The 56,891-nt window shown below is 58.3% G+C and carries 52 protein-coding genes and 2 pseudogenes (1 of these 54 running past the window's edge); 24 read left to right on the top strand and 30 right to left on the bottom strand.

Annotation, left to right across the window (positions count from 1 at the left end; translation table 11 throughout):
* Positions 1-1,032, bottom strand: the 5' portion of a protein-coding gene (locus tag HGP17_RS29005; protein ID WP_168814559.1) for an NAD(P)/FAD-dependent oxidoreductase. It extends 120 nt beyond the left edge of the window; only the first 1,032 of its 1,152 coding nucleotides appear in the window; the start codon lies at positions 1,030-1,032; its stop codon lies off the left edge, out of view.
* Positions 1,033-1,122: 90 nt separating this feature from the next.
* Here HGP17_RS29005 and HGP17_RS29000 point away from each other — a divergent pair, with 90 nt between their 5' ends.
* Complete coding sequence (locus HGP17_RS29000; protein WP_168814557.1) at positions 1,123-1,800, top strand: TetR/AcrR family transcriptional regulator; 678 nt, start codon at positions 1,123-1,125, stop codon at positions 1,798-1,800.
* Between the two features lie 53 nt (positions 1,801-1,853).
* On the opposite strand, the gene HGP17_RS28995 is transcribed toward HGP17_RS29000, so the two are convergent.
* Genes HGP17_RS28995 through HGP17_RS28980 form a run of 4 tightly spaced genes read right to left on the bottom strand, consistent with a single transcriptional unit; the run spans position 1,854 to position 5,659 of the window.
* Positions 1,854-2,699, bottom strand: a complete 846-nt coding sequence (locus HGP17_RS28995) for a fumarylacetoacetate hydrolase family protein (protein ID WP_168814553.1) — start codon at positions 2,697-2,699, stop codon at positions 1,854-1,856.
* A 30-nt stretch (positions 2,700-2,729) separates the two neighbouring features.
* Positions 2,730-3,473: an SDR family oxidoreductase gene (locus HGP17_RS28990; RefSeq protein WP_168814551.1), complete on the bottom strand. Its 744-nt coding sequence runs from the start codon at positions 3,471-3,473 to the stop codon at positions 2,730-2,732.
* A gap of 17 nt (positions 3,474-3,490) precedes the next feature.
* Positions 3,491-4,210 carry a FadR/GntR family transcriptional regulator gene (locus HGP17_RS28985; protein ID WP_168814550.1) on the bottom strand — a complete coding sequence of 240 codons (720 nt, stop codon included), beginning with the start codon at positions 4,208-4,210 and terminating at the stop codon, positions 3,491-3,493.
* A 3-nt stretch (positions 4,211-4,213) separates the two neighbouring features.
* Positions 4,214-5,659 carry an FAD-binding oxidoreductase gene (locus HGP17_RS28980; RefSeq protein WP_168814548.1) on the bottom strand — a complete coding sequence of 482 codons (1,446 nt, stop codon included), beginning with the start codon at positions 5,657-5,659 and terminating at the stop codon, positions 4,214-4,216.
* A 161-nt stretch (positions 5,660-5,820) separates the two neighbouring features.
* On the opposite strand from HGP17_RS28980, the gene gloA reads away from it, so the two are divergent.
* Entirely contained in the window at positions 5,821-6,234 is a 414-nt protein-coding gene (gene gloA, locus HGP17_RS28975) for a lactoylglutathione lyase (RefSeq protein ID WP_168814546.1), read from the top strand.
* A 77-nt stretch (positions 6,235-6,311) separates the two neighbouring features.
* Here the strand turns inward: gloA and HGP17_RS28970 are convergent, their stop codons facing one another.
* The 4 genes from HGP17_RS28970 to HGP17_RS28955 all read right to left on the bottom strand — a co-directional run bounded on the left by HGP17_RS28970 (position 6,312) and on the right by HGP17_RS28955 (position 11,043).
* Positions 6,312-7,280 carry an ABC transporter permease gene (locus tag HGP17_RS28970; RefSeq protein WP_348649003.1) on the bottom strand — a complete coding sequence of 323 codons (969 nt, stop codon included), beginning with the start codon at positions 7,278-7,280 and terminating at the stop codon, positions 6,312-6,314.
* Between the two features lie 10 nt (positions 7,281-7,290).
* Positions 7,291-8,793, bottom strand: a complete 1,503-nt coding sequence (locus HGP17_RS28965; RefSeq protein WP_168814542.1) for a sugar ABC transporter ATP-binding protein — start codon at positions 8,791-8,793, stop codon at positions 7,291-7,293.
* Positions 8,794-8,798: 5 nt separating this feature from the next.
* Positions 8,799-9,782: an ABC transporter permease gene (locus HGP17_RS28960; protein WP_168814540.1), complete on the bottom strand. Its 984-nt coding sequence runs from the start codon at positions 9,780-9,782 to the stop codon at positions 8,799-8,801.
* A 181-nt stretch (positions 9,783-9,963) separates the two neighbouring features.
* Positions 9,964-11,043 (bottom strand): sugar ABC transporter substrate-binding protein, encoded by a 1,080-nt coding sequence (locus HGP17_RS28955; protein WP_168814538.1) that lies wholly within the window; start codon positions 11,041-11,043, stop codon positions 9,964-9,966.
* A gap of 210 nt (positions 11,044-11,253) precedes the next feature.
* Here HGP17_RS28955 and HGP17_RS28950 point away from each other — a divergent pair, with 210 nt between their 5' ends.
* A complete protein-coding gene (locus tag HGP17_RS28950) occupies positions 11,254-12,864 on the top strand; it encodes a GMC family oxidoreductase N-terminal domain-containing protein (protein WP_168814536.1) in 1,611 nt (536 codons plus the stop codon).
* Positions 12,865-12,919: 55 nt separating this feature from the next.
* On the opposite strand, the gene HGP17_RS28945 is transcribed toward HGP17_RS28950, so the two are convergent.
* From HGP17_RS28945 to HGP17_RS28935, 3 genes are all read right to left on the bottom strand, one after another.
* Positions 12,920-13,723, bottom strand: coding sequence for an ATP-binding cassette domain-containing protein (locus HGP17_RS28945; protein WP_168814534.1), 804 nt, complete (start codon positions 13,721-13,723; stop codon positions 12,920-12,922).
* Positions 13,720-14,799 (bottom strand): ABC transporter permease, encoded by a 1,080-nt coding sequence (locus HGP17_RS28940; RefSeq protein WP_168814532.1) that lies wholly within the window; start codon positions 14,797-14,799, stop codon positions 13,720-13,722. Before HGP17_RS28940 ends, HGP17_RS28945 begins: the two co-directional genes overlap by 4 nt.
* A gap of 93 nt (positions 14,800-14,892) precedes the next feature.
* Positions 14,893-15,990, bottom strand: a complete 1,098-nt coding sequence (locus tag HGP17_RS28935; protein ID WP_168814530.1) for a sugar ABC transporter substrate-binding protein — start codon at positions 15,988-15,990, stop codon at positions 14,893-14,895.
* Between the two features lie 174 nt (positions 15,991-16,164).
* Between HGP17_RS28935 and HGP17_RS28930 the strand changes: the two genes are divergently transcribed.
* Positions 16,165-17,205, top strand: a complete 1,041-nt coding sequence (locus tag HGP17_RS28930; RefSeq protein ID WP_168814528.1) for an aldo/keto reductase — start codon at positions 16,165-16,167, stop codon at positions 17,203-17,205.
* Between the two features lie 73 nt (positions 17,206-17,278).
* On the opposite strand, the gene HGP17_RS28925 is transcribed toward HGP17_RS28930, so the two are convergent.
* A complete protein-coding gene (locus tag HGP17_RS28925; RefSeq protein WP_168814526.1) occupies positions 17,279-18,478 on the bottom strand; it encodes an MFS transporter in 1,200 nt (399 codons plus the stop codon).
* A 446-nt stretch (positions 18,479-18,924) separates the two neighbouring features.
* Between HGP17_RS28925 and HGP17_RS28920 the strand changes: the two genes are divergently transcribed.
* The 4 genes from HGP17_RS28920 (at position 18,925) to HGP17_RS28905 (ending at position 22,684) form a co-directional block, all read left to right on the top strand.
* Entirely contained in the window at positions 18,925-19,128 is a 204-nt protein-coding gene (locus HGP17_RS28920; protein WP_168814524.1) for a cold-shock protein, read from the top strand.
* A gap of 572 nt (positions 19,129-19,700) precedes the next feature.
* Complete coding sequence (locus HGP17_RS28915) at positions 19,701-20,090, top strand: hypothetical protein (RefSeq protein WP_168814522.1); 390 nt, start codon at positions 19,701-19,703, stop codon at positions 20,088-20,090.
* A 231-nt stretch (positions 20,091-20,321) separates the two neighbouring features.
* The gene (locus HGP17_RS28910) at positions 20,322-21,278 is read left to right on the top strand and encodes a bile acid:sodium symporter family protein (protein ID WP_168814520.1); all 957 of its coding nucleotides are present in this window, start codon (positions 20,322-20,324) and stop codon (positions 21,276-21,278) included.
* 305 nt (positions 21,279-21,583) lie between these two features.
* Positions 21,584-22,684 (top strand): hypothetical protein, encoded by a 1,101-nt coding sequence (locus HGP17_RS28905; protein WP_168814518.1) that lies wholly within the window; start codon positions 21,584-21,586, stop codon positions 22,682-22,684.
* A 214-nt stretch (positions 22,685-22,898) separates the two neighbouring features.
* On the opposite strand, the pseudogene HGP17_RS28900 reads toward HGP17_RS28905, so the two are convergent.
* The 3 genes and pseudogenes from HGP17_RS28900 to HGP17_RS28890 all read right to left on the bottom strand — a co-directional run.
* A pseudogene (locus tag HGP17_RS28900) lies at positions 22,899-23,267 on the bottom strand (IS5 family transposase); the annotation flags it as partial.
* Between the two features lie 68 nt (positions 23,268-23,335).
* Entirely contained in the window at positions 23,336-23,854 is a 519-nt protein-coding gene (locus HGP17_RS28895) for an Imm8 family immunity protein (RefSeq protein ID WP_168814516.1), read from the bottom strand.
* Between the two features lie 136 nt (positions 23,855-23,990).
* Positions 23,991-24,893: an EamA family transporter gene (locus tag HGP17_RS28890; RefSeq protein ID WP_168814514.1), complete on the bottom strand. Its 903-nt coding sequence runs from the start codon at positions 24,891-24,893 to the stop codon at positions 23,991-23,993.
* Positions 24,894-24,967: 74 nt separating this feature from the next.
* Here HGP17_RS28890 and HGP17_RS28885 point away from each other — a divergent pair, with 74 nt between their 5' ends.
* A complete protein-coding gene (locus tag HGP17_RS28885; RefSeq protein WP_168814512.1) occupies positions 24,968-25,897 on the top strand; it encodes a LysR family transcriptional regulator in 930 nt (309 codons plus the stop codon).
* Between the two features lie 85 nt (positions 25,898-25,982).
* Complete coding sequence (locus HGP17_RS28880) at positions 25,983-26,234, top strand: hypothetical protein (protein ID WP_168814510.1); 252 nt, start codon at positions 25,983-25,985, stop codon at positions 26,232-26,234.
* A gap of 57 nt (positions 26,235-26,291) precedes the next feature.
* On the opposite strand, the gene HGP17_RS28875 is transcribed toward HGP17_RS28880, so the two are convergent.
* The gene (locus HGP17_RS28875; protein ID WP_168814508.1) at positions 26,292-26,510 is read right to left on the bottom strand and encodes a hypothetical protein; all 219 of its coding nucleotides are present in this window, start codon (positions 26,508-26,510) and stop codon (positions 26,292-26,294) included.
* A gap of 87 nt (positions 26,511-26,597) precedes the next feature.
* Positions 26,598-27,455 (bottom strand): SDR family oxidoreductase, encoded by an 858-nt coding sequence (locus tag HGP17_RS28870; RefSeq protein ID WP_168814506.1) that lies wholly within the window; start codon positions 27,453-27,455, stop codon positions 26,598-26,600.
* Positions 27,456-27,612: 157 nt separating this feature from the next.
* On the opposite strand from HGP17_RS28870, the gene HGP17_RS28865 reads away from it, so the two are divergent.
* Positions 27,613-28,674: a DNA topoisomerase IB gene (locus HGP17_RS28865; protein WP_168814788.1), complete on the top strand. Its 1,062-nt coding sequence runs from the start codon at positions 27,613-27,615 to the stop codon at positions 28,672-28,674.
* Positions 28,675-28,849: 175 nt separating this feature from the next.
* Positions 28,850-29,836, top strand: a complete 987-nt coding sequence (locus HGP17_RS28860) for a GlxA family transcriptional regulator (protein ID WP_168814504.1) — start codon at positions 28,850-28,852, stop codon at positions 29,834-29,836.
* A 27-nt stretch (positions 29,837-29,863) separates the two neighbouring features.
* Here the strand turns inward: HGP17_RS28860 and HGP17_RS28855 are convergent, their stop codons facing one another.
* Positions 29,864-30,751: a LysR substrate-binding domain-containing protein gene (locus HGP17_RS28855; protein WP_168814502.1), complete on the bottom strand. Its 888-nt coding sequence runs from the start codon at positions 30,749-30,751 to the stop codon at positions 29,864-29,866.
* Positions 30,752-30,859: 108 nt separating this feature from the next.
* On the opposite strand from HGP17_RS28855, the gene HGP17_RS28850 reads away from it, so the two are divergent.
* Positions 30,860-32,113: an aromatic ring-hydroxylating dioxygenase subunit alpha gene (locus HGP17_RS28850; RefSeq protein ID WP_168814500.1), complete on the top strand. Its 1,254-nt coding sequence runs from the start codon at positions 30,860-30,862 to the stop codon at positions 32,111-32,113.
* Positions 32,103-33,188, top strand: coding sequence for a hybrid-cluster NAD(P)-dependent oxidoreductase (locus tag HGP17_RS28845; protein WP_168814498.1), 1,086 nt, complete (start codon positions 32,103-32,105; stop codon positions 33,186-33,188). The genes HGP17_RS28850 and HGP17_RS28845 overlap by 11 nt, the downstream gene beginning before the upstream one ends.
* A 93-nt stretch (positions 33,189-33,281) precedes the next feature.
* On the opposite strand, the gene HGP17_RS28840 is transcribed toward HGP17_RS28845, so the two are convergent.
* Positions 33,282-34,409, bottom strand: coding sequence for an S-(hydroxymethyl)glutathione dehydrogenase/class III alcohol dehydrogenase (locus HGP17_RS28840; RefSeq protein ID WP_168814496.1), 1,128 nt, complete (start codon positions 34,407-34,409; stop codon positions 33,282-33,284).
* Positions 34,410-34,459: 50 nt separating this feature from the next.
* Positions 34,460-35,293: a TIM barrel protein gene (locus HGP17_RS28835; protein WP_168814494.1), complete on the bottom strand. Its 834-nt coding sequence runs from the start codon at positions 35,291-35,293 to the stop codon at positions 34,460-34,462.
* Between the two features lie 229 nt (positions 35,294-35,522).
* On the opposite strand from HGP17_RS28835, the gene HGP17_RS28830 reads away from it, so the two are divergent.
* Both HGP17_RS28830 and HGP17_RS28825 read left to right on the top strand, forming a co-directional pair.
* Complete coding sequence (locus HGP17_RS28830; RefSeq protein WP_168814492.1) at positions 35,523-36,452, top strand: sugar ABC transporter substrate-binding protein; 930 nt, start codon at positions 35,523-35,525, stop codon at positions 36,450-36,452.
* Between the two features lie 175 nt (positions 36,453-36,627).
* Positions 36,628-37,662 carry a sterol desaturase family protein gene (locus tag HGP17_RS28825; RefSeq protein WP_168814491.1) on the top strand — a complete coding sequence of 345 codons (1,035 nt, stop codon included), beginning with the start codon at positions 36,628-36,630 and terminating at the stop codon, positions 37,660-37,662.
* Between the two features lie 165 nt (positions 37,663-37,827).
* Here HGP17_RS28825 and HGP17_RS28820 read toward each other — a convergent pair whose 3' ends face one another.
* Entirely contained in the window at positions 37,828-38,862 is a 1,035-nt protein-coding gene (locus HGP17_RS28820) for a LacI family DNA-binding transcriptional regulator (protein WP_168814490.1), read from the bottom strand.
* 187 nt (positions 38,863-39,049) lie between these two features.
* On the opposite strand from HGP17_RS28820, the gene HGP17_RS28815 reads away from it, so the two are divergent.
* The 7 genes from HGP17_RS28815 to HGP17_RS28785 all read left to right on the top strand — a co-directional run bounded on the left by HGP17_RS28815 (position 39,050) and on the right by HGP17_RS28785 (position 46,017).
* Entirely contained in the window at positions 39,050-39,367 is a 318-nt protein-coding gene (locus tag HGP17_RS28815; protein WP_168814489.1) for a MocE family 2Fe-2S type ferredoxin, read from the top strand.
* Positions 39,364-40,605 carry an FAD-dependent oxidoreductase gene (locus HGP17_RS28810; protein ID WP_168814484.1) on the top strand — a complete coding sequence of 414 codons (1,242 nt, stop codon included), beginning with the start codon at positions 39,364-39,366 and terminating at the stop codon, positions 40,603-40,605. Before HGP17_RS28815 ends, HGP17_RS28810 begins: the two co-directional genes overlap by 4 nt.
* A 370-nt stretch (positions 40,606-40,975) precedes the next feature.
* The gene (locus HGP17_RS28805) at positions 40,976-41,827 is read left to right on the top strand and encodes a MaoC/PaaZ C-terminal domain-containing protein (RefSeq protein WP_168814482.1); all 852 of its coding nucleotides are present in this window, start codon (positions 40,976-40,978) and stop codon (positions 41,825-41,827) included.
* The gene (gene hutC / locus HGP17_RS28800) at positions 41,824-42,588 is read left to right on the top strand and encodes a histidine utilization repressor (protein WP_168814480.1); all 765 of its coding nucleotides are present in this window, start codon (positions 41,824-41,826) and stop codon (positions 42,586-42,588) included. The genes HGP17_RS28805 and hutC overlap by 4 nt, the downstream gene beginning before the upstream one ends.
* Positions 42,585-44,087: a histidine ammonia-lyase gene (gene hutH, locus HGP17_RS28795; RefSeq protein ID WP_168814478.1), complete on the top strand. Its 1,503-nt coding sequence runs from the start codon at positions 42,585-42,587 to the stop codon at positions 44,085-44,087. Before hutC ends, hutH begins: the two co-directional genes overlap by 4 nt.
* A 101-nt stretch (positions 44,088-44,188) precedes the next feature.
* Positions 44,189-45,193, top strand: a complete 1,005-nt coding sequence (locus tag HGP17_RS28790; RefSeq protein WP_168814475.1) for an ornithine cyclodeaminase family protein — start codon at positions 44,189-44,191, stop codon at positions 45,191-45,193.
* A 5-nt stretch (positions 45,194-45,198) separates the two neighbouring features.
* Positions 45,199-46,017, top strand: coding sequence for a PhnD/SsuA/transferrin family substrate-binding protein (locus tag HGP17_RS28785; RefSeq protein ID WP_246704275.1), 819 nt, complete (start codon positions 45,199-45,201; stop codon positions 46,015-46,017).
* A 101-nt stretch (positions 46,018-46,118) separates the two neighbouring features.
* On the opposite strand, the gene HGP17_RS28780 is transcribed toward HGP17_RS28785, so the two are convergent.
* Complete coding sequence (locus tag HGP17_RS28780) at positions 46,119-47,903, bottom strand: APC family permease (RefSeq protein WP_168814473.1); 1,785 nt, start codon at positions 47,901-47,903, stop codon at positions 46,119-46,121.
* Between the two features lie 243 nt (positions 47,904-48,146).
* Here HGP17_RS28780 and HGP17_RS28775 point away from each other — a divergent pair, with 243 nt between their 5' ends.
* Complete coding sequence (locus HGP17_RS28775; protein ID WP_168814471.1) at positions 48,147-50,516, top strand: DUF1989 domain-containing protein; 2,370 nt, start codon at positions 48,147-48,149, stop codon at positions 50,514-50,516.
* 235 nt (positions 50,517-50,751) lie between these two features.
* Here the strand turns inward: HGP17_RS28775 and HGP17_RS33975 are convergent, their stop codons facing one another.
* The 7 genes and pseudogenes from HGP17_RS33975 to HGP17_RS28740 all read right to left on the bottom strand — a co-directional run.
* Positions 50,752-51,351 carry a PAS domain-containing protein gene (locus tag HGP17_RS33975; RefSeq protein WP_168814469.1) on the bottom strand — a complete coding sequence of 200 codons (600 nt, stop codon included), beginning with the start codon at positions 51,349-51,351 and terminating at the stop codon, positions 50,752-50,754.
* Positions 51,352-51,464: 113 nt separating this feature from the next.
* Positions 51,465-52,802, bottom strand: coding sequence for an NAD(P)/FAD-dependent oxidoreductase (locus HGP17_RS28765; RefSeq protein ID WP_168814467.1), 1,338 nt, complete (start codon positions 52,800-52,802; stop codon positions 51,465-51,467).
* Between the two features lie 68 nt (positions 52,803-52,870).
* On the bottom strand, positions 52,871-53,911 hold the full coding sequence (locus HGP17_RS28760) for a DUF3445 domain-containing protein (RefSeq protein WP_168814465.1): 1,041 nt from the start codon (positions 53,909-53,911) through the stop codon (positions 52,871-52,873).
* A gap of 28 nt (positions 53,912-53,939) precedes the next feature.
* A complete protein-coding gene (locus HGP17_RS28755) occupies positions 53,940-54,905 on the bottom strand; it encodes a PDR/VanB family oxidoreductase (protein ID WP_168814463.1) in 966 nt (321 codons plus the stop codon).
* Positions 54,902-55,507 carry a dimethylamine monooxygenase subunit DmmA family protein gene (locus HGP17_RS28750; protein ID WP_168814461.1) on the bottom strand — a complete coding sequence of 202 codons (606 nt, stop codon included), beginning with the start codon at positions 55,505-55,507 and terminating at the stop codon, positions 54,902-54,904. The genes HGP17_RS28755 and HGP17_RS28750 overlap by 4 nt, the downstream gene beginning before the upstream one ends.
* Positions 55,508-55,516: 9 nt before the next feature.
* Positions 55,517-56,650 carry an aminomethyltransferase family protein gene (locus HGP17_RS28745; RefSeq protein ID WP_168814459.1) on the bottom strand — a complete coding sequence of 378 codons (1,134 nt, stop codon included), beginning with the start codon at positions 56,648-56,650 and terminating at the stop codon, positions 55,517-55,519.
* Between the two features lie 112 nt (positions 56,651-56,762).
* Positions 56,763-56,891, bottom strand: a pseudogene (locus HGP17_RS28740) (bifunctional methylenetetrahydrofolate dehydrogenase/methenyltetrahydrofolate cyclohydrolase); the annotation flags it as partial.

Below are 56,891 nucleotides of genomic sequence, written 5' to 3'. Positions count from 1 at the left end.
AGCCGCGCTTCGGGAGAACATCGCTTCCTCATAGACGGAAAGTGCCGCCTCGATATCGCCGGGATGCGACGCGATCGCCTTTGCGAGTTCTGCACCGTCCAACATGGCAAGGTTCGCGCCTTCGCCGGAAGGTGCCATCAGATGCGCGGCGTCTCCGAGAAGTGTCACCCCGGCAATGCGATCCCATCTGTGTTCGTCCGGAAGTGCGTGGATCATCCGTGGAGCCGGCGCTGTGTCGGCGTCGGTAATTAACGCGGTCAATGCTGGTGCCCAACCGTCGAACTCGGCCGCGACCTGAGCCAGCGCGGTTGCGCTGTCGTTAAAGTCGATGCCGGCCACCCACTCGGCAGTGCAATGCAGCTGGATATATGAGTGAAGAACGCCACCGGCTTCGCGATGGGCAAAAATCCCCTTCCCCGGCGTGGGGACAAACAAACCGCCACTGCCAACCGCAGCAGCTGCTGCGGGGTGCCGATTGTCGGCATCGTATAGATATGTCTCGATAAACGTCGCGCCGACATAGTCGGGCTGTGCAGCGGAAAGCAAAGGTCTGACTTTCGACCATGCGCCGTCCGCACCGACGAGAAGCTCGGAGTGGACACTCGATCCGTCCGCAAAGATCAATTCGTGTCGGCCATCTCCAAGCGCTTGGACGCTACTGAGTTTCTTTCCCCATTTGACTGTTTCGGGTGGCAGCGCTTCCAAAAGAATCCGCCGCAAATCGCCGCGGAGAACTTCCGGTCGCCCGCCGGTTCCATGGTCGGGTTCTTCAAGCAGGACATTCCCGTTGAGATCGAGCACGCGCGAGGCCTGTCCTCCCTCATGGATGATGGCATGAAACTCGTCCAGGAGACCGGCTGCCTCGAGCGCGACCTGCCCGTTATGCTCATGGATATCAAGCTGGCCGCCCTGCGTGCGAGCCTCAGGCGAAGGGTCGGCCTCGTAAACAGTCCCTGCAATGCCGTTGAGATGGAGAACTCGCGCGAGAGTCAGTCCGCCAAGACCCGCGCCGACAATCGTTACCGACGTCATTTTGATATTTCCTTTCGAAAGCGTATTGGAACAATGTTCCATATTCGATTTTAATTGGAACGTCGTTCCATAAATGTCAAGATGGCACCCATGAAAACTAAGAAACCGCGAAATGAGCGGCGTACGGACGCGCTGTCCAAAAAACGGATCGTCGAAGCAGCAATCGAGATCCTAGACGCAGAGGGCGAGCATGCCTTGACCTTTCGGGCGCTTGGCGCTCGTCTTTCGACGGGCAGCGGTGCCATATACTGGCATATCGGCGACAAGAAGGAGCTGTTGACCGAAGCGACTTATGACATTATCGCGCAGGCAATCACCGGCGTTGTTAGGGATACCGAGCCGAGAGACGGAATCTGTGCCATCGCACTTGGTGTTTTTGATGCGATCGATCGACATCCCTGGATCGGCACGCAGCTTTCGCGCGAGCCGGCACAGCCGGCGATGCTGCGTATTTTTGAAGGTATTGGCAGCCGGCTCCAGGCGCTCGGGGTGCCTGAACCTGCATTGTTCAATGCCGCGTCAGCCCTGTTGAATTACATCGTCGGCGTTGCCGGTCAGAATGCGGCGAACGCTCGCCTGCATCCAAGAGAAACGGATCGCTCGGATTTTCTCCAGACCGTTGCCGCCACATGGATGCAGCTAGACGCCGCCGAATACCCTTTCCTGCAGAAGGTTGCCGCGCAACTGCAAGAGCATGACGACCAGGAACAATTCATGGCCGGCATAGATCTGATCCTCGCAGGTATCGAAGTCGTCCGTTCACGATAACAGTGTAGCAATCCTTGGCGCAGGAGGCGCGTGAACGCCTCCTGCGCTTCGCTTTATGCTGCGTCGACAGTCGTCTGGGTCTGTTCGCCAAGACCCTCAATGCCAAGCCTGATCGTCTGGCCGGCCGTGAGGAACATCGGCGGCTTCATGCCGAGCCCGACGCCCGGGGGCGTGCCCGTCGAGATGATATCGCCCGGCTGCAGGCTCATGAATTGCGAGATGTAATGTACGAGGAAGGCGACGCCGAAGATCATTGTCTTGGTCGAGCCGTTCTGGCGCATGACGCCATCTACCGAAAGCCACATCTTCAGATTTTGCGGATCGGCGATTTCGTCGCGCGTGACAATCCAGGGGCCGATCGGTCCGAAGCTGTCGGCCGACTTGCCTTTTGTCCACTGGCCACCGCGCTCGGCCTGGAATTCCCGCTCGGACACGTCGTTGATCAGGCAATAGCCGGCGACGTGCTTCATCGCGTCTGCTTCGGAGACATAGCGCGCTTCATCGCCGATCACGACGCCGAGCTCGACTTCCCAATCCGTTTTCTTCGACTTGCGTGGAATGATGACGTTATCGTTCGGGCCGGTGATTGCGCTGGTCGCCTTCATGAAAAGGATCGGCTCTTCCGGAATTGCAGCACCCGTCTCGGCAGCATGGTCCGCATAATTCAATCCGACGCAGATGAATTTGCCGGTGCGGGCGACGCATGGGCCAAGGCGCCCAGGCTCGGCGACCAAAGGCAGGCTTTCGACGTCGATCGCTGCAATCTTCGCCAGCCCGGTCGTCGTAAGGGTATTGCCGGCGAGATCGTCGATCTGCCCGCTGAGGTCTCGGACCTTGCCGTTCTTGTCGAGGATGCCGGGCTTTTCAAGGCCATTCTGGCCATATCGCAGAAGCTTCATATCGATTGTCCGTTGTCTAGCTGTTGTTCTTCAGGCATTGGCCCAGCCGCCGTCGATGACGATGGCATTCCCCGTCATGAAGGCCGATTCCTTGCTGGCCAAGTAAACGACGAGGTCGGCGACTTCTTCGGCCGTACCAAGTCGACCCATCGGCTGCCGGGCAATGAAACCCGCGCGTGCCTGATCGTAATCGCCAAGTGCCCGCATGCGGTCTTGCAGCGACGGGCTTTCGACCGTGCCGGGGCAGATCGCATTGGCCCTAATACCCTGGCCGACATAGTCGAGTGCCACGGATTTGGTCAGGCCGATAACGGCGGCCTTTGTGGTGCCGTAGATGAAGCGGTTTGGCGCCGCAATGACGGTCGAGGCGACGGACGCCATATTGACGATCGATCCACCGCCCCGCGCGATCATTCCGGGCAGGAAGGCGCGGATCATCCGGTACATGGCACGGATGTTGAGATTGACCGAGAAATCGAAAGCGTCCTCGTCGCAGTCGAGGATCGAGCCGTGGTGAACGAAGCCGGCGCAATTGAACAGAATGTCGGGAGCTTCGATCCCGGCTGCAAAATCCTTGATTTCGCCGGCATTGAGGACATCGAGCTTCTTTACGTTGACGCCGGCATGTTCTTGCAGCGTCTCCAATTTTGCCGCGTCGATATCTGTCGCCCAGACGCGGGCGCCTTCTCTTAGAAAGGCCAGCACAGTGGCACGCCCCATCCCCTGCCCGGCCGCCGTCACCACGGCCGTCTTTCCCTCAAGTCTTCCTGTCATTTGAAATCCTCAACAGATTATTCGGATTGCTCCTCGGCAAGACCGACGCGGCTTGCCGCGCCGTGGAGGTGGGCCCGCATGGCCTCTTGCGCTTCCTCGGCATTCTTTGCCTCGATGCTATCGAGTATACGCTGGTGCTCGCCGAGCGTGACCGCGGCGAGATCTTCCGATCGCTGCTGATTGCCGGATGCGAGGATACTTTCACGCACTCTTTCCGAGACGAACATCAGAAACTGGACCATGTATGCATTGCCCGTGGCGGCCGCGACCGTTTTGTGAAATTCGAGATCGGTCTTCAACCACATGACGCTCCCATATGGCGCGTTCCGCATGGTTGCGAGGGCCTCTTTCATGGCGAGAAGATCATCATCGGTGCGACGTTTCGCAGCCAGAGCCGCCGCCTGTACTTCAAGTATGCCGCGAAGCTCGAAGAGCGATTGGAACGCGGTTGCCTGTTGCAGGGCGTCGAAGTCGATCGTCAGCACCGTCGCATTGGGCTCGTCCGCGACAAAGGCACCCCGGCCCTGTTGAGACCAGATTCGCCCCTCGGATCTGAGCCTTGCGATCGCTTCGCGAACCACGTTGCGGCTGACGCCGAATGTCTGGGCGAGCTGCTGTTCGGTCGGCAGCTGATCGCCAGGTCGCAGCCGGCCCTGCGCGATTTCGCGCGAGATCGAACTTGCGACCAGGGTCGACAGATGTGGTCCCCGATTGACCTTGTCGAGTTTCAGCGTCATTCCCTACCCCTGTGCTTGACTTTCCACCCTTGCCAAAATCCGGCCTTCGCTCAAGAGATGCTTCGGGTCGAATGCGTCCTTGATCCGGCCGGAAAGCTCCAGCGTCAAGGGGTCGGCGCGTTTGAGAAAGGCTGCCTGCTTGACGCGGCCGATGCCATGCTCGGCGCTGATCGAGCCGCCGTGCCGGTCAACGACATCGAAGATTACCTCTTCGGTCGCATGAAACAGATGGTCGAATTCGCTGGTCGGCATGCCGATCGGCGGAACGATATTCAGATGAATATTGCCGTCGCCGACATGACCATACGTCACAGCGATCGCCTCAGGGTGTTTCTTCGAGAGCGCGTCGAGGGTATCTGAAACGAAGGAGGCCAGGCTCGATATGGATACGGAGACATCCGTCCTCAGATAGCGTCCGCCCCGGCCCTGCGCCTCAACCATCATTTCCCGCAATAGCCAAAGCCGTTCGCTCTGAGCCCTGCTGCTCGCAATCACGCCATCGAGAACAAGGTCGGACGCGTCGGCGAGAAAGCCTTCCAGCAACGCTCGAAGATCGACACGACCGGCAGCCGATGCCTCGATCAGCACGTAGACCGGATAGGCTTCACTGAGCGGATCGGGGAGATCGTCGCGGGAATTGATGGCGATTTCTATGCCGCCGCGCAGGATGAGCTCGAAGGCGGTCAGCAGGTCGCTGCATTGGCGCCGTGCCCGCGCATAAAGCTGCATGGCCGCTTCAACCGATGGAAGGCCGACCAGAGCCGTCTCGATCTGCTCGGGCTTCGGAAAAACCTTGAGCGCGACGGCCGTCACGATCCCAAGCGTGCCCTCGCTGCCAATGAACAGCTGCTTGAGATCATAACCACGATTGTCCTTGCGTAGCGTGCGCAGGCCATTCCAGATGCGGCCATCGGCCAGCACCACCTCGAGACCAAGCACGAGATCGCGCGTCATGCCATATCGCAGAACGTTGAAGCCACCGGCATTGGTGGAGACATTCCCGCCGATCCGGCACGTGCCCTGCGCGCCGAAGGTGATCGGCAAAATACAGTCTGCCGTTTCGGCATGGCGCTTTGCGTCTTCAAGAATACAGCCGGCCTCTACCACCATGGCGAAATCGATGGGGTTTACGGAGCGGACCTTGTTCATTCGCTCCAGCGACACGACGACCTCGCCACCAGGATAGCTCGCCACAGCCGCTCCTACGAGCCCCGTCAGCCCTCCCTGTGGGACGACATGAATCTGTTGTTCGTGACAGCATTTCATCAACAGACTGACGTCCTCGGTCGATCGCGGCCGAGCGACGGCCAGCGGTCGTCCGTAGTGATCCCCGGACCAATCGCGGCTGTAGCGCTCCAAGCCTTCCGAGTCCGTCAGGAGCATGTCTGCAGGCATTGCAGCGGCAAGGGCTGCAAGCGCTTTTTCCTGAAGGGGTGAGAGGGCGTTCATTCGGTTGCTCCGCTTTGGCTGGAAAACATCTGGACAATTAGGTCACTTACATGGTTATCATACAACATCGGTTTCGAACATCAAGTGCAGGGACCTTTTCCGCTGCTCTCATTTCGCTAAAAACCGGTGTAAAAACGACAACTTGCAGGAGGATCCGTACTATGACCGCAGCGACCGGCCAATTCCGAATGATGCACACAATGATCCGCGTTCTCGACCTCGATAAGTCGATCAAGTTCTATACCGAGCTGCTCGGCATGAAGCTTCTGCGCAGGGACGATTACCCTGGCGGCAAGTTCACCAACGCTTTCGTCGGCTATGGCCCGGAAGAAACGGATACCGTTGTCGAGCTGACCTATAACTGGGGTCGTGAAGAACCCTACGATCTCGGCACCGGCTTCGGCCATCTGGCCCTGGGCGTCAACGACATCTACGCCGTTTGCGCCGCTTTGGAGAAGGAGGGCGCCAAGATCCCGCGTCCGCCGGGTCCGATGCTCCACGGCACGACCCACATTGCCTTTATCGAAGATCCGGACGGTTACAAAATCGAGCTGATCGGCCTCGACACCATGTAAGCGCCTGGGCGTTTTTTCCCGGCCGCGTCGATCGACGCGGCCTTTTTTATATGCGTATGCCACCGTCGCCCACCTGATCATTTGATGATCGCAATCTTGCTTCGATCGATGGTGATCGCGACGGCAAGGATGAGTACGGCGCCGAAGACGACGTTTTCGGCGAAGATATTAATCCCCACGAATGTCATGCCGATGCGGACGATCGAGATGATAAGCGCCCCGACAGCGGTCCGCGCTACGCCGCCCAGTCCGCCGGTAATTGCCGTCCCGCCGACGATGACAGCCGCAATGGCCGGCAAAAGCAGCTGATTTGCAAGATTGGGCGAGCCGCTCGAGAGACGTGCCGCAAGAATGGTGCCGGCAACGGCCGCCAGCATGCCCGAAATTGCAAACGCGACGATTTTTGTCCGCTCGACATTAATGCCGGCCGCTATGGCAGCCGGTTCGCCCGCACCAACGGCAAGGCTGTGACGGCCGAAGCGCGTATATCTGAGGCCGACGAACGCCAGAACTCCGATCACAGCTGCAATCCAGATGACCGTCGGCAGGCCCGCCAACGTGCCGTTGACCCATGCCGTGTTCTCACGTCCGGCTTGCTCGATCGTGATGGCCCGGCCTGCGGCGGCCCAGAGCGCGATGCCAGCCACGACGCCGCCAGTGGCGAGCGTTGCGACGAAAGACGGCACTTTCAGGCGAACATGGACATAGCCGCTGAGAATGCCGAAGACGAGGCCCGAGAGAATGGCGACCGGAAAGGCCATGATGCCGATCTTCGGCAGCAATTGCGCCAGGATGACACTGGCGAGCGACGCCACGGACTGAATCGACAGGTCGATGCCGCCGATGAGAATGACGAAGGTGACGCCGGCCGCCAGGATAAAGACGACGGCTGTGTTCGACAGGAGAAGCAGCAGCGTATCGCCAGACAGGAAGCCGGGCGCGGCCACCTCGACAATCAGGATCAAGACGACCAGCAAAGCCGGCGGTATCGCCCCTTGGATCCAGCCAGCGGCAACGAGAGTTTTGATGTCTTTGAAGCTGTTCACGATGCTCTCCTCAAACCATCGCCCTGACCAGATCGACCTGATCAGGTTTGTTACCGGGCGCTGCATCGAAATGTGCCGTTACCGCGCCGTCGCGCATCACAAGCACGCGATGCGAAAGACCGATCGTCTCTTCCAGCGTGTCGGAGATCAGCAGGATCGCGATGCCTTGCGACGACAACTCACGCACCAGTTCGTAGACCTCTTCCTTGGCGCCGACATCGAGGCCGCGCGTCGGGTGGTCAAGGATCAGGATGCGTGAGCCGGCTGTCATCCAGCGCGCAAGAACGACCTTCTGCTGGTTGCCGCCAGAAAGCTTGCGGCAAGCGATATCGGGGCCTGGCGCCTTGATCCGCAGGCGCTTGATCCAATCGCTGGCAAGCCGGCGCTCGCGGCCATAGTCGATTGCGCCCTTGCGCATGACGGAGGACAGGTCGGCAAGCGTGATATTTTCGGCGATGGAAAGGAACATCACCAGACCCTCGACGCGTCTTTCGCGCGGGATATAGCCGACGCTCTTGCGGACCGCCTGCCCCGGTGACTTGAAGTGCACCGGGTCGCCATTGATCTTCAAGGTGCCGCTGGTATGCGTCAGAAATCCACCGATGGTGCGCGTTACCTCTTCGCGGCCTGATCCGACAACGCCCGCGATGCCAACGATCTCGCCCGCACGGATCTGCAGATCGACGTCGTGGAACGCGCCGTCGATGGCCAGGCGGCTGGCATCGACCACGATCTCGCTGCGCGGCGGGACCTGCTTGTCTTCCTTGTAGTATGTCGCCTGCAAGCCGCGGCCGACCATGATTTCATGCAATTCCGGTCCAGTGACATCGGCTGCTGTATGCTCGGCGACGACCTGCCCATCCTTCATCGTGTAGACGCGGTCCGAAATGCGTAGGACCTCATCCAGGCGATGCGAGACGAAGACGAAGCTTGCCCGGGATTTGAGCGAGCGGACACGCTTGAACAGCACGTCGATGTCGCTGCCGCTCAGCACGGAGGTCGGCTCGTCAAGCAAGATCACGAGCGGTCGCGATACGGTTTCCTCCAGCGTCAAAGCCTTGGCAAGTTCGACCATCTGGCGGGCGGCGAATGTCAGCTCCGACGTGCGGGCCGTCACGTCGATGTCGACGCCGATCTTTTCGAGCTGGCGCCGTGCAGCGGCCCGCATTCCCTTCCAGTCCATAATGCCGAACCGGACGAAACGATCTTCCTGACCGAGATAGATGTTCTCGGCCACGGAAATATTCAGAAGCAGCGACTGCTCCTGGAAGACCATGCCAATGCCATGCACGGCACCGTCGCGAGCGTTCCGCAACCGAAGCGGCTGGCCGTCGAGCATGAGAGTGCCGCCATCGGGTTGATGGGTTCCGGCAAGAATGCGCATCAGCGTCGACTTGCCGGCGCCATTCTCCCCGATCAGCCCGACGACCTCATTGGGCCTGACTTCGAGCGAAACATTCTTTAGAGCGGGAACACCCGCAAAGGACTTGCTGATTTCCTTGGCTGACAACATGGCGGTCACTTCACGATCTGGAGGCGCAGGCGATCAAGGGAAAGGGCCACGGCGGCAATGATCATCAGACCCTGCACGGTCTGCTGAACATAGGGAGACACGCCGAGCAGGATCATCCCGTTGCTGAGCACGGTGACGATCAGGACGCCGACCAAGGTATTGATGACACCACCCTCGCCGCCGGTCAGCGCTGTGCCGCCGACGACCACTGCGGTGACGGCTGCAAACAAGCGTCCGTCGGCGATGACGGCGTCGGAGCGACCAAGCTGCGCAGCGGCAAGAACGCCCGCTATGCCGAAGAAGAACCCCGCCAGCCCGAAGGCCATGATGCGCACACGGCGAAGACTGATGCCGGAGAGTTCAGCCACATCCTCACCGCCGCCAATCGCCATGATATGCCGGCCAAGGCGGGTGTAATATTGAACGACGCAAGCAATCAGAAACGCTGCGAATGCCACCCAGGCTGCGAGCGGCAGGCCGAGAACGCGTGCGAGGGCTAGATCGCGGATGGATGGATCCATCAGGCGCACAGCCGAGCCGCCAAGCATATAGACGGAGATGCCGAGCCCTATGAACCAGACTCCAAGCGTTGCCATGAAAGATGGAATTCTCAGAAACGTCTGAATGATGCCGGTCGTGAAACCCATTGCCGTGCTGGCCGCGATTGCCGCGATAACGGCGAACCAGCCATAGGAATTGGCATTGGCGTCATTGGTAGCAAGGAGCACGGTGACCATCGCCGCAACCGAGAGCGAACCCTCGACCGACAGGTCGATGCTGCCAAGCAAGATGATGAAGGTAAGCCCCATGGCAAGTGTCAAGGGCACTGCCGCGGAGTTAGCGATGCGCACGAGGTTGCGCAATTCGATGAAATTCGGATTTGCTATGGTGATGAGAATGCAAAGAGCAATCAGCACCAACGCCGGGGCATAGGAACGCCAGCGCTTCAGATTAAGCTTGCCCATCAGGCGGCTTCCAGACGTCGACATGGCACCTGCCCGCTCGCTGTTCTTAATAGTTTTGATGTTCTCGACGTTGATGGTCAACGGATATACCTCGCTGCGTCATTCCCGATAGAACTGGCCTGAGATAGCTGGCAGGCGCCGTGACGCCTGCCAGCCACAAGGCAACCGCGGGAGGAGCCGCAGGCTGCGGAAAAGCGTGGCCGTATCAGGTTCGAATGGCGCCGGTTACGCGGCCCCAGAGGTCGTTCCAGTCGAGCTTTGGATGCGAGTCGATGTTGTTCTTGTAGTAGTCTTCGACGTTTTCCTTGGCGATGAGCACCGCCTTGCCGTAGAACTCCCGGTGTTCCGGCGGCTCCTTGGCCGGGTCAAACTTCTTTTGCAACGCTGCGAGACCGATCGCGAGGCCCATGCCGCCCTGCCAAAAGGGATCCGAGGTGACGGTGCAGGCAAATTCGCCCTTCCGCACCGCGTCGACGGCCGCCTTGATGCCATCGACGCCGACGACTGGAACCTTGCCGGCGAGGTTTTCGGCGCGCAGCGCTTCGAGCGCGCCCGTACCCATATCGTCATTGGCTGCCCAGACACCCTTCACGTCGTCGCCGAAGCGCGTCAGAAGATTGCCCGTCAGGTCATAGGCTTCCGAGGATTTCCAGTTGGCGACCTGGAAGTCCAAGAGCTTGATGTTGGGGTTTGCAGCCAGCGCCTGTTCCAGGCCCTGTTTGCGTTCGATCGCGGCAGTGTTCGAGATCTGCCCGCCAAGTGCGATAATGCCGCCGGAGCCGCCGATCGTCTTGAACAGGATTTCGGCAATCTGCTTGCCGCTGGTGATCCCGTCGAACTCGATGTGCGAGACGTAGAACGGGTTGAAATCCTTCGGGTGAAGGTCGTTCGGCTTGTTCCACTGTGTGACGACGTAGGCGCCGGCCTTCGCGCAGGCTTCCACGATCGGCCGCGCATCCGGCGTATCGTTCGGGTCCGAGTTCAAGACCATGTTGCCGCCGGTCTTGGCGAGCATGGCTTTAATGTCGGCAATGCCCTTCTCGCTGTTGCCTTCCGAGACGAGCGTGACGTGGTCGAGGCCGATTGCGGACGCGAAGGCCTCGGCGCCTGTCTTCCAGACCGCGTGATAGGGATTGGACAGCGAGCGAATGGATGTGACGAGCGTCGGCTTGTCTGCGGCGAAGAGTTGTCTGGGCAGTGCAGCGACCGTTGCACCCGCCGCGACGGTAGCGAGAAACGATCGGCGGTTCATGCTGGCGAAACGCGAACTTGTCCTGTCAGTCATTCGTAAACCTCCCTTTGAATGACGAAGATCAGATGCCGTCCTTGTTCCCGCGACATCTGGATCCGAAGCATCATCGTCGTAGCATTTGTACGACAACCCTTCAAGACTATAACCGTACCCTTTCTCTTGACGAGGGGCAAGAGACTTGAGATTGTGCGCACGGATTGATGGCCGGACAATGAGGAAATGCCGGTATTTGCGGAGGAAAGAATGCCCGATTACATCATCGTCGGTGGCGGTTCGGCGGGATGCGTGCTTGCTGCGCGCCTGAGCGAAGATCCCGATGTTTCCGTAACTTTGCTGGAGGCCGGCCCTCAAGACAAGAACATGTATATCCACCTGCCGGTCGGTTTTTTCAAAATGACCGCGGGTCCGCTCATATGGGGATATGAAACCATTGCCGGCCGCGAAATCGCCGGCCGTACGATGGTCTATCCACAGGCTCGTGTTCTTGGCGGCGGCAGCTCCATAAATGCGCAGGTCTTCACGCGGGGATGCCCGCAGGATTACGATGGCTGGCGCGATCTCGAAGGGTGCCAAGGTTGGGGATATGACGATGTGCGCCCCTATTTCCGCAAGTCTGAGGGCAATGATACGTTCGGCGGTGACCACCACGGCACCGAGGGCCCGCTTGGGGTGAGCTCTCAGACGCCACATTCGCTGACCCGCGTCTTCGTGCGGGCAGCTCAAGAGGCTGGTCTCCCTTTCAATCCGGACTTCAATGCCGGATCGCAGGCTGGCGCAGGCTTCTATCAAACGACGACGCGCAACGGTCGACGCAGCAGCACAGCCGTCGGTTATCTGCGGCCTGCCCTCGGACGCAAGAACTTGACGGTCAGAACCGACACCGCCGTCAACCGTATCGTCATTGAAAATGGCTGCGCCGTCGGCATCGAGATCATAGAGAACGGGCGTTCCGTTCTTCTCAGAGCAGAGCGCGAAGTCATCCTGACGGCCGGCGCCATCGGTTCGCCGAAAATGCTGATGCTGTCCGGACTTGGGCCGGCGGATGAGCTACGGGCTCTCGACATCGACGTCGTTCGCGATCTGCCGCAGGTCGGCAAGAATCTGCAGGATCATATGGATGTCGATGTGCTGGCAGAGCTAAACGGTCCGCATGGCATCGACCGCTACAAGAAACGCCATTGGCAAGTCGCCGCAGGCATCGAATATGCCCTGTTCGGCAAGGGGCCGGTCGCGTCCAATATCGTTGAGGCCGGCGGCTTCTGGTGGGGCGACCGCGACGAGAAAACACCCGATATCCAGTTTCATTTTCTTCCGGGTGCCGGCGTTGAGGAAGGCATCGGCGGCGTGCCTGGCGGCAATGGCTGCACGCTGAACTCCTATCACGTTCGTCCACGCTCGCGCGGCTCCGTCACGCTTCGTTCCAAGGATCCGCGCATGGCGCCGGCTATCGATCCGAATGCCTTTGCCGAGCCCTATGATCTCGAGCGCGCCGTCGATGGCATCAGGATCAGCCAGGAAATCCTTTCGCAGGCAGCCTTCCGGCCATTCGTCAGAAAGCTGCATCTGCCGGACGGGAATATCCGCAGCCAGGACGAATACCGCGAGTTCGCCCGCCAATATGCGCGCTCCGCCTATCATCCCGTCGGGACATGCCGCATGGGTGGTGCTGAGGATGCAGTCGTCGACCCTGAGCTTAAGGTGCGTGGAATCGATCGCTTGAGAGTTTGCGACAGCTCCGTCATGCCGCGCCTGATCTCTTCCAATACCAATGCCGCAACGGTCATGATTGCTGAAAAGGCTGCAGACATTCTGAAGGGCGTGAAGCAGACACGATCGCAACGTCAATACGCCTGAACGATCTCAACCACGGCAGGTTTTAATTCCTGCCGTGGCAGTCTTATCCTAAAGGCTACCCTGCGGTAGCGACCGCCCGCTTGCCGAGGCCGGATTTGACGATGCGGATCAACTCTTCCTCACTGGTTTCCGATGTCGCGGCATCGAGCACGATCTCGCCGGCATGCAGGAAGTTGATGCGGTCGCAGACTTCGAAGATCTGATTGTAGTTATGAACGATCAGAACGACCGAAACTTCGCGCTGTCGGCGCAGGTTCTGAATGAGCCCGAGCACGTGGGCGCTTTCGCGCACGCCAAGGGCTGCCAGCGGTTCGTCAAGGATGAGCACGGTCGGCGACGAATAGATGGAGCGGGCCACCGCGATGCATTGACGCTGACCGCCGGACAGCATGTCCACCGTACTGTTCACGCTGGGGATGGAGATGCCCAGCGTGTCGAGATAGGTGCGGGACAGCTGGCGCATGCGCTGGTTATCGAGCAGGTTCAGCCCGAGGAAACGCTTGCGCTGCTCACGCCCCAGAAACATGTTGTGGTAGACGCTGAGATCGCCCACCAGCGCCAGATCCTGATAGACGGTTTCGATGCCGAGCGCGCGTGCGTCTCTCGGCGAATTGAACCGCACGTCCTCACCGTTGAACTGCATCTTGCCGCGATCCGGCGTATGGAAGCCTGACATCGTCTTGATGAGCGTCGATTTCCCGGCGCCATTGTCGCCGACGAGTGCCAGAACTTCGCCCTTGCGGAGTTTCAGGCTGACGTCCACAAGCGCGGTAACGGCGCCGAAGCTCTTGCTGATATGCTCCATCTCAAGAATGACGGGCGCATTCTGCGGAAGCGGAGGAATGGGTTCGCCTGTCATTTGCGTCTCCTTGTGCGCAGCCTGTCGACCTGGACGTTAAGGATCATCGCGCCGATGATCGCGCCTCCAAGATAGATATCCGAGGTGGTGGCCTGTGCTCCGACCATGACGAGGCCGTTGTTGAGCGAGGCGACCACGAACGCTCCGATCAGCGAACCAACGGCCGTTCCGGAGCCGCCAAGCAGCGACGTGCCGCCGATGACGGCCGCCGCGATCGCCTGAAGCGTCAGGAACGGACTGCCGGCTGTCGGATCCGCGGAGGCGAACTCGGCCGTGTTGATGATACCTGCCAGAGCTGCGATGCCGCCGGCGATCATGAAATTATAGATCTTGATCCAGTCGGTCCTGATCCCGATTTCGCGGGAGCCGGTGATGTTGCTGCCCGTGGCGACCGTATGAAGGCCAAACCGGGTTTTCGTCAGCACGACCGCCAGCGCAATCACGACAAACAGAGCCCAGAGAAACGGCGAGAATGCTGTCAGACCATGCAGCGAAAACAGAGAGTCGGTCGGCGCATACAGGCTTTCACCAAAAATGGCGTTGAATGGTTCCTCGATCGGCGCAACGATCGGCTGGCTGTCATAGATCGAAACGGTAATCCCCTGCAGAAGGAAAAGCGTACCGACTGTGGTGATCAGCGATGGTATGCGCATCCTGACGGTGATGAAGCCATTGACGAAACCGATGGCGACACCGAGGAGAACGCCGATGATGGCGCCGGCAAAAAGCGGCAGGCCCCATGTGACCGACATCAACACCATGAGATAAGGCGCAAGCGAGAAGGTGCTGCTCAGTGAAAGGTCGATCTCGCCCGTGATCATCAGCATGACTTCGGCCACCGAAATCATGCCCAACCGACCGGTGTCGCGCAGCACGACGCTCATCAACTGGGTCGTGAGAAAGCCGCCATTGCTGCCGATCTGAAAATAGATGACGAGCAGAATTGCAACGACAGCGACGCTTGCCTCTTTATAGCGGGAAAAGACAACGGCTGCCCTGCTGCCCATCGTCGGGCGGACCGGTGGAACGGCGATAGCATGAGCGGCCTTGTCGCGGCCTCCGGGCTCTACATTCATCAGATAATCGACCTCGCTATTGTTGGCCGTTTTGCCGGCCGGCAAAAAAGTACACGGCCCGCGAAGGCCGTGCACACTGTTTCAGAACCTGACTTACTTCGGCTCGTCGCTGGAGCGGCCTTCGAAGCGCGTCTGGCTGAGATACTGATCGACATTGTCTTTGGTCACATAGGCCTGGCTGGTGTCGCTGTTTGCCGGACCGACGAGGCCGCCGGATACCTTGTACAGGAACATCTGTTGCACCGGCAGGAATCCCTGAAGGTAGGCCTGCTGGTCCGTCGTGAACGCGACGTCGCCGCTCTTGATGAAGGTTAGCGTCTGCGGGAAGAGATCGAAGCCGGCAACGATGCCGCCCTTCTTGGCGAGACCGTATTTGTTCGACACGAAACCGCAGGCATAGGTGTCGGAACCGCCGGTGCCGAACATGCCGGCAACATTCTGATGGCTCAGATAGTAGGATTCGACGCGCGAGATTTCCGTCTGCGGATCCGGGCCGGCATTGACGACATCGTAGGTCACACCGTTACCGACATCCTTGATTGCCTGAATGTAACCATCGAGGCGCGGCTGGGTATTGAGCGAACCGGGGACGCCGATCGTCAGCAAGACGTGCGCCTTCGGCGGGAGCAGCTTCAACCACTTCACCGCACTGTTGTAACCGGACTGGAAGAGTGGCTGGCCGACATAGGAAAGACGCTTGTTGGGGCTGCCTGTCGGCACGTCGGCATTGAAGGCAACCACGGGAATACCGGCGGCCGTGGCCATATCCGTTGCAGCATCGAAGGCCTTCGGGTCGACGAGGCAGACCGCAATACCATCTGCCTTCTGGGCGATGGCCGTCTGCATGGCGCTGACCATTTCCGAGACGACGTTCTTCTGGGATCCCGTCCACTGGTAGGTCGCGCCGAATGCGGCGCATGCGTCCTGGATACCGTAGATGCAGGGCGTGAAGAACTGATCGAGCGTCACATGGCAGACAAAGTGAAACTTGAACGGCTTTTTCGGCAAACCGGCGCTTGCGGTAGCAGCGGCCTGAGCCATCGCCAAGTTCGGATTTGATACCAAGGCGGCCGCGCCGCTTGCCAACGCTGCGGCGCCGATACCGGTTTTCGCCGCAAGCCCGAAAGCCTGCCTGCGGCTCAGCAGCCGCTGTGCATGGGATTCGTCACTCTCATTATGACTGTCGTTCACCACTGCATCCTCCCTTTGACGATGGGAGCCACACCTCCAGTGCACTTGCCATCGTACGGTTACATTGTTGTACGACAACTTTTATGTCAATATGATTTGGTGACCCCGCCTCAAATCGGGCGAGCATAGGCCTGTCACATATTGGTGAAATCGAGAAATAGTCAGGGAAATCAGATGCCGACGTTGGAAAAGAGACACGTTACCGCCGGTGGGCTGGCGGTCACTACGATGGGTTTGGGAGGTACGGGGCTCGGCAATATGTACCGCGCCACCGATCCAAAGGTCGCCCATGAAACGGTCCACGCCGCCTATGCGAGTGGCCTGCGTTACTTCGACACGGCGCCGGTTTATGGGTTCGGCCTTGCCGAATCACGCCTTGGCGAGGCGATCAGAACCTTGCCGCGACAGGAGATCGTTATCTCTTCCAAGGTTGGCTACGATCTGGTTCCCATTCCAGACAGCGAGGTCAAGCCCGTCCTCTGGGACGATGCACCCGCTTTTCGCGCCGACTTTGACTATTCACGCGACGGTGTGCTCCGGTCGATCGAGGGTTCGCTGAAGCGGCTCGGAACCGACTATATCGATATGCTGGCCATTCACGATCCCGACGAGGCATTGCATTTTGCAAAGGGAGAGGATCCCTACGCCCGCAGCCGCTTCAAGGAAGCAATGGACGGCGCCTATCCGGCCTTGGACGAGCTCCGCTCGCAGGGCGTCATCAAGGCTGTTGGTGTCGGCATCAACCAATGGCAGATGCTGTCGGATTTCGTCGAGGCCGGACAGTTCGATTATTTTCTTCTGGCCGGGCGATACACGCTTCTCGAGCAGGAGCCACTGGCGACGCTCTTTCCCGCCTGTGAACGAAAAGGCACGAAACTCGTTATTGGCGGTCCCTACAACTCGGGCATTTTGGCAACCGGAGCCGTACAGGGCGCAACGTTCAACACAAAAAGCGCTCCCCAGGAGGTTCTCGACAGGGTTTCTCGCCTGAATGCAGTCTGCGAGCGTCACGGAGTTCCGTTAGCTGCCGCCGCTCTTCAATTTCCTTTGGCTCACAAGTTGGTCGTCAGCGTCATTCCGGGAGCACGTTCGGTGGCCGAACTCGAGCAGAACCTGCAATATATGCAGTGGCAGATTCCGACGGCTCTATGGTCGGATCTTCGGGCGGAAGGCTTGGTCGACCCGCTCGCACCTCTACCGGACGGCGTGAATTGAGAATGCGCAAAGGGGCAAGATCACATCTTGCCCCTACCTTACGACTTGCTGACGAATTGATCCGCCCTTTCGATTATCCGCATCGCTGATCGGCTGTTGTCCTGGAGCGCTCTTCGCTTGCGTATGAGGGCCTCTTCTCGTTCGACAGCGCCTTTACCGATAGCAATGCGCCGATCACCAGCGGTAGGCAGATGAAATAGGCGTTGCGGATACCGGAATGTTCGGCGACGAAACCGAGCAATGGCGGTGCGAGAAAGAAGACGATAAATGTTACCTGGCCGAGAGCGGCGACATTGATATGCGCGGATCGATCGGTGCGCCGAGCCGCCGCAGAGACCGCTAGCGGATAGACCGCGCTGCAGCCGGCACCCATCAGGGCAAAGCCGAACAGCGCGACGAAGGAATGCGGCGCCAGCCATACGCTGCTCAATCCGATAGCCGATAATACCAGCAGCGCAACGCACACGAAGCGAGCGCCGTAACGGTCGACCAGCGGATCGACAAATAGACGGACCATCGCCATGAAGAACGTGAAGAGCGTCAATCCAAGACCGCCGATAAAGGGTTCGGCTGCAAAGACATCGCGCATATAGATTGCCGACCAGTCGATGCCGGCGCCTTCGACGAGGAAGGCCGCGATCCCGATGATGCAGAGCGGCAGAAGACCGATAGTCGGAAATGCAAAATGCGGCTGCGCGCTTTCGAGCTCTGTCGCGTGTGGCGAAGCCGTATCTCGCAAGCCGGAAATCACCCAACCGCCCGCAATGAGAACGACGCAGAAGGCCAGCCCCACGTGCAGATGCATCGACATGCCGATCTGGCGCACGTAGGAGGCAAAAAGCGCTGTCACGAAAAAGCCGAGGCTCCAGAAGCCGTGTGCGCGGTTCATGATACTGCGGCCCGTTCTCGCCTCCTCCTTGCCAATCTCGACGTTGAGATTGATTTCCAAAGCACCGGCCAGAAGCCCGGCGCAGTAAAAGGCAATGAAGACGATCGGCGCGGATGGCAGCCAGGGAATGATGGCATAGATCGCCGCCGTGCCGATGACTGTTACCAGCGCCGTCTTCCGGGCGCCGAAACGAGAGATCAATGGTGAGGATAGCGTCAGCGACGTCAGCGCACCCAAGGCCATCCCGATCAAGGTCAGGCCAAGACCGGCCTTGTTGACCTCAAGGGCTACCTGCAAATCGGGCATGCGGGCAAGAAGTGCCCCGAGACCGACTGCAAACAGGAAAAAGCAGGCATTCAGCCTGTGGTGCTGTGCGAAACGCATGAAACCCCCATGTCGATGCTAATAGTTCAGCTACCCCCGAGCCGGGACTGTTACCAGCCGCCGCACTTCAAAGCCACAGTGTATTGCCCGGATCGAGCATTGCTTTTGGTTGAAAGAGACGAATTGATCGTTTTGACCACAACAATGCAGTGACCGCTTCGGGAACGAATAAATTGGAACGCTGCGTCCAATATCGTGCCTTTGATAAAGAGCGCCTGAACGTGGTTTGCGAGCGCCGCTGGAACGGGAATCAGCAGTCTGAGATGACGGTGTTCCCAGTGCCCCGAGGTCCAAATATTGTTTACAATGGTCTTTTTTATCCAATTTTGACCAAAAGCATGCCCTTTCGGGGTGCGGAATGCGGCTTGGAAACATTGATCGCAGAAGGTGCACGATATATGGTCCCTCCGCGCGCTATATGGCCGTGGATGTGAAAAGGAACTGCGATGCCTACAGGTACTGTTAAATTCTTCAACGACGATAAGGGCTTTGGCTTCATTACGCCCGAAACTGGGGGCGCGGATGTGTTCGTTCACGTTTCTGCTTTGCCGCGCGGCAGCTCGCTCAGAGAAGGCGACAAGGTAAGCTACGAAGTTGGCCAGGATCGCAAGACCGGCAAGTCGAAGGCTGAAAACGTCTCCGTACTCTGATCGTCAGAGTTAGAATATTTGCTGCAGATTTAGCCCGTTTCGTGATCGAAACAGGCTAAATCATACGAGCTGGCGTGTTTTCGGAATGCGCGCCACGCTTACCCGTTTAGAAACCATGGCTTCTTTGACGAGGCGATGGTTCGTTCGTTTACTGAGACCGAGTGAACGGCAGCCAGAATGCCGGCAATCCCGGCCTTTCGTTGAGGTTAAAGCACGACTGAGCTATCCCGTCGGCCGCGAATCCTCTTCGTTCGAACATGTCGAATTCATGTGTTAAAACCGATATCGCCGGAAGATGTTGCCCTTGGAGCCGAAAGGTGGCTCAGGGCCACCCATTTGGGCAGCTTAAATAAACCTCAGGTAGATGGCACAGTGGTTTCTACCAGATTGGATGCCACCCCCAATCCGGCAATTGCAGCGTCCGACGAGGCTACGCCCCCAAATGAGTTTCGTCGGACACCTCCTCAATGAGCATCATCCTCGATAGAGCGCGGCGAGCGTGGATACTCAACACAGGTTGAGCAACGTCCATCTCTCATGTATCCAAAAGAGGGTTTTGAGAGGAGGAACATATGAAAAAAGCCATCTCTATATTGGCGTGTGCTGCTTTGGCATCCTGTCACGGATTGAAACCTGCACCGGAAACTCCGCCGTCTGCTGTCCGCGTATTGACCCAGGAAGAAATCACTGCGGTTCAAAACGGCTTTCAAAAATCGCTGGCTCTCAAACAGGTGGTGGTCAATGGCGGCAAAGCCCGTACGTCTGCCGACGGTGCAACCTATGCCTGCGGGACGGCGAATATCGGCAAAGACAATCCGAATGCACCTTTCATCGGAACGCTCGTCCAAAGTCAGTTTGGCGGCCAGAACGTCACCATCTTCAATCTGATGAGTTACGGGCAGTCGGAGGATCTCTCGGCTCAGGTGCGGGATCGCTGCAAGGCCAACGGCATCGACGGCTAAGACGCCGGCATGCAGGTTAATCGCTCCGGAGCCACGCTTGTTCGCTCCTAAAATCGCGGCCGTGGCAACTTCGCTGGCTGCGTTTTCCTGGCCGTCGGCAGATTTCGTTCGCGCATTAAAACGTCGACAAGGGGAAACGCCGCGCAAAGGCGAACGCTTTGGTACGGCCATGCGCTTGACACGCAAGACCAAGGGAATATTGCGCGTTTATAAGCTTCTGAGGAGACAAAATTGAAAACGCTCGCATCGTTCTCGGCTTTCGTCGGCAAGACGTTCGCCCTCTGGGTCATTCTGTTTGCCGTTCTCGGCTTCGTTTTCCCCGATGTCTTCAAGCTGGTTGCGCCCTACATCGTGATACTGCTTGGCATCATCATGTTCGGCATGGGATTGACGATCTCTGTCGACGATTTTCGCGAACTGGGGCGCCGACCCGTGGAGGTTGCGATCGGCGTGGTCGCCCATTTCGTCATCATGCCCGCTCTTGCTCTTCTGCTGACACGCATCATTCCCATGCCTCCAGAAGTGGCCGCGGGCGTTATTCTCGTTGGCTGCTGCCCCGGTGGCACGTCCAGCAATGTCATGACCTATCTTGCCAAGGGTGATGTCGCTTTGAGCGTCGCATGCACCAGCGTCACAACACTCGCAGCGCCGATCGTGACGCCGTTCCTCGTGTGGATGTTTGCCAGCCAGTATCTGCCCGTCAACGCATGGGCGATGTTCATCGGCATTGTGCAGGTGATCATTCTGCCGCTCGCGCTCGGTTTCATTGCTCAGAAGCTGTTGCCGCAGCTCGTTCGAGGAGCCACGCCGATCCTGCCGCTGATTAGCGTTATTGGCATCGTCCTCATCGTTGCTGCCGTTGTCGGTGTGAGCAAGGGCGCGATCGCGCAGTCCGGTCTGCTGATCTTTGCGGTCGTGGTGCTGCACAATGGCCTTGGTTATCTTCTCGGCTTTTTCGCCGCCAAAGCCTTTGGTCTCAACCTTTATAAGCGCAAGGCCTTGGCAATCGAAGTGGGCATGCAGAACAGCGGGCTTGGCGCCGCGCTTGCGACTGCATATTTCTCGCCGCTTGCAGCCGTTCCAAGTGCGATTTTCAGCGTCTGGCACAACATATCGGGCGCGCTGATCGCCAATTACTTTTCCGGCCGCACGGATGATGCCGAGGCCGACACTGCTATCGCAGAGTAGCAGGACAAAAGAGGTAGGGAGCGACTGACTGAAGGTGCTCCCTGCAATGGTGCGCTGAGCTGGCCGCCATTATCAGGAATGCTGCTCTCGATAGCACATCGCCAGGCAGCCTGTGGCGCGATCCCTGAAAATGCGGCGAAGCCAGTGGATATTTTGCAACCGGGTATTGAGCTGACGGAACAATAACCTATTGTGCCGTGCTGAAAATATGAGCCCAAGTCTAACCCCCAAGGATTTTGCGAAGCTCCCCGCTTCGCCCTTGTTTTGCGTATCCCCGCGCAATCATTCGGAGCCTCAGGCACACAATGACATTTCCGACAATACAACTCCCTTCGCGCCCTCTCATGGTTCAACAGGGCACGATCGTGACGCAGAGAGCGGTCTATTTTTCGGCGCCTGTGATTCTGGTGTTGATCGCCTTCATGCTGATCTGGGAGACGCCAGGTATTTTGAGAGACTGGACGATCAGCCAAAATCCCCTGACGCTCGACAGCGGCGATATCCGCGACGGGAAATGCACCACCCGGAAGGGTTTTTTCACCACGTGCTCAGCCCATATGAATTACAGCTACAATGGCCAGGATTATTCCAAGGATGCCGAGGTCATGTTTGTTGACATTCACGCCGGCGATTATGAGACCAATCTCGTTATCTCGCGTGACCACCCGGATCTTGCGACGCTGAGCCTCGGGCTCGACATGCTCTGGAATCGGATCATAACCCTCGCCGTATTCGTCGCCATTCTCGGTTGGGCATGCCTGGCGATGATGTATCAGGTTCTGCGTGTGTGGCGTGTTCGCGGGCAATTGAGCCAGCCTGATCAGCTCGTTCCGGTGCCCGTCGAAATTACCGCTTTCGATGGCCGAGGAAAAAGGCTGTCTGTGACCTACACCGACAAAATTTCCGGTCGCAAGACAGGACGGGCCGCCTACACGCATTTCGAGCCTGGACAGCAGCCGCTGCTGGTTGGCGAAAAGGGCAAAAAGGCCATCGGCTTGGCGGTTTGGCACGGAAACAGCGCCCTGCCGATCTTGCTGGACAACCAACTGGATCGTATCGACTTGTCCGCACAGGAGCGTTCGACGATCCTTGCCTCTCTGGCTGCCGATCTCGCTTATGCCGGAATTCGGCCCACGCTTGTACCCCAGCGCAAGAGGGGGCTGAACCTGAAACGGGGACTGGCCACGTTCTTCCTGCCGTTGGTGCTGATCATCGTCGCCGTTTTCGGCTACTGGCTATGGTATGTGACCAGCGCCGACTCGCAGTTCAATTCGCCGGGCATGGACATCAACAACATGATGCCGGCATCGCTCAATCGATGGGGCTGCGATCAGCTGAAAAGCCGTTTCGGCGATCAACGCGCTCCGTTCGGATGCACCGCGTCGGACTACACCAGCTGGAAATAATGAAGCGGCCGGGTACCCGGCCGCACCCTTTTCTTCTGCTCACCGCTTGCGGAAGTTATCTTTCGACTGGGCCGTGGAGTCGTTATGGCGGATAGTTAGGCGAACACAGGCCAGCTTTGTCATGGCGAGGAAACTCGCGCCTAACTTCTCATACCGGGTCGCGATCCGTCGATAACATTTGAGAGACCAGTAAGCAGCTCTTTCGCCGCCATTAGGTCGTGAGACCACCCCGACTTCGCCCAAGGCAACGATCCGGGTGTTGGGTCGTTAACGTGGCCGCCAAATGGTGGATGCGAACAGAAGTGCCGTCAATCATGGGGATGCCATCATTTGAAGGGGTTGTGACAGCTTCCATCAAGCTATCCCAAATTTCAGCCATCGTCCAACGCCTGAAACTATTGTAGCATGTCGTAGATGGCCCATATCGTTCAGGGACATCACGCCAAGAGGCTCCCGATCGAAGAACCCAAAAGATGCCATTCAGCACTCGCCGGTCATCAACGCGCGCAGCACCCCGTGATTTGTTGGGTAAGAGCGGCTTGATCACGCTCCATTCGAAGTCAGTCAGATCATATCGGCTCATGCGGCGCGTGAAACAGAATTCGGCGAATTATGAAAGTGGCCTTCGAAAAGCCATCGGCTGACGTTCGATTACGTCCCGGCCATACCCTCATACTCCCAATCGAAGCGCTTTCTGAGTTCCTGCACACTGTCATCCCACGTCGCGCGCTCGCATTTCCGCAAGATGTTTAGGAGGCTTGCCAGCACGCTCTGCCACTCAAACACATCGACAAACACCCATGCGGTGGAGCGGCGTGGCAGGTGCGATCGCAAGTCTCTGGTCACGACGTGGACATGGAAATTGTTGGTTCCTATGTCGTCGTCCCACCCAATGGCCAGGCACATAGACAACGCCACGCTTCTGGGATTGGAGGGCTTCCATTGCTGTAGAAGCTCAACCGAGTCGAGCATCGTCACGCCGGCATCTATCTCCTCTTGCGTGTAGCCCACGCAGATACAGCTCTCGGCAAAGTCACCACCCACGTTTGAAGCATCCACGCTTCGCAAGGATAGGCGTTCGGGCACAGGAACGTTGGCAATCTCCAGCCATTTTTCATTCGCCCGTGCCAATGTCCGCTCCCGGGAACCTTCGTCGTAGATAATGTTCAAGGAGCGCAGTTATAGCGACGACAGCGCGCGCTGGAAAGCCGTCTCACTCCACTCGATCACGCTGCATTTATGAGTTCACGGCCTAGGGGCGGCTAATCGAAAATATCGAAACGGTCTCCAATACGGGTCACAACGATCATTTCGCTCGCATCAGGTTGACGATCGCAACGCCGGCAATCGCCATGACGCCTCCAAGCGCGCCGATGAGAGACGGCACCTCGCCCAGCCAGACGAACCCGATCAGCGTCGCTGTCGGCGGCACGCCGTAGAGGAAATTGGCTGCGCGCCCGGCCGTCAGCTGCTTCAATGCGACCGCCCAGGTGACATAGGCGATGGCGGTTGGAAAAATCACGAGATAGGCGATGCTCCAGTTTACGATCGCCGGTGCAGCGGCGACGGCCTTGATCGTAGCCGGAACTGCGGGCAGAAGCGGCAGCGACCCGATCAGCAGCACCCAGGCTGTCACGGTCAGTGCAGGCATTCGCCCGAGTACGGGCTTTTGAAGCACACTGGCAAGCGCCGAACAAAGCGCTGCGCCGAGGATCAGGACGGCGTTTGGATCAAGACTGAAACCACCGTCCGCGGCCGCGGCAATCAAAGCGACCCCACCGAAGGAAATGGCCGTTCCGACCCATCCCCATCGGCCAAATCGCTCCCCAAGAGCAAAAGTCGCGATGAGCGCTGTGAAGACAGGCATGGTGTTGATGATAAAGCTGGCAGGCCCTGCCGGTATGCTTTGCTCGCCCGTATTCAGCAGCACTGCATAGCAGGCGATAAAGAGTACGGCGGCCACAGCGATACGCAGAAAATCCCGGACATTCGGAACACTCCAGCGAAACATCAGATAGCCGAAAGCGATCAGTCCGGCGGTCACATAGCGCGCCGTCGCGAGCTCGATCGGTGTCAAGGCTTCAAGGCAGACCCGGATGACCACGAAAGACGAAGCCCAGAAGACGATCGTAACGACGATCGCAATAAGAGCCGTTACATCCAATCCATTTTTAACAGTCGTATCGCCGGTCACAGCGCTCATATCCATATCCTCGTATTGCCCGAGAAATAGACTTTCGGTTGCGTCTTGAAAAGCACGGCAATCAATGATCAGATGTGACTATGGTTCACAGCTCGCAAAGCCTTCCTCCCCTCGACACCCTTGAAACGTTTTCACGCGCGGCGCGCCTCGGCTCGTTCTCGGCTGCCGCCAAGGAAGGAGGCATTACCCATGGCGCAGTCTCGCGACAGATATCGCGGCTGGAACACTGGCTGGGCGTTCGGCTTTTTGCGCGACAGGCACGAGGCGTCAATCTGACGCCGGAAGGCATGCGTTTCTTCGCGCGGGCGCAGGAGGCGCTGACGCTTCTTTCCGACACGGACGAGCGTTGGACACCTCGTCGGCGCAAGACCACGGTCCGTCTCTCGCTCCCGCCATCGGTGGCGTCGATGTGGCTATTCTCCCGCCTTCCGCAGCTGGAGCGTGACGACATTCATCTCGATCTTGTGCTCGAGCATCGATTGGCGGAGTTCAGCGAGGGCACGGATCTGGCCATTCGCTGCGGAAAGGGGCCGTGGGCTGGCGTGCGCGCGATACCACTTTGGTCGGAGCAATCCTTTCCCATTGCCGCCCCTGCCCTGGCAAATCAACTTGGGCCAGAACCCGATACCCAATCTCTCCTCAAGATGCCCATCCTGCATGACTCGAATGTTGAGGGATGGCGACGCTGGCTTGCGGCAGACGGGATCGACTACTTACCGCGAGGTCAGGATCGCCGTTTCGAGGATTACAATATCGTCCTGGATGCCTGCATCCACGGCGTGGGCATTGCGCTGGCTCGGCCTCCCCTGTCGGATGGGGCGCTCGCGTCCGGCCGCCTGGTGCCGGTTGCAGAGAGGCGTCTGGGATATCACGTGGCATTTCATCTCGTACGGCCCGACGGCGCGTTGAGTGGCCCAGCTGCGGAACTTGCCAAACGGCTGATGACAGAGGCCGATCACTCCCAATCGACCATCACCCAGTTCATCGCACCGCATCGGCCACGGTCATAACATGGCGGATCAATGCTTTGCGATTGCCGGGATTGGAATGGCGATTTTCCGCCCTAGTTCCAGCCGTATAAACAAGGAGATCAAGATGACGGTATCATATCATGTCGGTCGGCACGATGGCGGTTTCGGGTACCGTCTGGGGGATGTCTGGTCAGAGACTTTTGCCGATCACGACACAGCACTTGCGGCTGCGAAATCTGCTGCGCAACGGCAACATCTCGAAGGACGCGATGCCGAGATTTCGTATCAACTGGCCGATGGCAATTGGAAGGTCGAACATGTCAGGGGTGGCGATCGTCCAGACACGGAAGTGATTGACGACGACCGCTCGGCCTGAAACGCCGCGCAGGACTGATCGTCCCGCGACTGAGATCATTCGGCCGAGAAGTTTACGCTAGTGGGTACGGCCCAAAATGGACAATGCGTCTTGGAGACGCAGAGCTGCCAGTGCCTTTGTAGCCTCCTCCGGAGGCCAGCCTGCTTCGACGGCGGCAGCCAACAGTGCGGCGTCGGTTTGAAGTTCAAGCTTCTCGTAAAGCGGCTCCAAGGCCTCTCGTGCTGTGACAACATGCTCGTCGGGTGGCGTGATGGATGATGCGGCAGCGGTCGGCATTGAACCCTCCTCTTTTCAAGCGCTAGGTTCAAAACCCATAGCCGGCATTGTTGTTCCACATATTCTTGGCCAATAGGCGGCTGTCGGCTAAAGCAGCGGCTTACCGCCCGTGACCGCAATGGTCGCGCCGGAGACATAGCTCGATAAGGGATCCGCAAGCATCACGTAAGCAGTTGCCAGCTCGGCCGGTTGGCCAGGACGCTTCATGGGAACTTGCTTGCCAAAATTTTCAACGGACTCAACCGGCATCGTTGAGGGGATCAATGGTGTCCATATCGGACCGGGAGCCACGGCGTTTGCCCGAATTCCCTTTTCGGCGAGCAATTGTGCCAGACCCGCCGTAAAATTCTGAATGGCACCCTTGGTTGTCGCGTAGGCAAGAAGCGTCGGATTGGGGTTATCCGAATTGATCGATGCCGTGTTGATGATGCTGCTGCCCGGCTTCATATGGGCAACGGCCGCTTTGGTGAGGAAGAACATGGCGTGAATGTTGACTTTGAATGTCTTTTCCCACTCCAGATCGCTAATGTCGCTGATATCGTGGAAGGTGGCCTGATGCGCGGCATTGTTCACGAGAACATCAATTCCGCCAAGCTCGGCAACAGCCTTCTCGATGATCGTCCGGCAATGCCCCGGATCCTGGATGTCGCCCGGGACGAGAATTGCTTTGCGACCAGCCTCTTCAATCCAGCGCCGGGTTTCCTGGGCGTCTTCCTCTTCATCGAGATAGGAGATCAGGATATCCGCGCCCTCGCGCGCAAAGGCAATCGCAACGGCGCGCCCAATGCCGCTGTCGCCCCCGGTGATAATAACCTTCTTGCCGGAAAGCTTGCCTGATCCGCGATAGCTCTCTTCACCGTGATCGGGAACCGGCTGCATGGTGGCTGTGCGGCCCGGCATCTGCTGTTGTTGCGACGGAAATGGGGGCTTAGGGTGCATGACCATGACGTTCTCCGGGTAAATTCTCACCTCCGAACCATTGCCGCACGTTATGGTTCCCTTAGAGCTTGAACCCATGTGAGACATGGTAACGCCGGACGATTAGTTCATTGAATGTCGCGGAACCGAAAATCCCAATCGGCGTTTCATTGGCATGAATCAGATGCTCGACACCACAACCCTTCAGCCGGCCCTGGTCGCAATAACACCAGTGTCTGGTCTTGTTTACGTATCTAGCCTCGCCAACGGCATTACCCGAAAGCAGGGAAAGAAAGGTTTTCTGTATTTCGACCCGACGGGTCAACGTATCCGTGATGCCGAGGAAATTGCGCGGATCAACGCGCTGGCAATTCCTCCGGCTTATGAAGATGTGATCATTTCGACCAACCCACTCTCGCATCTCCAGGCAATTGGCATCGATGCGCGCGGACGGCGCCAATACCGTTATCATCCTGGGTGGCATGAGGAGCGTGGGCGAACGAAATTCGATCGTCTGGTGACATTTGGAGACCACCTGCCTGAAATTCGTGAACGGGTCGACCGCGATATGAGATCGAAAGAAATGACGATGAACAAGGCGCTTGCCGCCATCGTCTGGATGCTGGACAATCTTTATATCCGGGTCGGCAATGCCAACTACGCACTGGCCAATGGCTCCTATGGCGCGACGACGCTCCGCGCTCGTCATGTGAAGGCCGACGGCGCGAAAATCAGATTTCGCTTCAAGGGAAAATCGGGAAAGGAATGGAATCTCATTCATTCCGACCGACGCATAGCCAACGTTATTCGAAAACTTCAGGATCTGCCCGGCCAGAACCTCTTCCAATATTTCAGCGAGGATGGTGGCCGGCGAACCGTCACATCGCAAGATGTCAACGCCTATATTCAGGAAACGGCCGGCGAGGATTTCAGCTCGCGTCAATTCCGGACGTGGGGCGCGACCTGTCTTGCCGTGTCTGCGCTGGCGCCGCTCCACGTCGCAGACACAAAGAGAGCCTTGACCCTGCAATTGAATGAGGCCATCGACTCCGTGGCGGCAAAACTCTTCAATACACGGGCAGTCTGTCGATCATCCTACATTCACCCCGCGGTTTTTGAAGACTTCAAGGCTGGAGAGCTAAGCGCAATCTTGAGGCTTCGAAAGACCAGGAGCGAGCGGCTTCTGGCCTGGATGGACGATGAAGAAATCCGCGTGCTCCAATGGCTGAAAGCCAAGGGCGCTTAGGCAGAGGCTCTGCTGCCCGCCAACCCAAGAAATTTCATGGAGCTTCTGACGCCAAGACTGTAAGATTGATGAAAAGGCGCAAGCGAATTGTGTCCCTAGGCGTCCCCATGACGCATGGGATAGCAAAACAAAAATGCGCTGAACCATCTGGAAAACTGGCAGGCTGATCCGATCGATGAAATCCGCGAAAGCTGAAGTAAAACAAAGCCCTCTCAAGGTCGGGTTTGTTCTCGCCAGATCGTTTACGCTTTCCGCCTTCGCACTTTTTGTCGACACGTTGAGATTGGCGAGCGACGAGGCGGACAAATCCGGACGAGTGCTGGCGGATTGGCATGTGCTGGGAAGCACGCGCCATCTCATCACATCGAGTTGTGGCGTGCAGGTTGCGCCGACATCCGATTTCATCGATCCGAAAGCGTTCCATTATATCGTCGTGGTGGGCGGCCTATTGAATGCGGACACGGTGATCGACAACCAGACGGCCGATTACGTGAAGAAGGCGGCCGAGCTAAAGGTTCCGCTCATCGGGGTCTGCACCGGCACGTTCATTCTGGCGGAACTAGGACTGATGAAAAATCACCAGACCTGCGTAAGCTGGCTGCATTATCAGGCATTTCGAGAACGGTTTCCGGACAACGTTGTTCGATCCGACCGGCTGTTCAATCTCGATCGAAACCGCGGGTCGTGTGCCGGTGGCAGCAGCGCCGCCGACATGGCTGCCTCGATCGTCCGCAGGCATATCAGCCGGGATGCGGAACGAAATGCACTTGAAGTCCTGCAGATCGAACGGGCACGCTCCGGACTGGATATTCAGCCGCGTCGGCCGCTCTCCATCGAATGCGAGGATGCGCGCCTGAAGGCCGTGCTGATCACGATGGAGCGGCACATAGAGGATGTCGTGCCGACGGAGCAGCTCGCTGCTTCCGTGGGTCTGTCGCGCAGACAGCTCGAGCGTCTTTTCATGGATGAGATGAAAACATCGCCGGGCGCCGTCTACACACGCGTCCGCATGGAGCGTGCCAAGCAGTTGGTCATTCAAACGCAAGCCCCGCTCGTTGAGATCGCGCTTGAAGTGGGTTTCGACAGCTCGTCACATTTTGCCCGGCTGTTCAGGCGGCTTTTCGGCCAGTCACCCACCGAGCTTCGCCGTTCACTCGCTTGAGTGAGCGTATGGGCTGACCGTCATGCATCAGCCATGTAGTGCGGCGGTCAACCACGCCGAGGCCTGTATGCTCGCCATGGTTCGTCGTGCCCTTAAAGGGAGGACGATGTTGTAACGGCTTTCCTCCGCCAATTTGCGTTCGTCGAGGCAAACGAGCGTGCCGTCGTCGAGAAAGGTCTGCACCAGCACGCCCCAGCCAAGTGCTACCCCCTGCCCGGCCCGCGCCGCGAAGATCGTTTCCGTGTAGTGATTGAAGCGAAGCGAAGGTTTTACGACGAAAGACGCATCCATCTTCGGCAGCCACTGAGCCCAGGAGAGCCACGATCGATCGACGGCATCAGTCTCGATGAAGTCGTCGCTTTGGCTCAGGAGACCGGCCGGGCGCCGCCTCAGATACTCCGGAGAGCAAACCGGCATGATGATATCGCCCCTGGATGCAATGACCGTTCCATCGCTGAACGGGGGCGATCCGTAGCGGATGGCGATATCCACATCCCCGTTGTCGAGATCAATCGGCGAATCCTGCGACACGACCCTGATCTGTATGCCCGGATTGCGGTCGCGAAAATCGGCCAACCGCGGAAGCAGCCAGAAGGTCGAGAAGGCGACGGTCGCACCGATGGTGACCACATCCTGGGATGAGGCTTTGATCGCTTCGATTGCGTCGGCAATATTGGCAAAGCTCTGCGACAATGATGAGCCGAGCGTCAGGCATGCGGCCGTCGGCTCTATCGCCCGATGCTTGCGCAGGAACATCGGCTGACCAAGCTCTTCCTCCAGCAACGCGATCTGCCGGCTGACCGCCGCCTGGGTGACGCCCAGTTCCGTCGCTGCAGCCGTAAAACTCTTGCGCCGCAGAACGGCCTCGAGCATCAGCAGTCCCGTCAAGGATGGCAGACGCCTGCGAAACTGCATTTCATGTCTCCATCCATTACTTTTCATTATGCGAAGCAAAGAATTAATGCCGTTGAAAGGCCCAGATGACAAGGGCACTCTACCGGCGTCAACGCATAAGAGGTGCTCATGCTAAACCGGCTTCCATCCTCAATCTCGGCACTTCTCGACGCCCGGGCGAATGGCTATTCGCTTCCGGCCGGCCTTTACACCCGCGAGGATGTCTTCGAAGCCGACATGGACGTCTTCTTTCATAAGCATTGGATCTGTGTCGGGCTCGATTGCGACGTGCCGGAGGCCGGCGATGCCACAGTCATCGACATCGGCAATACGAGCCTGATCCTGCTGCGCGACGACGACAACGAAATCCGTGTGCTGCACAATGTCTGTCGCCATCGCGGCTCCCGCCTTCTCGATGCGGGAAAGACGATCATCTCGAAACTCGTCTGTCCCTATCACACATGGACCTACGAATTGACGGGCGAACTCAGCTATGCGCCGCACATGGGCAAGGAGTTCGACAAGGAGTGCCATAGCCTCAAGCCGGTCGCCTTCAAGTCGATCGGCGGACTGATCTACGTCTGTCTCTCCGACAATCCTCCCGAGGATATCGACGCTCTTGAAAAGGTGATGATCGAACGACTGGCGCCCTACGATATTAAAAATGCGAAAGTCGCGTATCAGACCGACGTCATCGAAGACGGCAACTGGAAACTCACGATCGAAAACAATCGCGAGTGCTATCACTGTTCCGCCAATCATCCGGAATTGTGCGTCTCTTTCGTCGATCTCGATTTCGGTTTCGATCCCGAAACCTTGAGCCCCGATGATCGCGCGCAGGCCGAAGAGCACTTCCGACTCTATGAGCAGCGGACGATGGCCTGGGAGGCGGATGGCTTTCCGTCTGCTGCCGTCGAGCAACTCACGGATTGTGCCACCAATTTCAGAACCCAACGGCTGATCATTTCGGGCGCCGGCGAAAGCCAGACACATGATGCGACGGCTGCATCCTCGAAGCTGCTGGGGCAGATGACCCGAAAGGATCTCGGCGACACGCATCTGTGGGGCCACAATAGCTGGAACCATTTTATGGGTGACCACGCCGTGGTTTCGACCGTCATTCCGCTATCCGCCGGCAAGACCCTGGTCAGGACCAAATGGCTCGTTCACAAGGATGCCGTCGAAGGGGTCGATTACGATCTCGAAAAATTGACGGATGTCTGGATCGCAACGACGGACCAGGATGCAAGCCTTGTCGCGCGCTCACATGCCGGTACGCTCGATCCCGCCTACCGGCCTGGTCCCTATTCACGTTTCTCGGAAACCAACCTGGATAAATTTGCGACCTGGTACATCGATCGGATGCGCGCCCATGGCTATTGACCTCTTGCAGGCGCAGGGACGTTCCGGACATCAAGCCGACTGGGACAAGGAACACGACGACACGCTCGTCTGCATCGATATTCACCAGGAAACGCACGATGTGCGAAGCTTCACCTTCGCATCGCCCGAGGGTAAGCGCTTTGCGTTCGAAAGCGGCCAGTATTTCCTGTTCGATTTCCCCATTGGCGAGGAAAGCGAGCCGCGCTGCTATAGTATTTCATCGTCTCCGCATCGGCCCAATGCCTTTACGGTTACCGTCAAGCGTGTCGCCGGCGGCAGGGTTTCGAATTGGCTTCATGACCATCTCGCCGTCGGGGCGACCGTCAAGGCGCAAGGTCCTCTCGGGCATTTCGTTCGTGCGCGCGAGAACAAGAAGCTTCTTCTGCTCTCCGGCGGGTCCGGAATAACGCCTGTCATGTCGATCGTGCGCGATCTCGCCGATCGTTACGAACCGGCGGATATCGCGTTTGTTCACGCGGCGCGTACGCCCCTGGATCTCATCTTCCGCCAGGAATTGTCCTTGATCGCATCGCGGATGAAGGGTCTGCGATTGCACTTTCTGCCGGAAACTCTGGTCGGAGAACCGTCCTGGTCCGGCTTGACCGGGCGCATCTCCCCCGAATTCATCAAGCTTGCCGTGCCTGACATCGCCGAGCGGATTGTCATGTGCTGTGGCCCGGCGCCATTCATGGCGGCGGCACGCTCGATAAGTTCGACGCTAGGTGTCCCTGCCTCGAATTACATCGAGGAGAGCTTCGATGCCGCCGTTATTAACGAGCCGGCGACAGTGGTGGAGGAAATACCGCGCACCCGGGTTTTCCAGGTGGAGTTCGCCAAGCAGGCACGCAAGATCGAGGTTTCGAGCGAGCAGACGGTTTTGTCGTCGGCCAAGAAATCCGGTGTGCGCCTGCCGTCTTCCTGCTCCAACGGGGTTTGCGGCACATGCAAATCCAAGCTGGTGTCGGGCTCGGTCGAGATGAACCACAATGGCGGCATACGCCAGCGCGAAATCGACGCCGGACTATTCCTTCCCTGTTGTTCCAAGCCGCTCAGCGATCTGGTTGTGGATCGCTGAGCTTTGGAGCAGTGCGTCCGATCGTACTCTGGCAGAGCTGCGGGCGACAGGCTGACGAAGCGCTTGCATCAGACAGCCGCATACGCGCGCCCATCAATAGATGACGACGCCTCGGACACTTTTTCCGGAATGCATGAGTTCGAAGCCCTTGTTGATGTCTTCGAGCGGCATGGTGTGGGTGATCATCGGATCGATCTGGATCTTGCCTTCCATGTACCAGTCGACGATCTTCGGAACATCGGTACGACCACGGGCGCCGCCGAAGGCCGTTCCCATCCAAGAGCGACCCGTCACCAGCTGGAATGGACGCGTCGAGATCTCCTGTCCGGCGCCGGCAACGCCGATGACGACGGACTTGCCCCAGCCGCGATGCGAGGCTTCCAGCGCCTGGCGCATCACCTTGGTATTGCCCGTGCAGTCGAAGGTATAGTCGGCGCCACCGATCTGATCGGCACCGCGCTTCGTCATGTTGACGAGGTAGGGCACGATGTCGTCGCCGACTTCCTTCGGATTGACGAAATGCGTCATGCCGAAGCGCTCGCCCCAGGCCTTCTTGTCATTGTTGAGATCGACGCCGATGATCATGTCGGCACCGGCAAGCTTCAGGCCCTGGATGACGTTGAGGCCGATACCGCCGAGACCGAAGACGATTGCGGTTGCGCCCATCTCCACTTTGGCGGTGTTGATGACGGCGCCGATGCCCGTCGTGACGCCGCAGCCGATATAGCAGATCTTGTCGAAGGGAGCGTCGGGATTGACCTTGGCAACGGCAATCTCCGGCAGCACGGTGTAGTTGGCGAAGGTCGAGCAGCCCATATAGTGATGGATCTTGTCCTTGCCGATCGAGAAGCGCGAGGTGCCGTCCGGCATCACACCCTGGCCCTGGGTCGAGCGGATCGCCGTGCAGAGATTGGTCTTGCGCGACAGGCAGGAGGGGCATTCGCGGCACTCGGGCGTATAGAGCGGAATGACGTGATCGCCCTTCTTCACCGAGGTCACACCCGGTCCGACATCAACGACGATGCCGGCACCTTCATGGCCGAGGATGGCGGGGAACAGTCCCTCGGGATCGGCACCCGACAGGGTGAAATCATCGGTGTGGCAGAGACCGGTCGCCTTGACCTCGATCAGCACCTCACCAGCCCTTGGGCCCTCAAGCTGAACCGTCATCACCTCAAGCGGCTTGCCGGCCTGAACCGCGACTGCTGCTCTTACGTCCATGGAAATCCCTCCAAAATCAACGATATAATTCTAAAAATTGACGCGATAGATCAATTCGATGTCTTTGCCCACAGCGCGCGTATCTCCTGCTGCATCAGCAATGATTCCTCCCAGCGGTCGGTGGTATCCTCACCATCCCTTCCGGTAATAGCGTAAGGTTTCGGCCCCAACTCGCACGTAAACGCAAGCGTTGCATCCTGATCTGCGCGCTTGCGCCAACTCCTGAAGCCATAATCCCACCAGCCGAGGAAGAGATCGACCCAAGGCCTGTGGTGCGGGAAGGAGATCTCGATCTGAACCTGCTCGCGCGAGGCAACACGGCCGTGGAAGGCCCAGGAATTATCCAGTATCCGATGGATGAGCGCATGGTTTTCGTCGGATACCGGCCAGGCGAATTCTCGGCCGACCAGAAAATGAGAGATGTCCCCCAGCAGCCGCAGATCCGGCATTCGATCCAGCAAATCCAGCGTAAAGAACAGATCGGTCGTCATCCGATCGCGATGCGTTTCGATCCAGACATCGATGCCAGCCTCATCGGCTAAACGCTGCCAGCCCTCAAGCAGCGAAATACAGTCCTCGAGCCGTCGCAGGCGCACATCGGGCTGCAGGCAAATGTGATGCACATGATATTCGGCGGCGATCTCCAGAACCGGCTTCAGATCGTCGATTGTCTTGGGAAAGCATTGCCCCTCGGCCTGGAGGCCATGCTGTTTGAGCAACCCCGACACGCGGCGCACGACATCCCGGTCATACCAATGCGTGCTGATACCATCGAAGCCGGCAGCCGCGATCTTCTCGATATTTTGCTCCAGGGAAAGCTCCGGATGTACGGCGCTACGTCGCTCCATGGCCCAGAGCGACTGAAAAATAAGCATGGTCTGCATGGTTCCTCCCTTACCTCAAAAGGGTCTGATCACGGATCGTACCTCTTTGCCAGATCATGCAGTGATGGCTTTTGATCACCGCGCCATTTCATTGCAAACGCGATGTGTTCGCCCGTCTCACTTAGCGCTCATGAGGGTTTTTCATCAAAATACTCTCGGACGTCATCCGGCGCTATCGCTAACTCTTCTCGAGGCGGCCGTTCGAATTGCCGCGTTCTGGGAGGAAACCATGCTGAAATTTCTGAGCGCAAGCGCGCTTGCTCTTATATTGTCGACGCAGGCCGAGGCTGCCGATCGGATCGGCGTTTCGATGGGCTATCTGACGACTAATTTCCAGACATTGATCGCCAATGGCATGCAGGACTATGCGAAGAGCAAGGGTCTCGACTTGCAGGTGGTCGATGCGGCCAACGACGTCAACAAACAGCTGGATCAGGTGCGCAATTTCGCGGCCGGCGGCGTCTCGGCCATCATCGTCGATCCAGTGGATTCCGACGGCACGCCCGCCATCAGCAAGATCGCCGCGGACGCCGGCATCCCTTTGATCTATGTCAATATCCAACCGACGGATCTTTCCACCCTGGCCTCAAAGCAGGCCTTCGTCGGATCGAATGAAACCGAATCCGGAACGCTGCAAACGAAAGAAGTCTGTCGCCTGCTTGGGGGCAAAGGCAATATCGTCATCATGGTTGGGGATCTCAGCAGCCAGGCGGCGCGTCAGAGGACGCAGGATGTGCATGACGTGCTGAAATCGGCCGAATGCAGCGGTATCAAGGTCGTTCGCGAACAGGTCGGAAACTGGAGCCGTGTTGACGGTGCCGATCTCGTGTCGAACTGGCTGACGTCAGGCCTGTCCTTCGACGCTGTTATTGCAAACAATGATGAGATGGCACTCGGTGCGATTGCCGCAATCAAGAATGCTGGCGGCTCGACGGACAAGACCATCGTTGCCGGCATCGACGCAACCCCGGATGCGCTCCAGGCCATGAAGGCAGGCGACCTCAAGGTTACCGTGTTTCAGGACGCAAAATCACAGGGCCAAGGTGCGGTCGATACCGCGATGAAAGCGGTGAAGGGAGAGCAGATCGACAGGGAGGTCTGGATCCCCTTCAAGCTGGTGACCAAGGACAACATGGTTCAGTTCGAGCACCTCAATTGATCTGGACTACAGCCTGATCGGTTCTTGCCAATTTCGGGAGGCCAGTGGCCTCCCTCTTTGCATGCGGGGAAAGACCCGCTCGGTCGTGATGAAATTTCATCAAAACTCTGCTGTCGTCGCCGGCCGGCTTGACGGAGATTGATTGCACGACATTCGCCAATTGGGAGGCAACATCATGGACGACACGCTTTACGGGACGCGCGACAAGCGTGGGGATTGGAAGCCCACAAAGCTGCTCAAATATCCGCCAGTCTTCACCTGGCCGGCTCGGCCACTGGCATTTCTGAAGTGGTTTTTCGGATATCCGGGCTATCTCATGCCCTGGAATGCCATTTATGCCATCGTCGGCACGCTGTTATGGCTTTACGCAACACCGTCGATGGAGACAATGAAGACCCTGGCTCCCGGATGGATCGCCTATCTCCTTCTGCGCAACGCTACGCTCGTCTTCCTGTTTTTCGGCGCGTTTCATCTGCGCCTCTATATGCAGAAGAAGCAGGGTACGTCCTTCAAATATAACGGAAAATGGCCATCGAAGGACAACTCCGCATTTCTCTTCAGCAATCAAACGGTCGACAATGTTATCTGGACGTTTGCGAGTGCTGTGCCTCTCTGGACCGGCTTTGAAGTCCTGACGCTCTGGGCCTTTGCGAACGGTATCATTCCCTATGTCGATTTTGCCGCGCATCCGATTTACTGCACGATCGTGATGATCTTGATCCCGGCGTTTCGCGATCTGCATTTCTATCTCGTGCACCGGCTGATCCACTGGCCGCCGCTCTATCATGCTGTCCACAAGCTGCATCATAACAATGTCAATCCCGGCCCCTGGTCAGGTCTGGCGATGCATCCCGTCGAGCATCTGCTGTATTTCTCCGGTGTCCTCATCCACTGGATCGTGCCCTCCAGTCCGATCCATGCGCTCTTTCATCTGACGCACGCCGCTCTTGCACCGGCGCCTGGACATGCTGGATTCGACAAGATCGTCATCGGCGACGATACCGCCATCGATACGCATGCCTACGACCACTACCTGCATCACAAGTTTTTCGAGTGCAATTATGCCGATGGCGTCATTCCGCTCGATAAATGGTTCGGAACGTTCCACGACGGCTCAAGGGATGCAGAGGATCGCATGAACAAGCGTTTCATGGAGCGAGCAAGAAAATATGCCGAGAAGCAGGCACGTCGCTCGGGGACTGCCAACTAGATGGTGCTTGCACTGGAGCAATGATCTCAAGGGCTTGTCAAAAGCATCCTGTGCTCCATATGCGACATTAGGTTCTCCCCCCGCTACCGGCGACGCGGCCGTTGATGGCGGGAAATGCCGGAGCCTGCGGTCCTCCTTCCGCAGGCTCCGGTCTTAATTCATGTATCAGAGCACGGAAGCGCGCCCGATATTCTCCGCGGTGAATGTCAAAAACGGAACCGGTTCCCCGCTCACAGGCACATCGATAATCTTCAGCCGAGACAGAACCGTGTCCAAGGCGCGCCTCGCCTGCGTTTCCGGCGCTTGATCGAGAACGAGCGTCATCAGGCCCGATGCGATGAAACGGCGCGTTTCATCGTTGAGTTCGTGAGCGACCCAGACGAAATCCTTCTTTTCGCGATCCCGATAGCGCTGCAGCACTGAGCCAACGCCGAGATTGGCGCCGCCTGCATTGTAGATGCCCACCAGATTGGCATCGCGTCGCAATGCCTGTGTCAACGCCTCGGCGGATCGCACATCATCATCAAGGCCAAACATCACCTCCGAAAACTGAAGGGCGGGATTGTTGTGGCTCGCGAGATAATCCGAAAAGCCCCGGACCCGCTCCTTGTGTATCTGATAGGCCCAGCTATGGCAGATGGCGATCACATTGCCTTTCGCATGGCCAAGCATCCGCGACATGTAGAAACCTGCGGTTCGTCCTGCCGCGTAGTTGTCGATACCGACGAATATATCGTCGCGGCCACCGGTGTAGGACACGATCTGCACGACTTCGACGCCAGCGGCGCGGGCGGCTCTCAAGCTCTCGGTGATCTTAGGATGATCGACGGCAACGACAATCAAACCGTGGCGGCGGATATTGCGATTGGCAATGTAGGCGGCGAATTTCTCCGGGTCGCCCTCTTCGACAAAAGTGCGATGAAGCGCGATCGAACTGTCTAGCGAAGCGGCAATGCGCTCGAACGCTTGGTTGAGTCTGCTGAAAAAGGGCGATTCAGGCCTGACGAGCATCACCTCTATGCGGATGGTGCCGCGATAGAGGTTCGGGATCAATCCCTTATAGCCAAGCTGCTTTGCAGCCAGCAGGACCTTTTCTGCCGTCTGCGGCTTGACGCTTCCTCTTTCATTGAGAACACGCTCAACGGTCGCAAGACCCACGCCTGCCGCCGCTGCAATGTCGACCAGCCGGGTCTTTTTCATGCCGCTCCTCCTTGAGGAAAAATGATCATAATCGACATGGAATGTGAAGGCCTAATTAGCGCATGGTTGAAATCAGCCGGAGGAGAAAGGCGTCGATCGATAAGGGTCTAACCCTCTGATTCTCCTCCGCATCCAATTATTTTCATGCGGGCGCCAGCGCCCGCTTGCGATGACAAGGAGGACGGAAATGACGACATGGATCGACGCTTGTGCGGCCGATGACATCGAGCCGGAAGATGTTATCCGGTTCGATCATGCAGGGCAGAGCTTTGCCATCTACAGAAGCCCCGACGACGAATTTTTCGCGACCGACGGCCTATGTACGCATGAGAAGATTCACCTGGCGGATGGGCTGGTGATGGATGACACCATCGAATGTCCGAAACACAATGGCCGCTTCAGCTATAAGACGGGCGAGGCCCGGGGCGCGCCAGTCTGCGTCAATCTGAGGACCTATCCAGTGAAAGTGGAAGGTGATCGCATCATGATCGGCGTCGGCGCATGAGCGGCCATGCTGGTATTGTGGTCGTCGGTGCTGGTGAATGCGGCGCGCGGGCAGCCTTGAGCCTAAGAGACAATGGCTACCCGCATCCCGTCACTCTCATTGGTGACGAAGTTCACCTGCCGTATGAAAGGCCGCCTCTTTCGAAACAGATGTTGCTTGCCGAGGCTTTCCCTTCGGCGCCGACGGTCCTTGGCGATCTCATGCTGCGAGAGAGGGCGATAAGGCATATCGGTGAAACGCAAGTTGGCGCTATTCATGCCGATGCCAGAAATGTGGCGCTATCGGATGGCCGATCGGTGGCCTACGAGAAACTACTTCTGGCGACCGGGGCTGCGCCTCGACGACTGGCGAATGTGCCGCCAAGCCCGCGTATTCTCTACCTTAGGACGATCGACGATGCCGTGGCGCTTCGTCCCTGGATCCGGCCAGGGATGCAAGTGGCGATACTCGGTGCCGGGTTTATCGGGCTTGAGGTCGCAGCTTCGGCTCGTAGCCGTGGAGCAACCGTCACTGTCATCGAATCGCAGGAGCGCGTTCTGAAGCGTGGCGTGCCGCAGGCGATTGCCGAAACGATCGAAGGGCTGCATAGAAACAATGGCGTCGTCGTCAGATGCGGGGTTACGGTGCGTGGCATCGAGGCCGATGAGCGGCGCGTCGCTATTTCGCTCACCGATGGAGCGGAGATCATCTCGGATGTGCTGGTTGTCGGCATCGGCGCTCAACCGCGTACGGAACTTGCGATGAAGGCCGGGATCATGGTGGATAACGGGATTGTCGTGAACGCTCGTCTCCAGACATCCGTCGATCACATCTATGCCGCCGGCGACTGCTGTTCGTTCCCTCACCCGCTCTATAACGGACGCCGACTTCGACTGGAGGCATGGCGAAACGCGCAAGACCAAGGCGCGCTCGCAGCGGCAAATCTGGCAGGCGCAACAAACGATTATGAGGCAGTTCCTTACTTCTGGTCTGATCAGTTCGATCACACGCTGCAGATCGCCGGACTTGTCGATGAGGGGTACACGACCATTCGCAGAGATCTGAGCGATGGCGCCTTCATTCTGTTTCACCTTGACGAAGGGCAGAGGCTGGTCGCGGCAAGCGGTGTGGGTCCGGGCAACAAGGTCGCCAAGGATATCAAGCTCAGCGAGATGCTGATCGCTAGGCGGGCGTGTCCATCAGTCGAGGCGCTGGCAGCCGATGTAAACTTGAAGTCCTTGTTACCGAGGGCGGCATGATATGTGAAAGCGAACGGCGTGTGATCATGGCTTGAGACTAGAATATCGTTCACCCCACGACTGTTAAGCCGTCAGGTCGATGTTCGGCGATTTGCCGTCCCCCTCTCAAATTGCGTTCCGCCAGAAGGCAGCGATGGCAATGCTATAGCTGCCTTCTGGTTTTGGCGCGCGTCTATTTTTATCGAGTAAGATTATTACCCTTGCCGACGCTCAAATCGTATGCCTGTATATACAGCCAACGACGATTGGGCAGTTCGATGCAGACTATCGGTTCCAGAGAAGCGGCAGCACCTCCTTCATGTGACACGACCATCGTCACATCGGCCCTCAGCCTCGCTGACAAACCAGTTGTGAAACCGAGAGATTGATCGTGCCCGTATCCGCTGCCTCGCTTATGGAATTTCCGATACCGGATGTTCGGCAAACCGTTAACGCGCGTGACGCGATCTTGTATGCGCTCTCGACAGGATATGGGGCCGAGCCCGTCGATGGCGCGCATTTACGCCGGCTGGTGGAGCGAGATCTTATCGTCACGCCGACCCTGGCAAATGTGGTCGCCGATCCAGGCCCTTTGATGGAAGAAGCCGGTGTCGATTGGCAGCAGCTTGTCCATGCCGAGCAACGGTTGACGATCCACCGGCCAATTCCTCTTGGCACGCCGCTTCGCTCGCATTCACGCGTGATTTCCGTTGTTGATCGCGGCCCGGATAAGGGCATGTTTGCAACCTCCGAGCGGACCATCGTGGCGGAGGGTGACGAGACGCCGATTGCCAGCGTCATACAGACGAACGCCTGCCGTGGTGATGGCGGCTGTGGATCGGCGGGCAAACCGCTCGAGCCGCTTCACCCTGTCCCAGATCGGAGCGCCGACGCCGTATTCACGATCAAGGTGCCGGCAGATGCAGCCCTCCTCTATCGCTTGAACGGTGATCTCAATCCGCTGCATGCGAACCCCGCCTATGCTGCGGGCGCTGGGTTTCCGCGCCCGATCCTTCATGGGCTTTGCACTTTCGGCTATGCGAGCTATGCCATCGCACGCTCGGTGGTGGCCGAAGGCTTGGTTGATGTCGGCTTTATCGCTGCGCGGTTTACGGCAGTAGTCTTTCCCGGAGATGCGCTGGAATTCGACATCTGGCGAGAAAAGTCAGATATTCATTTCCGCGCTCGCGTGCCGGCGCGAAATGCCACGGTCCTCGATTACGGTCATGCGAGGCTGGCATGAGCGCCGTGAAGACGCAGAGCGACCCACCGCATTATCTGCGGATCAAGGAAACGATCACCGGCATGATCGCCAAAGGCGAATTGAAACCCGGCGATCGCGTCTACTCAGAAAGCGAGCTGGTTTCTTCGTTCGGCGTCAGCCGGATGACGGCGAACAGAGCCTTGCGCGAGCTGATGTTCGAAGGCGTGCTGACCCGCCGCGCGGGCTTCGGAACGTTCGTCAGCGCGCAGCGCCAGGATATCGACCTGCTGCAAATCAAGAATATCGCCGACGAAATAAACAGCCGCGGCCATCGGCATATGGCGAACGTCATGATCGCCGATCGAATCGCGGCCGATGTGGATGTTGCGCAATCGCTCGATCTGGAGCCGGGCACCGAGGTCCTGCATAGTTTGATCGTCCATTTCGAGAATGGGCAGCCGATCCAGGTCGAAGAGCGCTATGTCAATCCGCTTATCGCCCCCGACTATCTGGCAAATGACTTCAGGTCGATAACGCCCAACGAATATCTGACGCGCGTGGCGCCCATCACCGAGTTCGAACATTTCGTCGAGGCGATACAGCCGGACATGACGATCCGCGAGCTGCTCGATATCGAGGCCGATCGGCCTTGCCTGCGCGTATTTCGGCGGACCTGGTCCGGTGAAGCTGTCGTGACCTGTGCGCTCCTGACGTATCCCGGCGACAAATACCGACTGGAGGCCCGCTCGGCTAAAGGGCGGATGAAACCGATCGCTCTTCTGGGAGAGAGACTGAAATGAACAAGGGCGGCAACATCGTTTCCCTCACCGACACTCCTCCGACAATCAATGACATCGCCGCCATCGCACGGCACGATGCGCGCATCGTGCTTGCGCCTGCAGTCGAAGACAGGATTGTTTCCGCCCGCGCCGTTGTGGATCGGTATCTCGAGGCCGATCGGCCGGTCTATGGGCTGACGACGGGATTGGGTGCCGGTGTCGACACAAGGCTTGCGACGGACGATCTCATTGCGTTTCAGCTGCGCGTGCCGCAGGCGCGTGCGGTCGGTGTTGGCGCAAATCTGCCCCGCGAAATAGTTCGCGCGATGATGGCCGCCCGCGTTGCCGGTATGGCGGCCGGCGGTTCCGGCGTATCGCTGCCCGTCCTTCAAGGCCTGGTGGCGGCGCTGAATGCGGGTTTTCATCCGGTCGTGCCGTCTCTCGGTTCGATCGGTGCGGCAGATCTTGCGCCGCTGGCCCATATGGGCCGTGCCTTGCTCGGCGATGGCGAAGCTGAAGTCGATGGTGTGGTGATGCCTGCCAGCGAGGCCTTGATCAAGGCTGGACTTGAGCCCCTGCCCTTCGCACCGAAGGATGGACACGTTCTTGTCGTCGCCAACAGCCTGTCGGTCGGCAGAGCTTGCCTATGCATCGAGGATATCGAACGATTGTTCGGCTGGTCGCTTGCAGCCCTCGCCCTGAATTTCGAGGCGTTCAGGGCCAATGTGTCGGCATTCGACGATCGCGCCTTGGCTGCGCGCCCAGCCTTCGGCCAACGCGAAGCGGCAGCTCGGCTCCGGGATCTGCTCTCCGGCAGCTCCTTGTTGTTGGACGGTGCTGCTCGCCGCTTGCAGGACCCCTTGAGCTATCGTTGCGCGCCACAAGTCTGGGGCGCGCTTTCGCACGCGATTGGCGAAGCCCGTGACATCACCGAGATCGAAATCGCAAGCTCTGGCGACAATCCCGTCGTTCTCGCCGATGAAGGCCTTATCCTTTCGCACGGCAATTTCGACATGACGGCTTTTGTCCTAGCTTGGGAGCGCCTGGGACAGGCGATGGCGCATTGTGCGGCAGCAACCGCCTATCGCACGATGAAAATCATGTCGGCTGCGATGTCGGAGCTTCCACGCTTTCTCACGTCGCTCGGTCAGAGCCGCAACGGCTTTGCAACCGTGCAAAAGACAGTCTCGGCGCTGGAGGCGGAGATACGCCATTTCGCGATGCCGATATCGCTCACGCCGATCCCTGTCGCTGACGGGATCGAAGATCAGGCTTCGATGGCTCCAAGCGTTTTGGCGAAGACGGAGGCCATTATCGAGCGCCTGCGCTATCTCGTCGCTATCGAGCTGATCGTTTCGGCGCAAGCGGTCGAACTGCGTGGCGTAGACGGCGAGCTTGGTACAGGTACCGGGCAGGCCTATCGCCAAGTCCGCAATCTCATATCTCCGCTCGGAGAGGATCGCGCCCAGGGACCGGACGTCGAGAACCTGGCGGCTTTCATCGCGAATAACTCGGCATAGGGAAAATAGCCTTCTGCCTCGGACAACCATTACGGCAAGCTTCGTAGATTTTGCACAAAACAAACAACCGGCGCTGCCGGCAATGACACTGGAGAACGGCAATGCAGGAAATCTGGATCGACTATCTGAACGCCATCGATGCCAAGGCTTTGGCCCTGTCCAACGATGAAATTCTCGATGCGGTTAGCAAGGCGCTCGATGCACAGGGACGTGGCGAGACCGTGATCGAACCCCGTGTCCATCTGGTGCCGGAAAGCTCCGACAAGGGACATTTCAACGTGTTGCGCGGCTACGTGAAGCCGCTCGACTACGCCGGCGTCAAGGTGGTCGGCGATTTTGTCGACAATTACAAGCAGGGACTTCCATCGGAACTGGCCGTGCTCAATCTCTTCGACCCGCGCACAGGCGTTCCGAAGGCGATCGTCGACGCGACAGCCATTACGGATATGCGGACTGGAGCCGTGACCGCGATTGGCGCCCGCCACCTCGCCCGCAAGGATAGCAAGATCCTCGGCCATATTGGCGCGCGCGGCACGTCCTACTGGAATGTACGCTTGCTCGATCATCTCTTTGATTTCGATGAAATTCGCATCCACTCCCGCCGTCCCGAAAGCCGCGATGCCTTTGCCGCCCGGCTTGAAAAAGATCTCGGCAAGAAGATCATCGTGACTGATAACTGGGAGGATTGCCTCAAGGGCGCCGACATCATGATCGAGGCGAGCCGACTGCCGGAGCCGACCCCGCTTTTCAAGACGACCTGGGTCAAGAAGGGTGCGTTCGTCGTCCCCTATGGCACGATGAGTGCGCTCGAATTCGATCTGACGGATATCATGGACAAGGTCGTGGTCGACGATTGGGGCCAGTGCGGTCCTGGACGTCCTTTTGGCGCCCTGCGCCGTCATGTCGATGAAGGCAAGGTGACCGCGGAAAACCTGCATGCGGAGATCGGTCAGATCGTCTGTGGCGCCAAGCCAGGCCGCGAAAGCGATGACGAAACCATCCTTTTCTGGCACCGCGGTCTCAGCACGACCGATGTGGCGCTCGGGGCTGCGATGGTCGACAAGGCCAAGCGCATGAACATCGGTCAACGCCTTCGCTTTGCGTGACCGCCATGACGGCGCCCAGTTCACCGGTCATTGCCTGTTCGCGGATGTATAATCTCAGCCCCAAAATATCCGGGCTATGGGATCGGCTGTTTCGGTGGCTTGCAGGCCAAGCCGGCATCGAGATCGAGATCGTTCTCCATGCGCCGCCTGCGCCTCTGTCCGAGCTTTGGGCACGACCGGATATGGGCGTCGTTTTCATGTGCGGCTTTCCGTTCTCGCGGTACGAACCGGATGAACGGCCGCTGCCGATAGCTGCGCCTGTTTCGGTTGCGGATTGGGCTGCAGGCGAACCGGTCTATGCCAGCCACATCGTGGCTGCGCATGGCAGGTCTTTGACGGCAGCGGAACTTGCCACGGTCCGCTGGGGCTGGACCGTGCGGGATTCTCAATCCGGATATAATGCACCGCGGGAGTTTGCCGCTGAACTGGCGAACGGCGGTGCTATCGACAAGACTGTCGGCCCGCTCCTCAATCCACGCGGCGTGATCGAGGCAATCCGCAACAACACGATCGATGTCGGCGCAATCGATGCCTATGCCTACCAGTTGCTGCAATTGCACGAACCGGAGATGATCGCCCCACTGCGCGTGGTCGCAACGACGAAGCCGGCACCCTTTCCTCTCTTCGTTGCGGCCCGGCATCAGCCACCCAGCACCACCAGCGCGCTCCAGCACGCGCTTCTTGAGATGCACCGGGATAGAGAGGGGCGTGATATCCTAAACGCGCTCGGACTGATGGCCTTCGCCAAACCGGATACTGCCGCCTATGAACAGTTGCCGGCACGAGCTCGAGCCGTGGACGAGGCACTCGGCGCGCCGTGGTAGTATGCCGGGACACATCGTGGCGACGATGCTGTCTCTTTCAATGGAAATCCTCGCCGGCATGATCTACCGGCGAGGATGATTGATGCGGATCGAGCGGTTCGCTATGCGGGCAATTGGAAAGCCCAATTGGCGATCAGCACGATGGCGAGACCTGCGAGCAGCGCCAGATAGGGCAGAATTCCGGCTTTCTTGACGCCGAGATCCTGGCCGACGAGGCCGAGATCGTCCATGGCTCCCGCCGGGAATTTGCCGCCGTCTCGCACATAGTGCCTATAGGCGAAGACCGGCAGGATCAGGGCCGCGAATGCAAAGCCGATCCAGAGCGCGTTCGCATAACCCCATACCTTGGCGCCTGCGCCGAGGAAGAGTGCATTGACGAAAGCGAGGATCGTATTGAGGCCGATCAGCCAAGTCGGCGCCTTCCAGGGACGCTCGACGTGGCCGGAGTCCATGCGATGGATCCATCCCGAATTGAGGTTCAGGAAGTTGAAGATGATGTAGCCCACGTTGGAGACGGCCAGCACGAAGAAATATCCGCTGGTATCCGATGCGATGGCAAGAAGAGCGAGATTGAAGGCAAAGTCCGTCCACATCGCTCTGGTCGGCGCGCCATGTTCGTTGACATGCTCCAGATACTTCGGCAACCAGCCGTCCTTGGAGCCCTGGTAGAGCGTCCGCGACGAGCCCGCCATCGCGGTCATGATGGCCAGGAACAGCGCCAGGATCATCAGGATAACGAGGAGCTGGGTAACGATGCGGCCGGCGCCGATCAGGCCGCCCAATGCTTCACCGACGCCAGTACCGTCAACAATGCCCGGTGCCAGCATGCCGGCATGTCCGAGCACGCCCTGGAAGGCGAACGGCACGAGGAAGAAGAAGATGCAGCAGGCAAGACCGGAATAGAAGATTGCCTTGAACGTATCGGTCTTGGGGTTCTTCAGTTCGCGCGTATAGCAAACCGCGGTTTCGAAACCGTAGGTCGACCATGCGGCGATGTAGAGGCCACCGAGAAACAGCGTCCAGCCGCCATTGCTCCAGCTTCCGTCGGTGCCGGCATAAGCGGCAGTGGGTGGAACGAGACCGGTCACGTTGGCCGAGACGATCTGACCGCTGACGATCGGATAAAGGCCGATGATGAGCAGCGGCACGAGAACGATGATAGCCAGCCACTTCTGCACGCTGGCCGTTTCGGAGATACCGCGATGCTGGATCGCGAAGATGATCAGCATCAGAATGCCACCGATGAAGAAGGTGGCATTGATGTTGGCCGTGGCAAGAAGCGGGATGTTGAAGGTGATCAGGGACCAGCTGCGGATGGCAGGCGTCAATGCTGCTACGCCATCGGCGCTGAGTAATGCGCTGAGCGCATCCTGCGGCGACGTTCCGGCATGGGCTGTAATATATTCGGCAATTCTTGGACTGTCGGGTGCGATGGAGGTCGCATGCGCGCTGACCCAGCTGAGGACGGCTTGGGAGTCCGCGGCAGGGATCGGAAAAAAGGCATTGAGAATATAGCCCGCAGCGATGGCGCAGCCGAGAGAGAGCACCGGCGACCAGGCAAACCAGTTGCACCAAACGGAAAGCGGGGCGATGAATTTAGAATATCGCAGCCAGGCGGTTGCGCCATAAACCGAGGCGCCGCCCGATTTGTTGGCGAACATGCCGGCAATTTCGGCATAGGTAAAAGACTGCAGAAACCCCATGACCATCGAAATGATCCATACGACAAAGGCGAGCTTGCCCGTCGTACCGGCGATGCCGCCGATGGAGAAGAGAACAAGTGGCGGCACGCCCGCAGCCACCCAGAACGCGCCCTTCCAGTCCAGCGCGCGTATAAGCTTACCTTCGGTGCCGGCTGAAGCGCCGGCGTCCACTATATCCGTCATTGTTGAAATTCCCCATTTTGTTCCGGACGTATCTCTCGTACGTCTCCCTGAACGTGCCTCCCATGGCATTTCGGGGCTTGCTGGAGGTTTTCATGAGCCACGTCTGTGCGCGGATTCCAGAAACAAGTCCTTTATACATAGTGAAGATATTTTCTTTTTAGTCAACATCACTTTACTTTCCGATGGCATTTTGTCAGCATGAATTCGGTGCCGCGACGCACCTCGAATTCCCGTGAGGGTCCTATGCGAGAACTTCATCCGCCGATCGCCGGAGTACGTCCTGTTTCGGCAAGCATCATTCGTTATCCGGGCATTCCGGTGCTGCCGCAGGACACGGAGCGCTATCGCTGCAAAGGTGGTGGAACGCTGATCGTGCGCGTCGATGCGGGTGATCGCGTCACGTTGACCGATAGCGAGGGTGGCCAGGCCTGCGAGCTCTCCTTCATCGATGAAACCGGCCAGTTTCAATCGGCAGGACTGGGCTCTGCCTTCACCTGTGCGGCGGAAGGATTGAAAGCCGTTCTCGCCTCAAAGGAGGAGAGCGCGTCTCGCGTACGCCAGGCTTTGCAACGCCGGAACGCCGATCTTGGCAAGGCCGGTGCAGTCCGCGTCTTCGGCGAGATATCGTCGCCGGGCAGCACCGCTGAATTCACCATTGCCTTGAAAGGTCTTTTGATCGTTTGCGCGCCTGCGACCGCCATGTCGCCCGAGGCTCAGGATACGGCAACGCCGATCGAGGTTCGCATCCGCCGGACGACGATCATTCGCGATTACACATCGGCGCTGCCCGAACCGCTCGCCGATCCGATCGAGGATATTCGCATCAAGGCGGCGACTGCATCGGCCTATTTCGTCCGTGCAGGCGAATTCATTCAGATCATCGATGTTTATGGCCGGCAGTGCACGGACTTTCAGGCCTTCTCAGCGCGCAAGATCGACAAGGGGCTGGATCTCGCGCTGGATTCCACCGTCACGCGTACCCTGCTTGGCCGCAGCTATCCGGCGCCCGGCCTGCCTTCCAAGGCCTTCGACCGAGATTTCGAGCCGCTGGTGGAGGTCGTACAGGATACGGTCGGTCGTCACGATGCGTTCGCGACTGCCTGTAACTCCCGATATTACGACGATATGGGATATCCGGGGCATGTGAACTGCACGGACAATTTCAATGCGGCCCTGGCACCCTATGGCGTTCCCGGCAGAAAAGGCTGGGAAGCGCTCAACTATTTCTACAATACGAATGTGGATCACAACAATCAGCTCTATCTTGATGAGCCCTGGTCGCGGCCGGGTGACTATGTGCTGATGCGGGCGCTGACGGATCTCGTCTGCGTTTCCTCTTCCTGCCCTGACGATATCGACGCGGCTAATGGCTGGGACCCGACCGACATCCATGTCCGCACCTTTTCCGGAAAAGAGAAATTCTCACGAGCGGTAGCCTATCGCATGACCCCTGACGCCGACGCTGAACTGACGCGGGAAACCGCATTTCACCCTCGCCTTTCCGCATTGACGCGGGATTACACCGAGTATCGCGGCTTCTGGCTGCCCAACCGGTTTTCCTCCGAGGGGCCGGTCGAAGAATACTGGGCATGCCGTGAAAAGGCTGTGGTCATCGACCTTTCGCCGCTGCGCAAATTCGAGGTGACGGGACCGGATGCGGAAGAGCTGCTGCAATATTGCGTCACCCGCGATGTCCGCAAGCTGTCGACCGGCCAGGTGGTCTACACGGCTATGTGCTACGAAAACGGCGGCATGATCGACGACGGCACAGTGTTCCGTCTCGGTGACAAGAACTTTCGTTGGATCGGCGGCGACGATTATAGCGGCATCTGGCTGCGCGAGCAGGCGGAGAAGAAGGGTTTCAAGGCGTGGGTCCGCTCCTCCACGGATCAGATGCACAATATCGCGCTGCAAGGCCCGAAGAGCCGCGACATTCTGAAAGAGATCATCTGGACCGCTCCGCGCCAGCCGACGATCGGCGAAGTGGAGTGGTTCCGTTTCACTGTCGGGCGCATCGGCCACTTCGAAGGCGCGCCGGTTGTCGTCTCGCGAACCGGTTATACCGGCGAGCTCGGTTATGAGATCTTCTGTCATCCGAAAGACGCCGAAGCCGTCTTCGATGCCGTCTGGAAAGCGGGCGAACCCTATGGTTTGAAGCCGATGGGCCTGGAGGCACTGGACATGGTGCGTATCGAAGCGGGCCTGATCTTCGCCCATCATGAGTTCACCGATCAGACCGATCCTTTTGAAGCTGGTATCGGCTTTACCGTGCCGTTAAAATCGAAGATGGATGATTTTATCGGTCGCGAGGCGCTGATCCGACGCAAGGAGAATCCTCGGTATCTGATGGTGGGATTGGATGTCGAGGCCAACGACGCCGTTGGACATGGCGATTGTATTCACATCGGTCGCGCCCAGGTTGGTGTGGTCACGAGCGCAACACGATCGCCGATCCTTGGGAAGACCATTGCGCTTGCGCGCGTCGACGTCATGCATGCGGCCGTTGGCACCAAGGTCGAGATCGGCAAGCTGGACGGTCAGCAGAAGCGGCTCCCGGCAGTTATCGTGCCCCTCTCGCACTACGACCCGCAGAAGACGCGGCCGCGCTCCTGAAGCAAGCCGCTATTCTTTAAATTCGCTTTCTAGGGCGCAGAAGACATCATCGACGAGATTATTATTGGCGACGGCAGCGATGCGACGCGCTTTCTATACACGTCATCTCATCCGGACGTGTCATTCGGGAATGTGTTGAATATGGCAATCGCATGGAAGTTCGAACGCGATGAGTCAGGCTTCCGATAAGTGGCTTCGCATCTATGAGACTACGGCCTGAGTTTCGAGCCCGATACTATTCGGATTTTCGTTGCGCATTCGAGATCGCGCGCGCAGCTTCTTCAGAAGAATTGGCAAGCGTCCGCATCTCCGCTGCCAACACGGCAAAACCGGAACCGGCCGTTCCTGCTCTGGCGGCCTCGATGCCGGCGTTGACCGCCAGCAGCTTCAGATAGCGCAAAGACTGGAGGATCTCGTTTGTCTTGGATGCCGTAATCCGCATGTCGGCGGTCTGCTCGTCGAGCCGCTGATAGAGCGACTCGATATTGATGATGCTGCCTTCGAGATAGAGAAGCTCGCCAGCTTCATCCCAGACACCACCGCCAGTCTCCGTGACCCAGATGAAATGGCCTTCTCGATGGCGAATGCGATATTCCATCGTCCAGTTGGCACGGTGTTCCAAGGCTCTGCCGACAACCTCGTCCATGAGCGGGATATCGTCCTCACACATGATCGAGGTGAAGGTTCGCGCTCGGTTGCCGACAATCTCGTCGACGCGGTAGCCGAAGATCCGCTCTATGCCATCGGTCATGTCCAGCATCGTATAGTTTTCATCAGCGCGGCAGCGGTAAAGAAAGCCGCTCATGCGGCCAAGGACACTGGTTTGGAAATCCATGAAGACTACCCGGAGAAAAAGTTGCCGATAAGATCGCCTCGCTTCAACTCAAACAGCCCGCCAGGGATGCGTTTGGCTCCCCTGGCGGTTTACGCGAACACGTGTCGACAAAATCAGTTGCGCAGATACTCTTCCATAGAGTCGTCAAGCGCATCAACCCAAGGCGTGTGATGCTTCGGGGACATGTTGCCGGTCATCAGCGAGCGATACGCATGGTCCCGGAAGCCCATGATGTTTTCGGCTTTGTGATGCTCCCACTCCATGAAGGTCTTATTCGTGCCCTCGATGTCGAAGCTCGGATAATCCGTCTCGGCGAGTAGCTCCTTCACATAATCGCCCTGATACCAGATCATCTGTTCGGCATCTTCCAGCGTTTCCTCGCGGGCGCGCCATTTGTCGAAGTTTGCCTGCAGCTCGCTTTCCGGCGGCAACTTGATGCGTCCCATCATGACATCGCGGGCCCACCAGGCCTGCACGTCGAACATGTTGAAGGTGTAGAACTGGTCCTGCATGCCGATGTAGAACAGCTGCGGGTTCTTGTCGTAGATCACGCCCTTGTAGAGATGATCGGCCCACAAGCGGTTGGCTGTCTTGAGGCGCAATTCATCGGGCAGGAACGGAAAGTGATGCTGATAGCCCGTGCAGAGGATCAGCGCATCGACATTCTTGGACGAACCATCGAGGAAGTACGCCGTCTTGTTCTCGAGACGTGTCAGCAATGGCCGCTCTTCAAAATTCTCAGGCCATTTGAAGCCCATTGGCTTCGACCGGTAGCTGGTGGTGACCGATTTGGCGCCATACTTCCAGCATTGCGAGCCGATATCCTCGGCGGAGTAGCTGCGGCCGACGAGCAAGACGTCCTTGCCTTTAAACTCAAGCGCATCGCGGAAGTCATGGGCGTGGAGAACGCGGCCGTTGAATGTCTTCACGCCTTCGAAGTAAGGCACATTCGGTGTCGAGAAGTGGCCACTTGCGACGACGACGTAGTCGAACTCTTCGTCATACATCCGGTCCTGGGTGCGATCATGGGCCGTTACCGTGAACTTCTTCGTGTCTTCGTCGAAGCGCACCATCCGCACCGGCGTACTGAAGCGCACCCACTTGCGCACGTTGGCCTTTTCGACGCGCCCCTTGATGTAGTCCCAGAGCACCGCGCGGGGCGGATAGGAGGCGATCGGCTTGCCGAAATGCTCTTCGAAGGAATAATCGGCGAATTCCAGGCATTCCTTCGGGCCGTTTGACCAGAGATAGCGGTACATGCTGCCATGCACCGGCTCGCCATACTCGTCCAGACCGGTCCGCCACGTGTAATTCCACAATCCACCCCAATCCGCCTGCTTTTCATAGCAAACGATTTCCGGGATTTCGGCGCCCTTCTGCGCTGCCGATTGGAAGGCCCGCAATTGGGCAAGTCCTGAAGGTCCGGCACCGATAACGGCAACTCGTGTCATGTCGCATTCCCCTTCTCGATTATATCGAAGTTCTTATTGCATGCGGTCCTTGGGCGCGGCGTCCGGCATCAATCCGGGAAAATGCCGGGGCTGGTTTCAGCTCCATCGTCATATTTGGAAAGCCAATCGATCGTCATTTCGCGGTAGCGCGTTAGGCCCTTGTAATCGATAAGCTCAGGCGGCAGCGTCTTAAGCACACGCGGGAAACGGCGTGCCCATTTCGGCACGGTCACCAATTCGTTCATGTTCATGAGATAGCAGCGAATGACGAAGAGGATCGCGTTGGAGCGCGGCAAGCGCCACAGGCTCTGCAGTTCCACGCGCAGATGTACCTTGTCTCCGACGTTGTCAGGGGTGACAGTCGTTCGATCCGTGCCCCATTTCGGATAATTCTCCGGGCTGGTATCGAGACGAGGATTGATCGTCATCGTCCAGTTGAACCGCCTTGTCGGCTTGCCCTGCTGCAGATTGAGCAGGAATTTGAGCGCGCGATCGAAGATGCCCTTCTGATGGGCGAGCGGTACAGGGCCGTGCCACTCCATGAAGTTCATGCCGATATCGAAGTCGAGCGACCAGTCGGCCTGTGTCGTGACCATGCCGGCATCCATCCAAAGATTGCCGTCGCGCTGATCGACGATGCAGAAATCACCCTGCGCCTGACGCGTGATGTATTCGAAGGGTTCGTAAGGCAAGGTCGAGGCGTCGCCGAAGGTAAATGTGTCGTCAATCCCGAGCGGCCGATTGATCCAGCGCCATTGATCGCTATTGCGAATGAGCGTGAAGTGTTCGGGGTAGCCGGCCGCCTGCTCCTCCATCAGCAGCTCCAGCGTATCCCACTGCGCCGTCATCATGTGCGGCAGAGCCTGGTAGCGAAGCGGATCTTCCTTCAGCACCAGCGCACGATCATGCATTTCGGCGACATAGTGCTCGTCGACATCGATCAGGCTTTCGAAAACCGTATCGGGCCGGCCCTTAACATGCGGCTCCATATTGACCGAGTACATGTATTCGTCACGGTCGAACGGAAACGGGAAGCGCCGGATGTTTTCCGGACTGTTGCGATAGGTGAAATCGTCCCGAAAGGTTTCCTGCTTGAAGGCGATTGCCATATCCGTTCTCCTCGGTATCGGCCTGTGTCTAGAGGTCGAGATGCAACGCGTTCCCCTCGAAACGGGAGACGCAGATCATGACCTTTCGGCCGGAAGCCTTTTCTTCATCGGTCAGATAGACGTCATTGTGCAGAAGCTTGCCGTCGCAGGCCGCAACACCTGTCTCGCACTGGCCGCAGGCACCGCCGCGACAGAGGAAGGGCGCATCGACGCCCGCAGCCTCGATTGCCTCCAGCATGCTCTCATGATGGCCCACATGCACGGTCTTTTCAGATCGGGTGAGCACGATTGAAAACGGCTTGCCGGGCTGGGAAGACAGGAAACGTTCTGAATGCAGATTTTGGTGCGGCCATCCGGCTTCGACGCCCGCTTTCAGGACGCCATCGATCATGCCGGCTGGACCGCAGACATAAAGATGCGTGCCGAGCGGCTGGCTGTCCAGAAGGCGCGTGACGGGGATATAGTTGCGATCGGCGTCGCAATAGATCTTCACGCGCTGCGCGCCATATCTGTTGATGAGCTCCTGGCAATAGGCACCGCGGTCGAGGGAGCGTATGGCATAATGCAGTTCGAAATTGGCACCCTCGCGCGCAAACTGCTCCATCATCGCGATGAAGGGAGTGATGCCGATGCCCCCGGCAATCAGCAGGTGCTTGCGGCCACGCCAATCCGGCTGAAAAAGATTGACCGGGTAGCTGACTTTCAGCTCGTCGCCTTCCCTCACCTTTTCGTGCATGAAGGCAGAGCCGCCGCGCGATTCCTCGACGCGCAGCACGCTGATTTCATAGGCCGAGCAATCATGCGGCGGCGACATCAGCGAATAGGCATTGCGACGAACGTGCCCTTCATCGTTCATCGATACGATGACGTGAGCGCCACCGGAAAAATAGGGCATCGGCTCGCCATCGAGGCGCTCGAAACGAAAGCGCTTGATACGGTCTGCGACGGGCGTCACCTTGGCGACGCGAACCGGAATTTCTGTACCACCACTCACAGAAACAACTCCTCCGGCTCAGGCGCCCTGCCGGGCTCTTCGGCATCGATATTGACACCCTGAAAAGCTCCGAGGCGACGCGAATAATGATCGCGCACCAGCAGGGGCAGTCCGCAATGGCTGCATGAAAACGGGCTCTGCGTCACGTCTTCGGTAATTCCCTTGCAGTGTACGCATTGCACGCGTCGGGCGAGCGACCCTCGATGTTCGGTGATGATCGAGGCATGATCGACGCCGAAATCGAGCGCGACCATCATGGCCTGGCCGATGAAGCCCTCGGTCCCGGCAATATAGATGCGCGTGCCCATGTGAGCAGTCGAGAGCGATCCTCTCAACCGGAAAAGCAGGGTCGCAATAGTCGGCGCCGTGAAAAACATGTCGGCGCCGAGCTTGCGTAGCATCTCGTCGCGACCCGTGCCTTGTGAGCCACGCGCCACATAGAGAATTTCGCTGCGAGACAAAACCTGCGCATCAAGCGCGGTACCCAGCTCCAGGAGCGCATTGGCTCCCTCGCCCTCCAGGACGAAGAGATGGCGGCGAGCATGCGGCTGGATCGTCAGACCTCGATAAACAGGCCGGCTTTTTATGCCTTCGACAAGCATAGATGCCTCCTAACCGACGGCCGTCCTCTTCTTCTTTTCCGGGTCGTCGAATGGCAAGGTATGAGCGATCGCACTTGCCTTGAGGCTCTTGCCGCGAACCTCCAGCTTCGTGCCCTGAACGGCTTTATCGACGTCAAGACGCGCGATCGCCATGGATTTCTTCGTCAGCGTCGAATAGCAGGGGCACGTGATGACGCCGACCTTCTTGCCGTCGGCATAGACTTCGTCACCGAGGTCGGCCGGGCTGTCGGCGTCGATCAGCATGCCGAAAATCTTGAAGCGCTCCTTGCCCTTGAGGCGAGCATGCTCCTCTGCCCCTCGGAAACCGGTCTTGCCGGGGCTGACTGTGAAATCGAGACCAAGCTCCCAGAGGCTGTCGCCGGGCGCTTGATCGGCAAAAGGATACATCTGCGAGTTATCGTAGGGATAGAACAGCAGGTAGCTTTCGACACGCAGCATGTCGAGAACGCTGAAACAACAGGGAATGATCCCCATTTCTTCGCCTTCCGCGACGATACGGTCCCAGACCATCGGTGCATCCTGGCCCCGCACGAAGATTTCATAACCGCGTTCGCCGGTATAACCCGTGCGCGAGATCATCACGGGCACGCCGAACAGCGTCGTCTGCATGTGATGGAAATACTTGAGATCACGGATACCCGGGACATATTTTGCAAGATAGTCGACCGCCGCTGGTCCCTGCAGCGACAGATCGTGCAGATCGTCGTCGAAAAGAACGGCGCAGTTACGGCCCGCCGCCTGCTTGACGAGCTCCTCATGTCCCGACCCCGAGCCATGGACCAGCATCCAGGAATTCGGGCCGGTGCGATACACGATGCAGTCGTCGGTGAAATAGCCGCGGTCATTGAGCATCGCGGCGTAGACGGAGCGGCCGGGATAGATCTTGGACATATCGCGGGTTGTGATATAGTCGAGCACAGCTATGGCATGCGGCCCCACAAGATGGACTTTCTTGAGACCGGAAACGTCCATCAGCCCGGCCTTGGTGCGGATCGCGACATGCTCCTGCGACATGTCCTTATCGTAGGTCCAGGCGGTTCCCATACCGCTCCAGTCCTCGAGTTTCGATCCCAGTGCACGGTGCCGGTCCGCCAAGGCGGAGAAACGCCATGATAAAGCCATTTCGTTCCCTCATTTTCTTCTACGGAATATTTATTTCCTGACTATAATCGTCTTTCTCGCCTTGGCAAGACAATCCGGCGGGTTTTTTCGCCCCCGCCGAATGGGATTTCTCTCAAAACTTCGGCGGCTTTCTGCCGGCGGTGCGGTGGGCTGCGATGACGGTGTTGGCCATCAGCATGGCAATCGTCATCGGTCCGACACCGCCCGGAACCGGCGTGATCGCAGCCGCAACATCGGCGGC

The sequence above is a fragment of the Rhizobium sp. P38BS-XIX genome, from assembly GCF_012641435.1.
GTDB lineage: Bacteria > Pseudomonadota > Alphaproteobacteria > Rhizobiales > Rhizobiaceae > Rhizobium.
This window is presented reverse-complemented; position numbering and strand designations above follow the sequence as displayed.

What these genes read in the sequence shown, in the direction of transcription:
- HGP17_RS28765 (WP_168814467.1), bottom strand. Translation starts at nt 52,802, where the DNA reads ATGACACGAGTTGCCGTTATCGGTGCCGGACCTTCAGGACTTGCCCAA.
- HGP17_RS28940 (WP_168814532.1), bottom strand. Translation starts at nt 14,799, where the DNA reads ATGAATGTAGAGCCCGGAGGCCGCGACAAGGCCGCTCATGCTATCGCC.
- hutH (WP_168814478.1), top strand. Translation starts at nt 42,585, where the DNA reads ATGAACAAGGGCGGCAACATCGTTTCCCTCACCGACACTCCTCCGACA.
- HGP17_RS28870 (WP_168814506.1), bottom strand. Translation starts at nt 27,455, where the DNA reads ATGGTCATGCACCCTAAGCCCCCATTTCCGTCGCAACAACAGCAGATG.
- HGP17_RS28760 (WP_168814465.1), bottom strand. Translation starts at nt 53,911, where the DNA reads ATGGCAATCGCCTTCAAGCAGGAAACCTTTCGGGACGATTTCACCTAT.
- HGP17_RS28945 (WP_168814534.1), bottom strand. Translation starts at nt 13,723, where the DNA reads ATGACAGGCGAACCCATTCCTCCGCTTCCGCAGAATGCGCCCGTCATT.
- HGP17_RS28830 (WP_168814492.1), top strand. Translation starts at nt 35,523, where the DNA reads ATGCTGAAATTTCTGAGCGCAAGCGCGCTTGCTCTTATATTGTCGACG.
- HGP17_RS28750 (WP_168814461.1), bottom strand. Translation starts at nt 55,507, where the DNA reads ATGCTTGTCGAAGGCATAAAAAGCCGGCCTGTTTATCGAGGTCTGACG.
- HGP17_RS28950 (WP_168814536.1), top strand. Translation starts at nt 11,254, where the DNA reads ATGCCCGATTACATCATCGTCGGTGGCGGTTCGGCGGGATGCGTGCTT.
- HGP17_RS28955 (WP_168814538.1), bottom strand. Translation starts at nt 11,043, where the DNA reads ATGACTGACAGGACAAGTTCGCGTTTCGCCAGCATGAACCGCCGATCG.
- HGP17_RS28745 (WP_168814459.1), bottom strand. Translation starts at nt 56,650, where the DNA reads ATGGCTTTATCATGGCGTTTCTCCGCCTTGGCGGACCGGCACCGTGCA.
- HGP17_RS28810 (WP_168814484.1), top strand. Translation starts at nt 39,364, where the DNA reads ATGAGCGGCCATGCTGGTATTGTGGTCGTCGGTGCTGGTGAATGCGGC.
- HGP17_RS28890 (WP_168814514.1), bottom strand. Translation starts at nt 24,893, where the DNA reads ATGGATATGAGCGCTGTGACCGGCGATACGACTGTTAAAAATGGATTG.
- HGP17_RS28985 (WP_168814550.1), bottom strand. Translation starts at nt 4,210, where the DNA reads ATGACGCTGAAACTCGACAAGGTCAATCGGGGACCACATCTGTCGACC.
- hutC (WP_168814480.1), top strand. Translation starts at nt 41,824, where the DNA reads ATGAGCGCCGTGAAGACGCAGAGCGACCCACCGCATTATCTGCGGATC.
- HGP17_RS28885 (WP_168814512.1), top strand. Translation starts at nt 24,968, where the DNA reads ATGGTTCACAGCTCGCAAAGCCTTCCTCCCCTCGACACCCTTGAAACG.
- HGP17_RS28840 (WP_168814496.1), bottom strand. Translation starts at nt 34,409, where the DNA reads ATGGACGTAAGAGCAGCAGTCGCGGTTCAGGCCGGCAAGCCGCTTGAG.
- HGP17_RS28925 (WP_168814526.1), bottom strand. Translation starts at nt 18,478, where the DNA reads ATGCGTTTCGCACAGCACCACAGGCTGAATGCCTGCTTTTTCCTGTTT.
- HGP17_RS28960 (WP_168814540.1), bottom strand. Translation starts at nt 9,782, where the DNA reads ATGTCGACGTCTGGAAGCCGCCTGATGGGCAAGCTTAATCTGAAGCGC.
- HGP17_RS28855 (WP_168814502.1), bottom strand. Translation starts at nt 30,751, where the DNA reads ATGCAGTTTCGCAGGCGTCTGCCATCCTTGACGGGACTGCTGATGCTC.
- HGP17_RS28860 (WP_168814504.1), top strand. Translation starts at nt 28,850, where the DNA reads ATGAAATCCGCGAAAGCTGAAGTAAAACAAAGCCCTCTCAAGGTCGGG.
- HGP17_RS28815 (WP_168814489.1), top strand. Translation starts at nt 39,050, where the DNA reads ATGACGACATGGATCGACGCTTGTGCGGCCGATGACATCGAGCCGGAA.
- HGP17_RS28920 (WP_168814524.1), top strand. Translation starts at nt 18,925, where the DNA reads ATGCCTACAGGTACTGTTAAATTCTTCAACGACGATAAGGGCTTTGGC.
- HGP17_RS28915 (WP_168814522.1), top strand. Translation starts at nt 19,701, where the DNA reads ATGAAAAAAGCCATCTCTATATTGGCGTGTGCTGCTTTGGCATCCTGT.
- HGP17_RS28790 (WP_168814475.1), top strand. Translation starts at nt 44,189, where the DNA reads ATGCAGGAAATCTGGATCGACTATCTGAACGCCATCGATGCCAAGGCT.
- HGP17_RS28780 (WP_168814473.1), bottom strand. Translation starts at nt 47,903, where the DNA reads ATGACGGATATAGTGGACGCCGGCGCTTCAGCCGGCACCGAAGGTAAG.
- HGP17_RS28980 (WP_168814548.1), bottom strand. Translation starts at nt 5,659, where the DNA reads ATGAACGCCCTCTCACCCCTTCAGGAAAAAGCGCTTGCAGCCCTTGCC.
- HGP17_RS29000 (WP_168814557.1), top strand. Translation starts at nt 1,123, where the DNA reads ATGAAAACTAAGAAACCGCGAAATGAGCGGCGTACGGACGCGCTGTCC.
- HGP17_RS28835 (WP_168814494.1), bottom strand. Translation starts at nt 35,293, where the DNA reads ATGCAGACCATGCTTATTTTTCAGTCGCTCTGGGCCATGGAGCGACGT.
- HGP17_RS28990 (WP_168814551.1), bottom strand. Translation starts at nt 3,473, where the DNA reads ATGACAGGAAGACTTGAGGGAAAGACGGCCGTGGTGACGGCGGCCGGG.
- HGP17_RS28875 (WP_168814508.1), bottom strand. Translation starts at nt 26,510, where the DNA reads ATGCCGACCGCTGCCGCATCATCCATCACGCCACCCGACGAGCATGTT.
- HGP17_RS28865 (WP_168814788.1), top strand. Translation starts at nt 27,613, where the DNA reads ATGCTCGACACCACAACCCTTCAGCCGGCCCTGGTCGCAATAACACCA.
- HGP17_RS28820 (WP_168814490.1), bottom strand. Translation starts at nt 38,862, where the DNA reads ATGAAAAAGACCCGGCTGGTCGACATTGCAGCGGCGGCAGGCGTGGGT.
- HGP17_RS28965 (WP_168814542.1), bottom strand. Translation starts at nt 8,793, where the DNA reads ATGTTGTCAGCCAAGGAAATCAGCAAGTCCTTTGCGGGTGTTCCCGCT.
- HGP17_RS28845 (WP_168814498.1), top strand. Translation starts at nt 32,103, where the DNA reads ATGGCTATTGACCTCTTGCAGGCGCAGGGACGTTCCGGACATCAAGCC.
- HGP17_RS28930 (WP_168814528.1), top strand. Translation starts at nt 16,165, where the DNA reads ATGCCGACGTTGGAAAAGAGACACGTTACCGCCGGTGGGCTGGCGGTC.
- HGP17_RS28880 (WP_168814510.1), top strand. Translation starts at nt 25,983, where the DNA reads ATGACGGTATCATATCATGTCGGTCGGCACGATGGCGGTTTCGGGTAC.
- HGP17_RS28785 (WP_246704275.1), top strand. Translation starts at nt 45,199, where the DNA reads ATGACGGCGCCCAGTTCACCGGTCATTGCCTGTTCGCGGATGTATAAT.
- HGP17_RS28905 (WP_168814518.1), top strand. Translation starts at nt 21,584, where the DNA reads ATGACATTTCCGACAATACAACTCCCTTCGCGCCCTCTCATGGTTCAA.
- gloA (WP_168814546.1), top strand. Translation starts at nt 5,821, where the DNA reads ATGACCGCAGCGACCGGCCAATTCCGAATGATGCACACAATGATCCGC.
- HGP17_RS28825 (WP_168814491.1), top strand. Translation starts at nt 36,628, where the DNA reads ATGGACGACACGCTTTACGGGACGCGCGACAAGCGTGGGGATTGGAAG.
- HGP17_RS28775 (WP_168814471.1), top strand. Translation starts at nt 48,147, where the DNA reads ATGCGAGAACTTCATCCGCCGATCGCCGGAGTACGTCCTGTTTCGGCA.
- HGP17_RS33975 (WP_168814469.1), bottom strand. Translation starts at nt 51,351, where the DNA reads ATGGATTTCCAAACCAGTGTCCTTGGCCGCATGAGCGGCTTTCTTTAC.
- HGP17_RS28995 (WP_168814553.1), bottom strand. Translation starts at nt 2,699, where the DNA reads ATGAAGCTTCTGCGATATGGCCAGAATGGCCTTGAAAAGCCCGGCATC.
- HGP17_RS28850 (WP_168814500.1), top strand. Translation starts at nt 30,860, where the DNA reads ATGCTAAACCGGCTTCCATCCTCAATCTCGGCACTTCTCGACGCCCGG.